60 protein-coding genes and 2 pseudogenes (2 of these 62 running past the window's edge) are annotated in these 55,089 nt (G+C 58.5%); 29 read left to right on the top strand and 33 right to left on the bottom strand.

What is annotated here, in order from left to right; all coding sequences use genetic code 11:
* Together CF161_RS02640 and CF161_RS02635 are read left to right on the top strand one after the other, a co-directional pair.
* On the top strand, positions 1–455 hold the 3' portion of the coding sequence (locus CF161_RS02640; RefSeq protein ID WP_020295005.1) for a gamma carbonic anhydrase family protein. It extends 91 nt beyond the left edge of the window; the window shows 455 of its 546 coding nt (coding positions 92–546); the start codon falls outside the window, past its left edge; the stop codon is at positions 453–455.
* A 31-nt stretch (positions 456–486) separates the two neighbouring features.
* A complete protein-coding gene (locus tag CF161_RS02635) occupies positions 487–1,137 on the top strand; it encodes an HAD family hydrolase (RefSeq protein WP_020295004.1) in 651 nt (216 codons plus the stop codon).
* Positions 1,138–1,266: 129 nt separating this feature from the next.
* Here the strand turns inward: CF161_RS02635 and CF161_RS02630 are convergent, their stop codons facing one another.
* Positions 1,267–2,343, bottom strand: a complete 1,077-nt coding sequence (locus CF161_RS02630) for an aminopeptidase (protein ID WP_043228460.1) — start codon at positions 2,341–2,343, stop codon at positions 1,267–1,269.
* 59 nt (positions 2,344–2,402) lie between these two features.
* Here CF161_RS02630 and CF161_RS02625 point away from each other — a divergent pair, with 59 nt between their 5' ends.
* Entirely contained in the window at positions 2,403–2,816 is a 414-nt protein-coding gene (locus tag CF161_RS02625) for a hypothetical protein (protein WP_020295002.1), read from the top strand.
* A gap of 42 nt (positions 2,817–2,858) precedes the next feature.
* Positions 2,859–3,278, top strand: coding sequence for a hypothetical protein (locus CF161_RS02620; RefSeq protein WP_020295001.1), 420 nt, complete (start codon positions 2,859–2,861; stop codon positions 3,276–3,278).
* Between the two features lie 11 nt (positions 3,279–3,289).
* On the opposite strand, the gene CF161_RS02615 is transcribed toward CF161_RS02620, so the two are convergent.
* Positions 3,290–3,523 carry a DUF1161 domain-containing protein gene (locus tag CF161_RS02615; protein WP_020295000.1) on the bottom strand — a complete coding sequence of 78 codons (234 nt, stop codon included), beginning with the start codon at positions 3,521–3,523 and terminating at the stop codon, positions 3,290–3,292.
* A 183-nt stretch (positions 3,524–3,706) separates the two neighbouring features.
* The gene (locus tag CF161_RS02610) at positions 3,707–4,138 is read right to left on the bottom strand and encodes an OsmC family protein (RefSeq protein WP_020294999.1); all 432 of its coding nucleotides are present in this window, start codon (positions 4,136–4,138) and stop codon (positions 3,707–3,709) included.
* A gap of 241 nt (positions 4,139–4,379) precedes the next feature.
* Here CF161_RS02610 and CF161_RS02605 point away from each other — a divergent pair, with 241 nt between their 5' ends.
* A complete protein-coding gene (locus CF161_RS02605; protein ID WP_020294998.1) occupies positions 4,380–5,381 on the top strand; it encodes an LLM class flavin-dependent oxidoreductase in 1,002 nt (333 codons plus the stop codon).
* Between the two features lie 113 nt (positions 5,382–5,494).
* On the opposite strand, the gene CF161_RS02600 is transcribed toward CF161_RS02605, so the two are convergent.
* Together CF161_RS02600 and CF161_RS02595 are read right to left on the bottom strand one after the other, a co-directional pair.
* A complete protein-coding gene (locus CF161_RS02600) occupies positions 5,495–5,719 on the bottom strand; it encodes a DUF1161 domain-containing protein (protein WP_020294997.1) in 225 nt (74 codons plus the stop codon).
* 133 nt (positions 5,720–5,852) lie between these two features.
* On the bottom strand, positions 5,853–6,068 hold the full coding sequence (locus CF161_RS02595) for a dodecin (RefSeq protein ID WP_020294996.1): 216 nt from the start codon (positions 6,066–6,068) through the stop codon (positions 5,853–5,855).
* Positions 6,069–6,223: 155 nt separating this feature from the next.
* On the opposite strand from CF161_RS02595, the gene CF161_RS02590 reads away from it, so the two are divergent.
* Entirely contained in the window at positions 6,224–6,550 is a 327-nt protein-coding gene (locus CF161_RS02590; protein ID WP_020294995.1) for a YqjD family protein, read from the top strand.
* Here CF161_RS02590 and CF161_RS02585 read toward each other — a convergent pair.
* On the bottom strand, positions 6,547–7,440 hold the full coding sequence (locus CF161_RS02585; RefSeq protein WP_020294994.1) for a LysR family transcriptional regulator: 894 nt from the start codon (positions 7,438–7,440) through the stop codon (positions 6,547–6,549). The genes CF161_RS02590 and CF161_RS02585 overlap by 4 nt on opposite strands.
* Before the next feature lie 127 nt (positions 7,441–7,567).
* Between CF161_RS02585 and trpB the strand changes: the two genes are divergently transcribed.
* The 3 genes from trpB to CF161_RS02570 all read left to right on the top strand — a co-directional run bounded on the left by trpB (position 7,568) and on the right by CF161_RS02570 (position 10,190).
* Entirely contained in the window at positions 7,568–8,803 is a 1,236-nt protein-coding gene (trpB, locus tag CF161_RS02580; protein ID WP_020294993.1) for a tryptophan synthase subunit beta, read from the top strand.
* Positions 8,803–9,615: a tryptophan synthase subunit alpha gene (trpA, locus tag CF161_RS02575; RefSeq protein WP_020294992.1), complete on the top strand. Its 813-nt coding sequence runs from the start codon at positions 8,803–8,805 to the stop codon at positions 9,613–9,615. The genes trpB and trpA overlap by 1 nt, the downstream gene beginning before the upstream one ends.
* A 119-nt stretch (positions 9,616–9,734) precedes the next feature.
* Positions 9,735–10,190, top strand: a complete 456-nt coding sequence (locus tag CF161_RS02570) for an anti-virulence regulator CigR family protein (protein WP_020294991.1) — start codon at positions 9,735–9,737, stop codon at positions 10,188–10,190.
* A 79-nt stretch (positions 10,191–10,269) separates the two neighbouring features.
* Here CF161_RS02570 and CF161_RS02565 read toward each other — a convergent pair whose 3' ends face one another.
* Complete coding sequence (locus CF161_RS02565) at positions 10,270–10,596, bottom strand: DOPA 4,5-dioxygenase family protein (protein WP_020294990.1); 327 nt, start codon at positions 10,594–10,596, stop codon at positions 10,270–10,272.
* 82 nt (positions 10,597–10,678) lie between these two features.
* On the opposite strand from CF161_RS02565, the gene CF161_RS02560 reads away from it, so the two are divergent.
* The gene (locus CF161_RS02560; protein WP_020294989.1) at positions 10,679–11,332 is read left to right on the top strand and encodes an NAD(P)-dependent oxidoreductase; all 654 of its coding nucleotides are present in this window, start codon (positions 10,679–10,681) and stop codon (positions 11,330–11,332) included.
* Between the two features lie 20 nt (positions 11,333–11,352).
* Here CF161_RS02560 and CF161_RS02555 read toward each other — a convergent pair whose 3' ends face one another.
* Positions 11,353–12,303, bottom strand: coding sequence for a LysR family transcriptional regulator (locus CF161_RS02555; RefSeq protein WP_020294988.1), 951 nt, complete (start codon positions 12,301–12,303; stop codon positions 11,353–11,355).
* Positions 12,304–12,417: 114 nt separating this feature from the next.
* Between CF161_RS02555 and betC the strand changes: the two genes are divergently transcribed.
* The 3 genes from betC (at position 12,418) to CF161_RS02540 (ending at position 16,600) form a co-directional block, all read left to right on the top strand.
* Entirely contained in the window at positions 12,418–13,932 is a 1,515-nt protein-coding gene (gene betC / locus CF161_RS02550; protein WP_020294987.1) for a choline-sulfatase, read from the top strand.
* Between the two features lie 15 nt (positions 13,933–13,947).
* Positions 13,948–14,877 carry a choline ABC transporter substrate-binding protein gene (gene choX / locus CF161_RS02545; protein ID WP_020294986.1) on the top strand — a complete coding sequence of 310 codons (930 nt, stop codon included), beginning with the start codon at positions 13,948–13,950 and terminating at the stop codon, positions 14,875–14,877.
* Between the two features lie 154 nt (positions 14,878–15,031).
* Positions 15,032–16,600, top strand: a complete 1,569-nt coding sequence (locus CF161_RS02540) for a SulP family inorganic anion transporter (protein ID WP_020294985.1) — start codon at positions 15,032–15,034, stop codon at positions 16,598–16,600.
* A gap of 69 nt (positions 16,601–16,669) precedes the next feature.
* Here CF161_RS02540 and aroE read toward each other — a convergent pair whose 3' ends face one another.
* Both aroE and hemF read right to left on the bottom strand, forming a co-directional pair.
* Entirely contained in the window at positions 16,670–17,491 is an 822-nt protein-coding gene (aroE, locus tag CF161_RS02535) for a shikimate dehydrogenase (RefSeq protein WP_020294984.1), read from the bottom strand.
* A gap of 18 nt (positions 17,492–17,509) precedes the next feature.
* Positions 17,510–18,427, bottom strand: coding sequence for an oxygen-dependent coproporphyrinogen oxidase (gene hemF / locus CF161_RS02530; RefSeq protein ID WP_020294983.1), 918 nt, complete (start codon positions 18,425–18,427; stop codon positions 17,510–17,512).
* Between the two features lie 168 nt (positions 18,428–18,595).
* On the opposite strand from hemF, the gene CF161_RS02525 reads away from it, so the two are divergent.
* A complete protein-coding gene (locus CF161_RS02525) occupies positions 18,596–19,573 on the top strand; it encodes a quinone oxidoreductase (protein WP_020294982.1) in 978 nt (325 codons plus the stop codon).
* 64 nt (positions 19,574–19,637) lie between these two features.
* On the opposite strand, the gene CF161_RS02520 is transcribed toward CF161_RS02525, so the two are convergent.
* Both CF161_RS02520 and CF161_RS02515 read right to left on the bottom strand, forming a co-directional pair.
* Entirely contained in the window at positions 19,638–20,195 is a 558-nt protein-coding gene (locus tag CF161_RS02520) for an L-threonylcarbamoyladenylate synthase (protein WP_020294981.1), read from the bottom strand.
* Positions 20,196–20,250: 55 nt separating this feature from the next.
* A pseudogene (locus tag CF161_RS02515) lies at positions 20,251–20,676 on the bottom strand (DNA-processing protein DprA); the annotation flags it as partial.
* Positions 20,677–20,718: 42 nt separating this feature from the next.
* Between CF161_RS02515 and CF161_RS02510 the strand changes: the two are divergent.
* From CF161_RS02510 to CF161_RS31990, 3 genes are all read left to right on the top strand, one after another.
* Positions 20,719–22,389 carry a recombinase family protein gene (locus tag CF161_RS02510; protein ID WP_020294979.1) on the top strand — a complete coding sequence of 557 codons (1,671 nt, stop codon included), beginning with the start codon at positions 20,719–20,721 and terminating at the stop codon, positions 22,387–22,389.
* A gap of 328 nt (positions 22,390–22,717) precedes the next feature.
* Complete coding sequence (locus CF161_RS32740) at positions 22,718–23,464, top strand: hypothetical protein (RefSeq protein WP_156882644.1); 747 nt, start codon at positions 22,718–22,720, stop codon at positions 23,462–23,464.
* Complete coding sequence (locus CF161_RS31990; RefSeq protein ID WP_084471623.1) at positions 23,464–24,990, top strand: relaxase/mobilization nuclease domain-containing protein; 1,527 nt, start codon at positions 23,464–23,466, stop codon at positions 24,988–24,990. The genes CF161_RS32740 and CF161_RS31990 overlap by 1 nt, the downstream gene beginning before the upstream one ends.
* A gap of 3 nt (positions 24,991–24,993) precedes the next feature.
* On the opposite strand, the gene CF161_RS31985 is transcribed toward CF161_RS31990, so the two are convergent.
* The 7 genes and pseudogenes from CF161_RS31985 to CF161_RS02500 form a co-directional block, all read right to left on the bottom strand.
* The gene (locus CF161_RS31985; protein ID WP_177326746.1) at positions 24,994–26,694 is read right to left on the bottom strand and encodes a replication endonuclease; all 1,701 of its coding nucleotides are present in this window, start codon (positions 26,692–26,694) and stop codon (positions 24,994–24,996) included.
* 310 nt (positions 26,695–27,004) lie between these two features.
* On the bottom strand, positions 27,005–27,391 hold the full coding sequence (locus CF161_RS32735) for a hypothetical protein (protein ID WP_156882642.1): 387 nt from the start codon (positions 27,389–27,391) through the stop codon (positions 27,005–27,007).
* 47 nt (positions 27,392–27,438) lie between these two features.
* Entirely contained in the window at positions 27,439–27,852 is a 414-nt protein-coding gene (locus CF161_RS32730; protein ID WP_032628472.1) for a hypothetical protein, read from the bottom strand.
* Positions 27,853–27,881: 29 nt separating this feature from the next.
* Positions 27,882–28,151 (bottom strand): hypothetical protein, encoded by a 270-nt coding sequence (locus CF161_RS32725; protein WP_156882641.1) that lies wholly within the window; start codon positions 28,149–28,151, stop codon positions 27,882–27,884.
* A gap of 38 nt (positions 28,152–28,189) precedes the next feature.
* Positions 28,190–28,732 (bottom strand): TIR domain-containing protein, encoded by a 543-nt coding sequence (locus CF161_RS31980; protein WP_084471617.1) that lies wholly within the window; start codon positions 28,730–28,732, stop codon positions 28,190–28,192.
* A gap of 126 nt (positions 28,733–28,858) precedes the next feature.
* Positions 28,859–29,551: pseudogene (locus CF161_RS02505) on the bottom strand (DNA-processing protein DprA); the annotation flags it as partial.
* Between the two features lie 88 nt (positions 29,552–29,639).
* The gene (locus CF161_RS02500) at positions 29,640–30,668 is read right to left on the bottom strand and encodes a LysM peptidoglycan-binding domain-containing protein (RefSeq protein ID WP_043228457.1); all 1,029 of its coding nucleotides are present in this window, start codon (positions 30,666–30,668) and stop codon (positions 29,640–29,642) included.
* A gap of 155 nt (positions 30,669–30,823) precedes the next feature.
* Between CF161_RS02500 and def the strand changes: the two genes are divergently transcribed.
* From def to CF161_RS02475, 5 genes are all read left to right on the top strand, one after another.
* On the top strand, positions 30,824–31,330 hold the full coding sequence (gene def, locus CF161_RS02495; RefSeq protein ID WP_020294974.1) for a peptide deformylase: 507 nt from the start codon (positions 30,824–30,826) through the stop codon (positions 31,328–31,330).
* 69 nt (positions 31,331–31,399) lie between these two features.
* Positions 31,400–32,359 carry a methionyl-tRNA formyltransferase gene (gene fmt / locus CF161_RS02490; RefSeq protein ID WP_020294973.1) on the top strand — a complete coding sequence of 320 codons (960 nt, stop codon included), beginning with the start codon at positions 31,400–31,402 and terminating at the stop codon, positions 32,357–32,359.
* The gene (gene rsmB, locus CF161_RS02485) at positions 32,356–33,681 is read left to right on the top strand and encodes a 16S rRNA (cytosine(967)-C(5))-methyltransferase RsmB (RefSeq protein WP_020294972.1); all 1,326 of its coding nucleotides are present in this window, start codon (positions 32,356–32,358) and stop codon (positions 33,679–33,681) included. The genes fmt and rsmB overlap by 4 nt, the downstream gene beginning before the upstream one ends.
* Before the next feature lie 22 nt (positions 33,682–33,703).
* Positions 33,704–35,077: a Trk system potassium transporter TrkA gene (gene trkA / locus CF161_RS02480; RefSeq protein WP_020294971.1), complete on the top strand. Its 1,374-nt coding sequence runs from the start codon at positions 33,704–33,706 to the stop codon at positions 35,075–35,077.
* 97 nt (positions 35,078–35,174) lie between these two features.
* Positions 35,175–35,492: a tetratricopeptide repeat protein gene (locus tag CF161_RS02475; RefSeq protein ID WP_020294970.1), complete on the top strand. Its 318-nt coding sequence runs from the start codon at positions 35,175–35,177 to the stop codon at positions 35,490–35,492.
* 53 nt (positions 35,493–35,545) lie between these two features.
* Here the strand turns inward: CF161_RS02475 and CF161_RS02470 are convergent, their stop codons facing one another.
* The 3 genes from CF161_RS02470 to tag all read right to left on the bottom strand — a co-directional run bounded on the left by CF161_RS02470 (position 35,546) and on the right by tag (position 37,351).
* A complete protein-coding gene (locus tag CF161_RS02470; RefSeq protein ID WP_020294969.1) occupies positions 35,546–35,785 on the bottom strand; it encodes a hypothetical protein in 240 nt (79 codons plus the stop codon).
* Between the two features lie 72 nt (positions 35,786–35,857).
* A complete protein-coding gene (locus CF161_RS02465) occupies positions 35,858–36,745 on the bottom strand; it encodes a lysophospholipid acyltransferase (protein ID WP_020294968.1) in 888 nt (295 codons plus the stop codon).
* A 42-nt stretch (positions 36,746–36,787) separates the two neighbouring features.
* Complete coding sequence (tag, locus tag CF161_RS02460; RefSeq protein ID WP_020294967.1) at positions 36,788–37,351, bottom strand: DNA-3-methyladenine glycosylase I; 564 nt, start codon at positions 37,349–37,351, stop codon at positions 36,788–36,790.
* An 81-nt stretch (positions 37,352–37,432) separates the two neighbouring features.
* Between tag and glyQ the strand changes: the two genes are divergently transcribed.
* From glyQ to CF161_RS02440, 4 genes are all read left to right on the top strand, one after another.
* Positions 37,433–38,386, top strand: coding sequence for a glycine--tRNA ligase subunit alpha (gene glyQ / locus CF161_RS02455; RefSeq protein WP_003213601.1), 954 nt, complete (start codon positions 37,433–37,435; stop codon positions 38,384–38,386).
* A complete protein-coding gene (gene glyS / locus CF161_RS02450; RefSeq protein WP_020294966.1) occupies positions 38,383–40,440 on the top strand; it encodes a glycine--tRNA ligase subunit beta in 2,058 nt (685 codons plus the stop codon). The genes glyQ and glyS overlap by 4 nt, the downstream gene beginning before the upstream one ends.
* A 10-nt stretch (positions 40,441–40,450) precedes the next feature.
* Positions 40,451–40,984 (top strand): D-glycero-beta-D-manno-heptose 1,7-bisphosphate 7-phosphatase, encoded by a 534-nt coding sequence (gene gmhB / locus CF161_RS02445; RefSeq protein ID WP_020294965.1) that lies wholly within the window; start codon positions 40,451–40,453, stop codon positions 40,982–40,984.
* An 82-nt stretch (positions 40,985–41,066) separates the two neighbouring features.
* Complete coding sequence (locus CF161_RS02440; protein ID WP_020294964.1) at positions 41,067–41,837, top strand: 1-acyl-sn-glycerol-3-phosphate acyltransferase; 771 nt, start codon at positions 41,067–41,069, stop codon at positions 41,835–41,837.
* A 238-nt stretch (positions 41,838–42,075) separates the two neighbouring features.
* Here CF161_RS02440 and CF161_RS02435 read toward each other — a convergent pair whose 3' ends face one another.
* The 3 genes from CF161_RS02435 to CF161_RS02425 form a co-directional block, all read right to left on the bottom strand.
* Complete coding sequence (locus CF161_RS02435) at positions 42,076–44,379, bottom strand: CHASE2 domain-containing protein (RefSeq protein WP_020294963.1); 2,304 nt, start codon at positions 44,377–44,379, stop codon at positions 42,076–42,078.
* Positions 44,380–44,397: 18 nt separating this feature from the next.
* Entirely contained in the window at positions 44,398–45,408 is a 1,011-nt protein-coding gene (locus CF161_RS02430) for a FecR domain-containing protein (protein ID WP_043228455.1), read from the bottom strand.
* A 408-nt stretch (positions 45,409–45,816) separates the two neighbouring features.
* Complete coding sequence (locus CF161_RS02425; RefSeq protein WP_156882640.1) at positions 45,817–46,089, bottom strand: hypothetical protein; 273 nt, start codon at positions 46,087–46,089, stop codon at positions 45,817–45,819.
* Between the two features lie 237 nt (positions 46,090–46,326).
* On the opposite strand from CF161_RS02425, the gene CF161_RS02420 reads away from it, so the two are divergent.
* The gene (locus tag CF161_RS02420) at positions 46,327–47,055 is read left to right on the top strand and encodes a response regulator transcription factor (protein ID WP_020294960.1); all 729 of its coding nucleotides are present in this window, start codon (positions 46,327–46,329) and stop codon (positions 47,053–47,055) included.
* 27 nt (positions 47,056–47,082) lie between these two features.
* Here CF161_RS02420 and CF161_RS02415 read toward each other — a convergent pair whose 3' ends face one another.
* From CF161_RS02415 to CF161_RS31975, 8 genes are all read right to left on the bottom strand, one after another.
* Positions 47,083–47,403, bottom strand: coding sequence for a hypothetical protein (locus CF161_RS02415; RefSeq protein ID WP_020294959.1), 321 nt, complete (start codon positions 47,401–47,403; stop codon positions 47,083–47,085).
* A gap of 11 nt (positions 47,404–47,414) precedes the next feature.
* Complete coding sequence (locus CF161_RS02410) at positions 47,415–47,756, bottom strand: hypothetical protein (RefSeq protein WP_020294958.1); 342 nt, start codon at positions 47,754–47,756, stop codon at positions 47,415–47,417.
* A 23-nt stretch (positions 47,757–47,779) separates the two neighbouring features.
* Positions 47,780–48,265 carry a DUF4265 domain-containing protein gene (locus CF161_RS02405; RefSeq protein ID WP_020294957.1) on the bottom strand — a complete coding sequence of 162 codons (486 nt, stop codon included), beginning with the start codon at positions 48,263–48,265 and terminating at the stop codon, positions 47,780–47,782.
* Positions 48,266–48,320: 55 nt separating this feature from the next.
* Positions 48,321–48,704, bottom strand: coding sequence for an Imm10 family immunity protein (locus CF161_RS31760; protein WP_020294956.1), 384 nt, complete (start codon positions 48,702–48,704; stop codon positions 48,321–48,323).
* The gene (locus CF161_RS02395; RefSeq protein ID WP_020294955.1) at positions 48,701–49,213 is read right to left on the bottom strand and encodes a DUF4265 domain-containing protein; all 513 of its coding nucleotides are present in this window, start codon (positions 49,211–49,213) and stop codon (positions 48,701–48,703) included. The genes CF161_RS31760 and CF161_RS02395 overlap by 4 nt, the downstream gene beginning before the upstream one ends.
* 6 nt (positions 49,214–49,219) lie before the next feature.
* Positions 49,220–49,696: a hypothetical protein gene (locus CF161_RS02390; protein ID WP_020294954.1), complete on the bottom strand. Its 477-nt coding sequence runs from the start codon at positions 49,694–49,696 to the stop codon at positions 49,220–49,222.
* A 22-nt stretch (positions 49,697–49,718) separates the two neighbouring features.
* Positions 49,719–50,123: an Imm1 family immunity protein gene (locus tag CF161_RS02385; protein ID WP_020294953.1), complete on the bottom strand. Its 405-nt coding sequence runs from the start codon at positions 50,121–50,123 to the stop codon at positions 49,719–49,721.
* 90 nt (positions 50,124–50,213) lie between these two features.
* Positions 50,214–51,346, bottom strand: a protein-coding gene (locus CF161_RS31975; RefSeq protein WP_156882639.1) for an IS3 family transposase whose coding sequence is annotated in 2 segments (ribosomal slippage) — positions 50,214–51,091 and positions 51,091–51,346 — 1,134 coding nt in all. Because the reading frame shifts where the segments join, the coding sequence is not laid out codon by codon here.
* 417 nt (positions 51,347–51,763) lie between these two features.
* Between CF161_RS31975 and drmD the strand changes: the two genes are divergently transcribed.
* Entirely contained in the window at positions 51,764–54,901 is a 3,138-nt protein-coding gene (gene drmD, locus CF161_RS02370; protein ID WP_156882638.1) for a DISARM system SNF2-like helicase DrmD, read from the top strand.
* Positions 54,901–55,089, top strand: the 5' end (the start) of a protein-coding gene (locus CF161_RS02365) for an Eco57I restriction-modification methylase domain-containing protein (protein ID WP_020294949.1). Its footprint extends 3,795 nt past the window's final position; only the first 189 of its 3,984 coding nucleotides appear in the window; the start codon lies at positions 54,901–54,903; the stop codon falls past the right edge of the window. Before drmD ends, CF161_RS02365 begins: the two co-directional genes overlap by 1 nt.

Raw genomic sequence — 55,089 nt, 5'->3', positions numbered from 1 at the left:
TCGGCAGCGACAGCTCGATCTGGCCTCTGACCGTGATCCGTGGCGACATGCACCGCATCCGCATCGGCCAACGCACCAGCGTGCAGGACGGTTGCGTGCTGCACATCACCCATGCCGGCCCGTTCAACCCCGACGGCTTCCCGCTGCTGATCGGCGATGACGTGACCATCGCCCACAAAGTCATGCTGCACGGCTGCACCATCGGCAGCCGGGTGCTGATCGGCATGGGCAGCATCGTCATGGACGGCGCCCGGGTGGCCGACGAGGTGATCATCGGCGCCGGCAGCCTGGTGCCCCCGGGCAAGCAGCTGGAAAGCGGCTTCCTGTATGTCGGCAGCCCGGTGAAACAAGTGCGGGCCCTGACCGACAAGGAGCGCGCCTTCTTCACCTACAGCGCCGCCAATTACGTAAAACTCAAGGACCTGCACCTGGCCGAAGGCTACCACCTGCCTTGAACGCCCCCTGACCCCTTGCCCAGGAAACCCCATGCATTACCAGACCGTTCTATTCGACCTCGATGGCACCCTGACCGACCCGCGTGAAGGCATTACCCGTTCGATCCAGTTCGCCCTGAGCAAACTGGGCATCGACGAACCGGACCTGACCCGACTCGAACACTTCATCGGCCCGCCACTGTTGCAGGCCTTCATGCAGTTCTACGACTTCGACGAGGCCCGGGCCTGGGAGGCATTGAACTTCTATCGCGAGCGCTTCAAGGTCACCGGCCTGTATGAGAACCGGGTGTTCGACGGCGTCACACCGTTGCTCGAAACCTTGAGCGGCCAGGGCCGGCAGCTGTATATCGCGACCTCCAAGCCCTGGGTATACGCCCGGGAAATCGCCCGCCATTTCGATTTTGCCAAGCACTTCAAGGTGATCTACGGCAGCGAGCTGGACGGCACCCGCACCGACAAAGTCGAGCTGATCGCCCATTTGCTGGAACAGGAACGCCTGGATCCGGCGAACACCCTGATGATTGGCGACCGCAAGCACGACCTGATCGGCGCCCGGCGCAACGGCCTGGACGCGGCGGCAGTGGGCTACGGCTTTGGCAGCCACGAGGAACTGACTGCCGAAGCGCCGGCCTATCACTTCCAGACCCTGGACCAATTGCATCAGGCGTTTTTGCGTCCCTAAGCCTGTACAGGCAATCGGCCTGATACACCGCAGTGGCCTGATGACGGCCGCTGCGCAGCCGTACGGGAGCAAGCTCCCTCGCCACCAAACGCCCGGAGTTCCGCCCCTCGGCACAAAGCCTCTGGCGCCTTAGCGTTGGGCCAAGCGCCGCAGCTCTGCCTTGCGCTCGGCCGGCGGGCGTTTACCCAGGGTTTGCACCGCCTCATAGAAGGCCGGCCAGTCGCCGCCCACCTGCTTGAACAGGGCGGCAAAGGCTGGCACCCATTGGTCGTAGAGGCCGAAGGGCAGCAGCCGGGCATTGTTGATCGGGGCGTTGATCCAGGCGTCGTAGCGCCGGTCGCCGTGCCATTGGCTGTCGCGCAGTTGCCGATAATCCTGACGCAGTTGCTCGAATTGCGCCGCCTTGCGCTCCCGCATCTGCTCGGCCGGCAACGCCTGGGCGTACAGCTGCTCCAGGCGTTGCCGGGTATCGAGGAGCAACTGGATAAATTGTTCATGCTGCTGCACCTGGGCTTCGCTGGCCGGGGGCAAGCCGCGGTAGGCCCGCCACTGCCGGGTGCCCTGTTGCTCGACGAAGGTGGCAAAGGACTCATTGAACTCGGTGTCGTCCTGCACGTAAAACCGCTGGTGCGCCAGCTCGTGGAAGATCAGGGTCGCCAGGCGCTCGTCGCCCCAATGCATCATCGAACTGATGATCGGGTCGCTGAACCAGCCCAGGGTCGAATACGCCTCGACCCCACTCACCGCCACATCCATGCCTTGCTGTTGCAACAGGGCCGCCGCCCCGCGAGCAGCACCCTGGTTGTAGTAGCCGCGATAGGCCACGCACCCGGCAATCGGGAAGCAATGGGTTTGCGCGTGCAGGGAAAACTCCGGGGTGGCGAACACGTTCCACACCACATAGGGCCGGCCGATATCGGCGTACAGGCGGTAACTCTGGTTGTCCGGCAGGTGCAGGTGCTCGCTGGCGAAGGCCCTGGCCTGCTGCGATTGCGCCAGGTGCGCCCGCAACTGCGGGTCGCGGGCCGGGTCGGCGACCACCTCGGCCACCGGGGTGCGGGCCCGCAACAACTGCCATTGACCGCTGGCGAGCTGGCCGTAATAACCGACGCTGGCGCAACCGTTGAGCAACAAAAGCATCAGGGCCGGAAACAAAAGGCGCAAAAGAGGATCAAGTAACCCATGGCTTGAACGCGGCCTAATCAAATCGAATCATCCGTCGAGAATCGGTTCGCAAGACTATCTCGCCTGCCTGGAGTTTCGCTATGCGCGCATTGCTGTTGACCACTGGCCTGCTCGCCCTGGGTGGCTGCGCCAGCCTGCCCGAGCCGGATCCGGCACAAGCCTGGATCGACCTCAACCCCCACCGCGACACCACCCTGCAGGCCCTGGAGGTCGACGAAAAGGCCGCCGGTGACAAACGCTACTTCGAGGTGGCGCCCGGCAGCCATGAGCTGACCCTGCGTTATCAGTTCGCGGTGCAGCCGACCAATATCGGGCCGGACGCAGAGCCGCTGTGGCGCGACTGCCAGCTGAGTCTGAAATTCAAGGACTTCAACGCCGGCCAGCGTTATCAGGTGCAAGCCGGGAATATCGGCTTCCGGCCCTGGGCCAAGCTGTATGACGAACAACGCAACGTCGTCGGCATGGGCCAACCGGCAGGCTGCCAGCGAACCTGATCGGCGCTATGCTTGAGGTCTTTCGCTGATGCGGCCACCCTCATGCGCCAACTTTTGCTCGTTGCCTCCCTGGCCAGCCTTTGTGCCTGTTCCAGCCCCTTGCCCAACGTCGACCCGCAACAGGCCTGGGTCGACCTGGCCGCCCCCGCGCCGGGCGGCAAGCTGGTGATGGCCGAGCGCCTGGACCAGCAGCGTTTGCCCGACGGGCGCTACTTCCAGGTCACCCCGGGCAGCCACGAGCTGACGGTACGTTTCGATTTCGAGATCTATTCCGGCGGCATGGGCATGATGACCGGCACCTCGGAGCGCCTGTGCTACCTGACCGTGCGCTACGACCACTTCCAGGCCGGCCAGCGCTATCGGCTGGAGGCCCGCTCCCTGGGCTTCAACGCCAGCGCGCGGCTATACGACGCCCAGCGCCAGCTGGTCGCCGAAGACCGCATGGTCAACTGCGTGCCCTGAGGCTGAAGGCTTCAGCGATCGTTCTTTTGATAGATGATCTTGCGGGTGCCGTTTTCACAGCTGCCGACCACCATGTTGTTGTCGTGGACTTCGTCATTGGTGACGATTTCCAGGGTGTAGGACGCCACCCCCTGGGCCTGGATCTTGGCTTCGATCTCGGCCTTGAGTTCATCGCAGGGCTTGGGTGCCGCCAGGGCCGATGTGGCCAACGCGCAACAAACAACCGCCAAGGCAAAACGTTTCATGATGTGGAGCTCCCTTGCTGCAGCGCCCATGGTCATGGACTGAAGCCGCAGTCACTCATTCGACCACATTTCGCAGAACCGAGTTCTGACGCGGCGCACCTGCGGCTCACTGCTCTGGCTGGCCAGGCCCGCCCCGGGTAGCTCGCCGAGCATGCCGGCGCGCGCCCCCGGGAGCGGCACAGGTCAGCTGATCAGCGTGGCGTCCAGGCTGATCTTGGCATTGAGCACCTTGGACACCGGGCACCCTTCCTTGGCCTTGCGGCTCAGTTCATCGAACTGCTGCTGGGTCGCGCCCGGGATCTTGGCCTTGAGAATCAGGTGCACCGCGGTGATCGCAAAACCGCCGTCCACCTGGTCCAGGGTCACTTCGGCGGTGGTGTCGATGGCATCGGCCTTGAGCCCGGCGTCGCCGAGGATCATGGAAAAGGCCATGGAGAAGCAGCCGGCATGGGCCGCGCCGATCAGTTCTTCCGGGTTGGTGCCTTTGCCCCCTTCAAAACGCGCCTTGAAGCCGTAGGGCGCTTCACGCAAGACGCCGGTTTCGGTCGAAATCGAACCGATACCGGTTTTCAGATCACCTTCCCAATGAGCCGAGGCTTTCTTTTTGATACTCATCTCTGTCTCCTCAAGATCGAGCGCGAGAATTCGCGCCCAACGGGTTTGCGCTACACAGGGTTCTGAGGATAGAAGGCCGGACAAAGTTCATCCTGTCTGATTTCACCACCGATCAGGGCGGCAAATTCAAGCTGGCTATTGAAACTCGGGTATATGCCCACATTGCATAGACCTGGCTTATTAAATTCGGCAGGTTTTGGTTCATGACAAAAGCCTGCACGCCCTTTGGAGAAGCAGGCTTATGAAACCACTGTCCGACGTCAAGTTTTCCACCCTCGACCTGGTGCCGGTGCGCGCCGACGGCAGCCCCGCGCAGTCCCTGCGAAACTCCCTGGATCTGGCGCAACACGTCGAGAAGTTCGGCTATAACCGCTTCTGGGTGGCGGAACACCACAACATGGATGGCATCGCCAGTTCCGCGACCTCGGTGCTGCTGGGTTACCTGGCCGGCGGCACTTCGACCATCCGCGTCGGTTCCGGTGGGGTGATGCTGCCCAACCATGCGCCGCTGGTGATTGCCGAGCAGTTCGGCACCCTCGAAAGCCTGTACCCCGGCCGGATCGACCTGGGCCTGGGCCGCGCCCCCGGCTCCGACCAGATGACCGCCCGGGCCCTGCGCCGCGAGCGCTCCGGCAGCGCCGACGACTTCCCCGAGGATGTGGCCGAGCTGATGGCCTACCTCGGCCCACGCACCCCGGAGCAACGGGTGATCGCGGTGCCGGGCACGGGCACCCAGGTTCCGGTCTGGCTGCTGGGCTCCAGCCTGTTCAGCGCGCAATTGGCCGGTGAACGCGGCCTGCCTTATGCCTTCGCTTCGCATTTCGCGCCGCGCTACATGCATGAAGCGATTCGCGTGTACCGCAACCACTTCAAACCGTCGGCCGTGCTCGACAAGCCTTACGTGATGCTCGGCGTGCCTCTGGTGGCGGCCGATACCGACGAGCAGGCCGATTACCTGGCGACCTCGGTGTACCAGCGCATCCTCGCGCTGATGCGCGGCCAGAGCCTGGTGCAGCGCGCCCCGGTGAAAACCATGGACGGCCTGTGGCTGCCCCACGAGAAAGAAGCGGTGGCAAGCTTCCTCGGCCTGGCCATGGTCGGCAGCCCGGCGAAAATCCGCGCCAAGCTTGAAGTGCTGATCGAACAGACCGGGGCCGACGAGCTGATCTTCACCTGCGACCTGTATGAACACGCCGATCGCCTGCACTCCTATGAGCTGCTGGCGCAGGTGATGAAGGGCTGAAGGGCCTTGGCGGGTAGGGCGGCGCTGTTGCGCTAGCTCGCACCGGCCGATCTCCCAGGCATAAAAAAACCGACGCCATGGCGTCGGTTTTTTCAATCTGCGTCTACCACGTCTCAACCACGCTTGTAGACGATTTCCTTGGTGCCGGCTTCGCAGGAACCTACCACTTTGCCGTCAGCCGCTGCGCCTTTGTCCACGACTTCGAGTGTGTAGTGGGTGGCGCCTTTGGCGTCGATCTTCGCGGCGATTTCGCTTTTCAGCTCTTCGCACGGCTTGCCTGCGGCAAGGGCTGTTCCCGCGAGGCTGAACAATGCTGCTGCCAAAATTAGTTTCTTCATCGGTCACATTCCCTGGTCGGATCAAAAGGTAAGCATCTGCGCCAGCCTTTCTCAGGCTCAAGACAGCTGTAGCGCTTTGCCATTTCCTATGGCAATCGGCCAGCGCACAAGTTCAAGAGCCTAGTCCAAGCCCTCAACTATTGGCAATACGAAAGCCAACCTTGAGCGTTACCTGGAAATGCGCCGCCTTGCCGTCCTTGATATGGCCCCGGGTGTCGATCACTTCGAACCACTCCAGGTGCTTGATGCTTTTGCTGGCCTCGGCCAACGCGTTGTTGATGGCGTCTTCGATGCTGGAAGGGGACGAACCGACGAGTTCGACTTTTTTGTACGTGTGATGGTCAGTCATGGCGTGCTCCTTAAGGTTTGAATACAGCCTAGCAGTGATTTTTCTTATCACTTTCGGTGCATGGCACACGGCAAAGTTCAGATTAACTGCACTTTCGCCAAGCGCTGTAGTCGGAACCTACACATGCCACTCATCAACCATGCAGGAGAGCCGACATGGCTAACAACTCGTTACGTAAAGCCTCACTGGAAAGTATGGAAGCGGAGATCTCGAGCCTGCTCAAGTCTCTGGAAAGCCTCAAGGACGACGCGTCTGACGAGTCGCGCAAAACCCTCAAGGCCCTGAAAACCAACGCCGAGAGCGCGCTGAAACACTCCCGCAGCCTGCTCAGCGATGCTTATGAAGAAGTCAAAGTGAAGACCCGCGAAACCGGGATCGCCACCCGCGATTACGCCCAGGAACACCCTTGGACCACCGCCGGTGTCGCGGTCGGCGCCCTGGGCCTGCTGGCGGCTTATCTGTTGTGCAAACGCGGCGATTAAGTTGCCTGGCGCAGCTCATTCCTGAGCCACTGCGCCAGTTGCCGGGCGCGCCCATCCGCGGCGCGCTTGGGTAGCCACAACGCCAGTTGCCCCGAGGTTTCACCAAAACCCCACGGGGCAACCAGGCGACCCGCCCGCAAGTCCTCGGCCACCAGCGGCTCTGGCGCAATCGCCACCCCCAGCCCGGCCACCGCCGCCTCCAGCAAATAATACAAATGCTCAAACCCCTGTCCGTACTTCAATGCCTGGGCATCGAGGCCGTTTTGCCGTGCCCAACTGGGCCACGCCTGGGGCCGCGAGGTGGTTTGCAGCAAGGCCTGGTCAAGCAGGGCGGCGGGCGGCTGTCGACGCAGCTGCTCGTAGCCGGCGAAACGTGGGCTCATGACCGGACCGATGCGCTCGCTGGCCAGTTCGTAGACCTGCATGTCCGCCGGCCACGGCGGCTCGGCGAACACCAGCAGCGCATCCAGCCCCGGGCGCCGCGGGTCGAGATCGCCTTCGCCGGCTGACAGGTGCAGGCGCAGGTCCGGCAGGTCGGCGTTCAGCCGCCCCAGACGCGGGATCAGCCAGCGCGCCAGCAGGCTGCCGGAGCACCCCAGGACAAACGGCGCGTCGGCGCCACCCTGGGTCAATTCGGCGCAGACCGTGCGCAGCCGCTCAAAGGCGTCGCTGCTGGCATCGCGCAGGCGCACCCCGGCATCTGTGAGTTTAAGGCCACGCCCGTCCTTGATGAAAAGGCTCAGCCCTAGGTGCTCTTCCAGCACTTTCAACTGCCGGCTGACCGCGCCATGGGTGACGTGCAGCTGTTCGGCCGCCTGGCTGACGCTGCCGAGGCGGGCGGTGGCTTCAAAGGCCCTGAGGGCATTCAGCGGAGGAAGGTCGTGGCTCATGGTATCTGTGAGTTTTCCTGACAGGTTGCGGCGATCTTATCGGTTTTCAGCCTGGCATGTCAGGGGTAGAGTGAGCGCCATTGTCTTCGCAGCCATTCACTCTTTTGACCTTCACCGGGAGCTTCCGATGACCCAGACCCCTTTGCGCAACGGTCCTGACACCAACGGCATGTTTGGCTCGTTCGGCGGCCGCTACGTGGCAGAAACCCTGATGCCGCTGATCCTCGACCTGGCCCGCGAGTATGAAATCGCCAAGGAAGATCCGGCCTTCCTCAAGGAACTGGCCTACTTCCAGCGCGATTACGTCGGCCGTCCGAGCCCGCTGTACTTCGCCGAACGCCTGACCGAGCACTGCGGCGGCGCCAAGATCTACCTCAAGCGCGAAGAGCTGAACCACACCGGCGCGCACAAGATCAACAACTGCATCGGCCAGATCCTCCTGGCCCGGCGCATGGGCAAGAAACGCATCATCGCCGAGACCGGCGCCGGCATGCACGGCGTGGCCACCGCCACCGTGGCCGCGCGCTTCGGCCTGGACTGCGTGATCTACATGGGCACCACCGACATCGAGCGCCAGCAGGCCAACGTGTTCCGCATGAAGCTGCTGGGGGCCGAGGTGATCCCGGTCGTCGCCGGCACCGGCACCCTGAAGGACGCGATGAACGAAGCCCTGCGCGACTGGGTCACCAATGTCGACAGCACCTTCTATCTGATCGGCACCGTGGCCGGCCCGCACCCGTACCCGGCCATGGTCCGCGACTTCCAGGCCGTGATCGGCAAGGAAACCCGTGAACAGCTGCAAGCCCAGGAAGGCCGCCTGCCGGACAGCCTGGTGGCGTGCATCGGTGGCGGTTCCAACGCCATGGGCCTGTTCCACCCGTTCCTCGACGACAACAGCGTCGAAATCATCGGCGTCGAAGCCGCCGGCTACGGCATTGAAACCGGCAAGCACGCCGCCAGCCTCAACGGCGGGGTGCCGGGCGTGCTGCACGGCAACCGCACCTTCCTGCTGCAGGACGACGATGGCCAGATCATCGACGCCCACTCGATTTCCGCCGGCCTCGACTACCCGGGCATCGGCCCCGAGCACGCCTGGTTGCACGACATCGGCCGCGTCCAGTACACCTCGGTGACCGACGACGAAGCCCTGGCCGCCTTCCACCAGTGCTGCCGCCTAGAAGGCATCATCCCGGCCCTGGAAAGCGCCCATGCCCTGGCTGAAGTCTTCAAACGCGCACCGACCCTGCCCAAGGATCACCTGATGGTGGTCAACCTGTCGGGCCGTGGCGACAAAGACATGCAGACCGTGATGCACCATATGGAAAGCTCTCAACAAGAAAAATCCCAGCAGGAGAAACACTGATGAGCCGCCTGCAAACGCGCTTTGCCGAGCTTAAGCAACAAAACCGCGCTGCCCTGGTGACCTTTATCACCGCCGGCGACCCGGGCTACGACACCTCGCTGGCGATCCTCAAGGGCTTGCCCGCCGCCGGTGCCGACGTGATCGAGCTGGGCATGCCCTTCACCGACCCGATGGCCGACGGCCCGGCGATCCAGCTGGCCAATATCCGCGCCCTGGACGCCAAGCAAAACCTGGCGAAAACCCTGCAGATGGTTCGCGAGTTCCGTGAAGGCAACAGTGAAACCCCGCTGGTGCTGATGGGTTATTTCAACCCGATCCACCACTACGGCGTGCCGCGCTTCATTGCCGACGCCAAGGCTGCCGGGGTCGATGGCCTGATCGTGGTCGACATGCCGCCGGAACATAACAGCGAGCTGTGCGACCCGGCCCAGGCTGCAGGCATCGACTTTATCCGCCTGACCACGCCGACCACCGACGATGCGCGCCTGCCGAAGGTGCTCAACGGCAGTTCCGGCTTCGTCTACTACGTCTCGGTGGCCGGCGTGACCGGGGCCGGCGCAGCGACCCTGGAGCACGTCGAAGAAGCCGTGACCCGTCTGCGTCGCCACACCGATTTGCCGATCAGCATCGGTTTCGGCATCCGTACCCCGGAGCAGGCCGCGGCCATCGCCCGCCTCGCCGACGGCGTGGTGGTGGGCTCGGCGCTGATCGACCAGATCGCCAACGCCACCACCCCCGAGCAGGCTGTCGATGGCGTGCTCAGCCTGTGCGCCTCCCTGGCCGAAGGCATAGGTAAAGCGCGGGTCAGCTGAAGGTAAAGTTCCTGATACAGAGGAATTAGCACCCCAAGTCACAGACTAAATAGCAAGACCCAGGGGTAGGCAGCTCAGGTTGCCTACCCCTTTTTGTTGCTCGCTGTGAGGAAGACCTGATGAAAATGCCCAAACGCCTGATTGCCGGTCTCGGTGTGCTGATGCTCAGTGCCGGCCCGATGCTGAACGTCATGGCCGATCAACGGGGTGACAACGATCGCGGCGGTGATCGTGGCGGCCCGCCACAGGGCCAGCGGGACAACCGTGGCGAAGAGCATCGCGGCCCGCAGAATGATCATCGCGGCGCGCCACCCAGGGATTTCGGCCCGGTGCGCCAGACCATCCGCGATAACCACGGTTACTTCGTGCGGGGCGCGCCGCCGCCACCGGGCGTGCACCTGGTGCGTGGCCAGCCGTTGCCACGGGGCTATTACGGCGAGCGCCTGGACAACCGCGCCCTGGCCCACCTGCCGTACTACCAGGGCTACGAATGGCGACGCATGGGCGGTGACGTGGTGTTGATCGCCATTGGCTCAGGCATCGTCTACGAGATTCTCGATGGCGTGCTCAACTGATCGTTTTTTGTCCAATCGCTGACGTCCATCCCCTGCCCAGTGCCTGCAAGCCGATAAGCGGCTTGCAGGCCTGCTGCGCCTAAAACCCCGACAGATCCAGCGGCCGCATCGCGCCCATCCAGATCGCATGGTCGGTGTGGTCGACCAGGTCATCGCCGGTGTCCGGGTGCAAAAACACCACCAGCCCCTTGCGGTTCAGCGCCAGCCACGGCAGCACCACGCCCAGGTACTGCGGTTCGAAGGCCAGCTGGCAGCTCCAGTCCGGATGCGGACCCACCGGGCGTTCGTGAACCCGGCCCATCTTCAATGAAAACAACTGCGCCGCCTGCTCGCACAGGCTGCGCGCCTGGTCGATGGTGCTGGCGTCAAAATAGACGTGGGCGTGATAACCCTTGATTCGTTGCATCAAAACCCCTCGCGACAAAGTCGAACCCTTGCGACCCGCCACAGGTCACACCTCATACCTGTGGAAAGAAGGAAGCTGCGCCATGAAAAATGCCGAAACCCCGGTGATCAAACTGGTGCTCTATGGTGCCATGAGTAGCCTGGGCAGTGCGCTGATGGCCGAATTCCTGCGCCGCCAGCATGAAGTCATTGCCATCCTCGACGACCTCACCGCCCTCGCGCCGCGCCCCGGCCTGCGCACCAAGAGCGGTGACCTGTTCGACCCCGAACGGGTCAAGCAAAGTGTTGCCGGCGGCGATCTGGTGGTCTGCCTGCTGGACGCGCCCGGCCTGCCCATGGGCACCGAGCAGGTGGAAAAGCTGCGCATCTGCGATTCCCTGGAGCAGGTCCGGGCCATCGATGCCTTGATTGCCGGGATGCAGGCGGGCCAGGTGCAGCGCCTGTTCGTGGTCGGCGATTTCGAGGTGCTCGACAGCACTCAAGCCCGCGACCCGTTGCAGCATCACGCCGCCCAGGAAATCCTCGAGGCGTTGCAGACCAGTACCTTGCGCTGGACCCTGGTCAACGCGCCACGCGGTGTGCCGGGCCTTGGCATCGAGCATTTCAGCCAGGTCAGCAGCAGCCTGGAGCCGGGGCTCGCGGACCCCCTGCAGCGACTCAACAGCGTGGCGATCGGGATCGCCGATGAACTGCGGCTGAACCTGCACCTGCGTGAGCATGTGCAATTTGTCAGCTAGGGCAGGGCGCACGCCGGGCCTCACACCGCGATCGACGGCAGCGCCATACCGGTCAGTGACTGGGCGCTGCTGGCCTGCTCGAGCATCAGCCAGTCGACGAAGCGCTGGATCAGGGCCGCGCGCCGTTTGCGTTGCGGCAACACCACGTAATAGCCGTAGCGGGACATCACGGTTTCGCTGATCGGCCGACACAGCAAACCCTGGGCCAGCAAGTTATCCACAAGGTGCCGCCAACCGATGGCCACGCCCTGACCGCCGATCGCCGCCTGGATCAGCAGGGTGTAGTTATCGAAACGCAACTGCCCGGGAGCTGGAGGCGTGGCGATCCCCAGCTCGCGAAACACCCCGCTCCAGTCGAACCAGTGGCTGCTGTTTTCCCCGCGCAGATGCAGCAGGGGCATCTCCAGCAACGCCGTTAGGGGCAAGGGCGCGGCCTGCTCCTTGAGCAGCAGCGGGCTGCACACCGGGAACACTTCCTCGCTGAACAGCCAATGGCTGGTGCCCTGCTTGAAACGCCCGTCGCCAAACAGCACCGCCACATCGATATCGCTGCGCAGCATGGTGTGGCTGCGTTCGCTGGTCACCAGGCTGACATCCACCTGGGGGTTGGCCTGGTGGAACCGGTGCAGGCGCGGCATCAGCCAGTAGGCGGCGAAGGCAAAGTCGGTGGCCACCTGCAGCACCTCGTGCTGATGCTGGGTGCTGATCGCGCTCAAGCCGGCGTCGATGCTCTGCAAGCCGTCCTGCACCTGCTCGAACAGCGTCGCCCCGGCCTCGGTCAACTCGATGCCACGGTAGATGCGGTCGAACAGCCGGGTGCCCAGTTGCTCTTCCAGGCGTTTGATCTGCTGGCTGATGGCCGGCTGGGTGGTGCCCAGCTCCACCGCCGCCGCCGTAAAGCTGCGCAGGCGGGCGGCGGTTTCAAAGGCGCGAAACAGATCAAGGGACAGGTCCCCGAGCGCTTCATACATAAGCTGTACTTATCCTAGTCATTGCCCGGCATGGGCTTTACCGCAAAATGCATGGGATACATGCTCGATCGCAGCACTTTCGCATAACTGTTTACTATGGAATGCCGCGAAGACATGAAGCGCAAGAACATTCTTTTCATCATGGCCGATCAAATGGCCGCGCCAATGTTGCCGTTCTACGGTTCCTCGCCCATCAAGCTGCCCACTCTCAGTCGCCTCGCCGCTCAAGGCGTGGTGTTCGACGCCGCGTACTGCAACAGCCCGCTGTGCGCGCCCTCGCGTTTCACCCTGGTCAGCGGCCAGTTGCCGAGCAAGATCGGCGCCTACGACAACGCTGCGGACTTTCCCGCGGATGTCCCGACCTACGCCCATTACCTGCGCCGCCTCGGCTACCGCACCGCGCTGTCGGGCAAGATGCACTTCTGCGGCCCGGACCAGTTGCACGGTTATGAAGAGCGCCTGACCAGCGATATCTACCCCGCCGACTATGGCTGGGCGGTGAACTGGGATGAGCCGGATGTGCGGCCCAGCTGGTACCACAACATGTCCTCGGTGCTGCAGGCCGGGCCCTGCGTGCGCACCAACCAGCTGGATTTCGATGAAGAGGTGGTGTTCAAGGCCCAGCAGTACCTGTTCGACCATATCCGCGAAGACGGCGACCAGCCGTTCTGCCTCACCGTGTCCATGACCCACCCCCACGACCCGTACACCATTCCCAAAGCCTTCTGGGACCTGTACCGCGATGACGAGATTCCGCTGCCGCAAACGCCGCCACAGAGCAGCCAGGATCCCCATTCCCAGCGCCTGCTCAAGGTCTACGACCTGTGGGACAAGCCGCTGCCTGTGGATAAGATTCGCGACGCCCGCCGCGCCTACTTCGGCGCGTGCAGCTATATCGACAGCAACGTCGGCAAACTCCTGCAGACCCTGGAGGACACGGGGCTGATCGACGACACCATCATTGTGTTCTCCGGCGACCATGGCGACATGCTCGGCGAGCGCGGGCTCTGGTACAAAATGCACTGGTTCGAGATGGCCGCGCGGGTGCCGCTGCTGGTCAGCGCCCCCGGGCAGTTCCCCGCCGGGCGGGTCAGCGCGGCGGTCTCCACCGCCGACCTGCTGCCGACCCTGGTGGAACTGGCCGGCGGCGAGCTGGAACCGGGCCTGCCCCTGGACGGCCGTTCGCTGGTGCCGCACCTGCAAGGGCAGGGCGGGCACGACGAGGTCTTTGGCGAATACATGGCCGAAGGCACCATCAGCCCGCTGATGATGATCCGCCGCGGTGCCTATAAATTCATCTACAGCGAAGACGACCCGTGCCTACTCTTCGATGTAGCCAACGACCCCCGCGAGCTCGAAGAACTCAGCCAGTCGCCGCAACATCGGCCGCTGTTCGAGGCCTTCCTCGCCGAAGCCCGAGCCAAGTGGAATATCCCGCTGATCCGGCAACAGGTACTCGCCAGCCAGCGGCGTCGGCGTTTCGTCGCCAGCGCGCTGACCGTGGGCAAGCTGAAGAGCTGGGACCACCAGCCACTGGTCGATGCCAGTCAGCAATACATGCGTAACCACATCGACCTCGACGATCTGGAGCGCAAGGCTCGTTATCCACAACCCTGCCAAAACCAATAACGTAAGGGGAAGAGCATGCAAAGGTTATCCACAGCAGTCGTCATCGGCCTCCTGGCCCTGGGCAGTGCGTCGGCCCGGGCCGATCAGTGCGAGACGGTGAAAATGGCCGATCCGGGCTGGAGCGACATCGCCGCGACCAACGCCATCACCGGGTTCCTGTTGAGCGGCATGGGCTACAAGGCCAAGGTCGATACCCTGGCGGTGCCGATCACCTTTGGCGGTCTCAAGGACGGCCAGGTGGATGTGTTCCTCGGCAACTGGATGCCGGCGCAGCAAGGCTTCTACGACAAGTTCGTGGCCACCGGTGATGTCACCCAGCTGGCGAAGAACCTCGACGGCACCGAGTTCACCCTGGCCGTGCCGGATTACGTGTGGGACGCAGGGGTGCACGACTTTGCCGACCTGAACACCTACGCCGAGGCGCACCCCAAGGACGTCGAGAAGAAGATCTACGGCATCGGCTCCGGCGCGCCGGCCAATATCTCGCTGCAGGAGATCATCAAGAAGAATGACTTCAACCTCGGCCAGTGGAAGCTGGTGGAGTCCAGCGAGCAGGCGATGCTGGCGGAAGTGTCGCGGGCCGTGAAGAAACAGAAGTTCGTGACCTTCCTCGGCTGGACCCCGCACCCGATGAACGTGCAGCTGAAAATGCACTACCTCAAGGGCGGCGAGAAGTATTTCGGCGACACCGGCAGCGTCTACACCCTGACCCGCAAAGGTTATGCACAGGCCTGCCCGAACGTCGGCAAGTTGCTGAGCAACCTGAGCTTCACCCAGGAAATGGAGAACAGCATCATGTCCGAGGTGGCCAACAACAAGGTCAGCAATGCGGATGCGGCCAAGGCCTGGATCAAGGCCAACCCGGCGGTGCTGGACACCTGGCTCGACGGGGTGAAGACCCTCGACGGCAAGGATGCGCTGGCGGCGGTGAAGGCCAAGCTGTAGGGGGCTGGATGGGGAGGCCGGTGCTTCAGGCTGCGGCGTCCCCATCCCGGCCAGTGCAGGCCGGGTAGGCACCCGGGGCGCGCGCCATCCTTGGGCAAGCGCCTGGGCAATGCTTTACCCTGACGCCCTTGAATCAATCCACCCGCGAGGAACCATGGCCTGGCCCAACCGCCATTCACTCTTTCCCTTCCTGAGCTGGCTGCCTCGGCAAACCCGCGCCAGCGTCGGACGTGATCTGTTGGTAGGGCTGAGCGGCGCCATCCTGGCCCTGCCGCAATCCATCGCCTACGCCCTGATCGCCGGCCTGCCGCCGGAGTACGGCCTGTATGCCGCCATAGTGCCGGTGCTGATCGCCTGCCTCTGGGGCTCTTCCTGGCACTTGATCTGCGGCCCGACGGCGGCCATTTCCATCGTGCTCTATGCCAGTGTCAGCCCGCTGGCGGTGCCCGCGTCCCAGGACTACATCACCCTGATCCTGTTGCTGACCCTGCTGGCCGGGGTGTTCCAGTGGCTGCTGGGCATGCTGCGCTTTGGCGCCCTGGTGAACTTCGTCTCGCACTCGGTGGTGCTGGGGTTCACCCTCGGCGCCGCCGTGGTGATCGCCCTCGGCCAATTGCCCAACCTGCTGGGGCTGGACCTGCCGAACCAGGCCACCGCCCTCAACAGCCTGCTCTCACTGCTGGGCCACCTCGACGCTGTGGATAAACCCTCGTTGCTGCTCGGCCTGGGCACCTTGTTGCTGGGGGTAGCGCTGAAACTGCTGCTGCCCCGCTGGCCGAGCCTGTTGATAACTTTAGTACTCAGCGCCCTGGTGGTGTGGCTGTGGCCCGCGCTGTTCGGCCATGTGCAGCTGGTCAGCGCCTTTGTCGGCCAACTGCCGCCCTTCAGCCCCCTGCCGCTGGACCTGGAAATGATCCTGCGCCTGCTGCCCAGCGCCGTGGCGGTGGGGATGCTGGGGCTGGTCACCAGTTTGTCGATTGCCCGCTCACTGTCGGCCCGCTCCGAACAATTGCTCGATGCCAACCAGGAAGTGCGCGCCCAGGGCCTGTCGAATATCGTCGGCGCATTCTTTTCCGGCTATCTGTCGTCCGGCTCATTTACCCGCTCCGGCCTGAGCTACGAAGCCGGCGCACATTCACCGCTGGCCGGGGTGTTTTCCGCACTGTGGGTGGCGCTGTTTGCCGTGAGTGGCGCGTCGCTGATCGCCCATATTCCGATCCCGGCCATGGCGGGCAGCATCCTGCTGATCTGCTGGGGGCTGGTGGACCATCGGGGCATCCGCGCGTTGTTCCGGGTCAGCCGCGCCGAGTTCGTGGTGATGAGCCTGACCTGCATCGCCACCTTGCTTCTGGAGCTGCAAACAGCGATTTATGCCGGGGTCCTGGCGTCGCTGTTTTTCTACCTCAAGCGCACCTCGCAACCGCGGGTGCAGCAATGGCGCGAGGGCGACGAGGACATCCTGCGGGTCGGCGGCTCGATCTTCTTCGGCGCCAGCCACTACCTGCAAGTGCGCATGCAACGCTGCCACGCGCCACGCCTGGTGATCGAGGCCCAGCACATCAACTTCATCGATTACTCGGGGGTGGAAATGCTGCACCAGGAGGCCCGACGCCTGCGGCGTCAGGATCGCAGCCTGACCCTGCGCCGCGCCCGCGCACCGGTGAAAGAGGAGTTGATCAAGCTCGAAGGAGCGCAGCAGTGCCCGATCCTGTTTGAAGATTGAGCCCAAGGTGTGACGGGGACGCTGCCTGTGGCGAGCGAGCTTGCTCGCGCGCCACACTAGTGCAGCCCGTTACTGCGCCAATTGCCGCCGCAACTCAGCCAGCACCGGCGCGCTGTCCGGGCGCACGCCACGCCAGAGGTAGAAGGCTTCCGCCGCCTGCTCGGCAAGCATGCCCAGGCCATCCATCACCTGCGTGGCGCCGTGTTCCGTGGCCCAGCGGCAGAACGGCGTGGGTTCCTTGCCGTACATCATGTCGTAGCACAGGGTGTGGCCGGGCTCGATCAGGCTTCCGGCAATCGGCGGCACATCGCCGGAGAGGCTGGCCGAAGTGGCGTTGATGATCAGGTCCACCGACTCTTGCAACCAGTCGAAACCGCTGGCCGACACCGGCCCCAGGTCGGCGAACAACTCCGCCAGCAGCTCGGCCTTTTCCACGGTGCGGTTGGCGATGATCACCGAGGCCGGCTGTTCCGCCAGCAGCGGTTCCAGGGCACCGCGCACCGCGCCACCGGCCCCCAGCAGCAGGATGCGCTTGCCCTTGAGGCTGAACCCGGCATTCACCGTCAGGTCCCGGACCAGGCCGGCGCCGTCGGTGTTGTCCCCCAGCAGGCGGCCATCGGCGAGCTTGCTCAAGGTGTTCACCGCACCGGCCCGTTGCGCGCGCTCGGTCAGGCTGTCGGCCAGGCGATAGGCTTCTTCCTTGAACGGCACAGTGACGTTGGCGCCACGGCCTTCGGCGAAAAACGCCCGGGCGCTGCCGGTGAAGTCGTCCAGGGGGGCCAGCCGGATGTTGTAGTCCAGTTGCTGAGCCGTCTGCTCGGCGAACAGGCGATGGATCAGCGGCGATTTGCTGTGGCCGATCGGGTTACCAAAAACGACGTACTGATCCATCTGCTAAAGCCCTTTTGTTCAAGCGGAACCGGCCAGCCAGTCACGGTCTTGCAGGAAGTATTCGGTCAGGCGTGCTTCTTCGCTGCCGGGCTCGGCCTTCCAGTCATAGCCCCAACGCACCTGCGGCGGCAGCGACATCAGGATCGATTCGGTGCGCCCGCCCGATTGCAGGCCGAACAGGGTGCCACGGTCGTAGACCAGGTTGAACTCGACGTAGCGGCCCCGGCGGAATTCCTGGAACTCGCGTTGCTGCGCGGTGTAGGCCATGGCCTTGCGGCGCTGGACGATCGGCAGGTAAGCCTCGATGTAGGCGTCGCCGATGGCGCGCATAAAGGCGAAGCTGGTGTCGAAGTCCCACTCGTTCAGGTCGTCGAAGAACAGGCCGCCGATGCCCCGTGGCTCGCTGCGATGCTTGATGTGGAAGTAGCTGTCGCACCAGGCCTTGTAGCGTGGATAAACATCGGCGCCGAAGGGTGCGCAGGCCTTTTCGGCGACCCGGTGCCAGTGCACGCAGTCCGCTTCATTGCCGTAATAGGGGGTCAGGTCGAAACCGCCACCGAACCACCAGACCGGCTCTTCGCCTTCTTTCTCGGCAATGAAGAAGCGCACGTTGGCGTGGGAGGTCGGCACGTGGGGGTTGTGCGGGTGGATCACCAGCGACACGCCCAGGGCCTCGAAACCGCGACCGGCCAGCTCCGGCCGATGGGCACTGGCCGAAGGAGGCAAACCGCTGCCGAACACGTGGGAAAAGTTGACGCCGCCTTTTTCGATCACCGCGCCGTCGCCAATCACCCGGGTGCGTCCGCCACCGCCGGCGGGGCGGGTCCAGGCGTCTTCGACGAAGCGTGCGCCGCCGTCTTCGGTTTCCAGCGCAGCGCAAATGCGGTCTTGCAGGTCGAGCAGGTAGGCTTTTACGGCCTCGGTGCGGGTAGTCATGGCATCACCTTGAATCGGGGCAAAGCTACGCGGCGCTAGGGATGAAGCAGGGGCCGGCGCAAATGGGCGCGTAGCATAACACTGCACCCCGGCCTGCCGCAGTTGACGAAGGTCAAGCAGAGGAGTCCGATAGGACACTTTCGCGACACGACCGAGGAGAGAATGCAGATGGCCAAACGTATCCAGTTCCGTGCCCATGGCGGCCCCGACGTACTTGAATATGTGGACTACCAGCCCGCCGAGCCGGGCCCGCAACACGTCCGTGTCAGCAACAAGGCCATCGGCCTGAACTTTATCGACACCTATTTCCGCAGTGGCCTGTATGCGCCGCCAAGCCTGCCATCAGGCCTGGGCGCCGAAGGCGCGGGCGTGGTCGAGGCCGTGGGCAGCGAGGTCACCCAGTTCAAGGTCGGCGACCGCGTGGCCTATGGCAGCGGCCCGCTGGGTGCCTACAGCGATGTGCATGTGCTGCCGGCGGCGAACCTGGTGCACCTGCCGGACACCATCAGCTTCGAACAGGCGGCGGGCGTCATGCTCAAGGGCCTGACCGTGCAGTACCTGTTGCGCCAGACCTACGAGCTCAAGGGCGGCGAAACCGTGCTGTTCCACGCGGCGGCCGGTGGCGTCGGCTCCCTGGCCTGCCAATGGGCCAAGGCCCTGGGGGTAAAACTGATCGGCACCGTCAGCTCGCCGGAAAAAGCCGCCATCGCCAAGGCATTAGGCGCCTGGGAGACCATCGACTACAGCCATGAAGACGTGGCCAAACGCGTGCTGGAACTGACCGACGGCAAAAAATGCCCGGTGGTCTACGACGGCGTGGGCAAGGACACCTGGCTGACCTCCCTGGACTGCCTGGCGCCACGCGGGCTGATGGTCAGCTTCGGCAATGCCTCGGGTGCAGTGGATGGGGTCAACCTGGGAATCCTGTCGGCCAAGGGCTCGCTGTACGTCACCCGGCCGACTCTGGCGAGCTACGCCAATCACGCGCAAAACCTGCAACTGATGGCCGATGACCTGTTCGCAATGATTGCCAGCGGCAAGCTGAAGATCGAGATCGGCCAGCGTTACCCACTGGCCGACGCCGCCAAGGCCCACACCGAATTGTCGGCGCGGCGCACCACCGGCTCGACTGTGCTGTTGCCTTGACGGCCATCGCCGGCAAGCCTGCTCCGGAGACGGCCCGGAGCAGCCTGCTTGTCGGCGATGGGGTTCAGGAAGGGCGCACTACCTTGCCGGTGGCCAGGTCGCGGATCAGGCTCGGATTCTTGCGTCCGCCCAAATTCCCCCCCAGTACCAGGTCGAGTTGCCCGCGAAAGTATTGCTCGACGCGAATCCGCGTGCGTGCGGCAGGGCGGCCCTGGGGGTTGGCCGAAGTGGAAATCAACGGCCCGACCAAGGCACACAGCTCACGCACCTGCGGATGGTCGCTGACGCGCAAGGCCACGGTGTCGTGAACGCCGGTGATCCACTCGGGCAGCAGGTCTTGATGGGGCACCAGCCAGGTGTTGGGTCCGGGCCAGGTGCTGGACATGCGCTCGATCCAGGTGTCCGGGAAGTCTTCGAAGAGAAAGTCGAACTGGCGGATGTTATCGGCAATCAGGATCAGGCCCTTGTCCACCGAACGCGACTTGATCGCCAGCAGCCGATCCACTGCCTCCTCGTTCCATGGATCGCACCCCAGGCCCCAGACCGCCTCGGTTGGGTAGGCAATTACCGCCCCTGCGCGAATTTCTCGTGCGGCTTGTTGCACGCGCCAACTGCTGACCATTGCTGATTCTCCGGGATTAAGGCTGTGCGCAGTTTACCGATCTTGTCTGTAAAACCTAGCTCACCCGCGCAAACCAGCGACCGGACTCACAGACGGCGCGCCCTGCCAATTCCAGCTCCGTGAGTTCCCCCAGCACCCTGGGCAACGCCCAGCCACTGGCCGTGGCCAGGGCCTCGCTGGTCTGCGGCGCCGCGTGCAGCAACTCTAGCAACGGATGCTCCGCGACAGCCGGCGGGGCCTCTGTGGATAACCCCAGGTGCTGCCAGCCGCGCAGGGCTTCGAGGATGTGTTCGATGGTCTCCACCAGCACCGCGCCATCGCGAATCAATTGATGACAGCCACGGGCCCCGGGGTGATGAATCGACCCCGGAATGGCGTAGACCTCACGCCCCTGTTCCGCCGCCAGGCGCGCGGTGATCAACGAACCGCTGGCGACACTGGCCTCGACCACCAGCACCCCCAGGGACAAACCGCTGATCATCGAGTGTTATTATTTTCCGAGTAAATTTCGGATGGTTAAAAAATGACCAAAGCTTACGCATACATACGCTATTCCCGTGCCATCCAAGCCACTGGTGATAGTGAACACCGCCAGTTGACGGCGCTGGAACTGTTTGAGACGACCACAGGGACGAAGATCGTTGAAGTCGTGTACGACAAGGGCAAATCCGCATTCCGTGGCGACAATGCCCGGTCTGGCAATTTCAAAGAGATGTTGGACAGAATGCAAAGCGGTGCCATCCGCCGTGGTGATTTTCTGGTCGTGGAAAGCATTGACCGTATCACCCGGCAACGTGTTTTGGATGGCGTGGAGCTTCTGCAAGGGATTTTGAAGAAAGGTATTAACATTTATACGACAGTGGACAAAAAGACCTATTCATATAATGACCCAACGCGAGATTTTGAAAACCTTCTGATGATTAGCCTCATTGCGAAGAGGGCTAATGAAGAGTCTGAAACCAAATCAGACCGTTTATTATCCGCTTGGAAAGCACGCAAAGCCAAGGCAGAAAATGGCGAGGTGATAATCAAAAAGGGAAAATCCATCCCGTATGGATTGCGGGTCGAAAATAATAAATTCGTAATCCACAAAGAAGAACAAGAAGAAATCCGAAGACTTTTTGAACTACTGCTCCAATTCGGAATTAATACAGCAATTACAAAAATAAACGAAACATCGTTAAAAAAGTGGAACAATGGAACGCTAAACAAAATAATCAAACACAAAACAGTTATTGGCTGCATGGCTACGCATCGCATTGAATATACTGCCGATGGCAAATCCAAAAAAATCCTAACTGGTTTTATAGAAAACTACTATCCGAACCTAATCGAACCAAGCCTATTTTATAAAGCGGTTGATGTAATGTCGAACCGTAAGCAAAAAAATTGGAGTGGAAGAAGAACCGAGCAAGATTTTAACATTTTCAAGCACTGTATATTTTGCGCCGAATGCGGCGGTAAACTTTACTACGACCACAGGGGAAGCAGATACAAGGGGAAAATTTACCCTTTCTTTAAATGCGATAATGCCAGGGTTCAAAAGCATATTTGCACTGCTGACAATATCAGGTTTGAATATGTTTTAGGCTCGCTATTAGAAAGCATAAGGATGATTAATAGGATAGCCACTGAATTTAAACGAGACTTTAAAGGGATTTCCACCCAAGCGAGATTTATCAATCCAAAAATCAACAGCCTGTTAAAAGCGGATACCGAAAACAATAATTTGGTTCTTGAAGAGAAGCAAAAGCAACTGATTTCAAGGCGGACTAAACTCGACAATATGAATATCCAAATGGTTGAGGCTGATTACAATGTGCCCACCAAGTTTATTCAGGAAATATCTAACACCGAAAAAGAAATCGAAGCCCTCAATAAAGAAATATTATTAATCCATAACGCACCCAGTGATGAAGACACTATAAACATAAACGACACTAAAACAGTAATTGATTTATTTATGACTGACGATGGTCGGGCAAAGTTAAACTACTTCTTCAAGGCCAACGATATTATATTTCTTGTTAGACATTCAAAAATCACAAGAAAAACTGGGTTTGCTATGCGCCGAAAAAGCGATGATTTGGATGAAAGAATTTGTGATAACGTGACAAAATTCCCACTGAAAAATATTCTTGAAGAGTATGAAATTGGCGACTTGCAAACTATGTTTGACCTGACAGTTCATTAAAAGCCCAGCCCACTAAATTCCCGAATTATAAATTCCGGACTTTAGTGGGCTTCACTTCTAAATAATTTCTATCCGAAACTTCAATCCTTAAATCAGACAACAGCGAAATCAAAAGAAGCAAGCAGAATAAAAAACCATCACGACTATCGTCGTTTGGTTGTTTATGCTCGCCCACTCCATTACCCACAAGGGGTAATTACGGGGACACGATACTCCCACAAGGGTCGTATCTAAAAGCACAGCAAAGCACACGGCTGATAAATCAGCGCAAAGGGCATCATTAGAAAAACAAAATGCTAAAATATGCTCATAACAAACAAAAACCCTAATGAGCAAATACAAAGCAAGTACCCGTTTAACTGAAATTAACGCCGAACAAATCGAACAGCTTCGAAGAGAATATAACCAATTATCCGTTTCGAAATTTTCACTTTCAGAAGCATTTAAACAATACGCCCTGCAAAATCGTAGCTATGTCGTGATAGCCAAAAATGGAAATTTTGAAGAGTTTTCAAAGTACAATCAGATACTGGCAAATCTCTGCACTAATCTATCTCAATTCAAAAGTGCTGACCCTGAAATCAACAGACGTATAAACAACACCCTTCGAAATTTAATAAAGATGAAGCTCGATGTTAGTCGTTTGCGATTCAAGACGCTTGAAATAAAAACATCCACAAAACCAGATTTTACAGCGATTATAAATTCTTCGCTATTTGACGATAGTCATTCAGAAAGAAAGAAGCAATACACGATTAGTTTCACCGAAAAAGAATGTAGCGAGTATAAAGAGAAATTCCCAAAGCAAGACTTTTATAATTTGCTACGCAATTTCTTCGATGAGTTTTCTGTTTATGAGAAAGAGTTTACTAATCCATCTATAAATCTCGCATTAGATAATAATCTTGTTAAATGCGGAGAAGCTGCAAATGCTTATGTGGTAGAGAAAAAGCATAGCGAGGCGATAATAAAAAACATTCTCGATTATCTTCAAGGGGCTCTTTCAGAAAAAATTCACCCCAATATAATCAAAGGGAGCGCTGACCTAATAGCATTTATAGATGGGGCTAAATAATGTTAATTAAAGAAGTGCCCCGCATTCAGCCCAACACCAAAAACCTGGCCAATTATGTATTAACGAAAGCCACTCGCATCAGTGGCAATATTCCCGTAAATATGGGTGATATTAATAAGTCAGCAAAGTCTATCGAGTTAGATTTTAATAGTAGATTAACGGCAAAACAGAAAAGCAATGAAATGCACTACATCGTTTCGTTTGAAGAACAACATCAAGATATTTCAGATGATAAGTTAATAATGATTGGCAATGAGTTGGTAAAGCGCCACTTTGGTGATAATCGTAATTTTTTGCTTGCCGTTCATAGAGACACTAACAACCCACATCTTCACCTTGTGATGGAAAATAGAGATTTCGACCATAAGGCTTTTTTCAAGAAAGATAATTATCGAGCATTGGAAAATCTTGCCCAAAGGCTCGAAAAAAAATACTCACTCAAAAACGAGAAAATCTCTGAAAGCAGAAATGACCCAAACCCCGTTAGGCTTAATTATGCTTCTAAACAGTACGAAAGTCGTACTGGTCAAGAATCTGATGAAAAAAAATATAAGAACGAGTTGAAAGGCATTATTTCCAACGCCAAGACGCCGGAGGCGTTGTTTAAGGCGATGATTGATGAAGGGTTTACTATTCGTGCAAACAATAGCAAAACCGACCCTAGCAAGCTATCGGGCTATTACATCACAAAAGGTTCAACATCTATAAAGCCAAGTTCAATCGGCTTTCAAATGAGCAAGCTGATTGAAAAATACAAGTTTGATGAGAATGGCATTGCAGAGTTAATCTTACGTTTTGAGTCTCCGTTACCTCCCGACGAATCAGGCGAAATTTCTTCGAGTCCAGGTACAGACCCAAAACCACAACCTAACCGCCGTGAAAGCCTTTATACAAAATTTCAAACCGTGGATGGTGTGAACTACACAAGCAAAAATGAGAAGTACAAAGCCAGTTTTACAGTCAACGACAATAGTGTTTCTTTCACAAATCCAAATGAAATGAGTATCAAAGCAGGAATGCAGGCATTGATCGCAAAAGGTACTAAAGGACCGTTTTACCTCACCGGGTCGGAAGATTTTAAACGTAAAACTTGGCTTGTCTCCGCAATGATGGGTTTAGAAGTATCCAATTATCAACCAACTCAATCGGATTTATCTGCGCTTTTCGAGCGTGTAAAAGCCAATCAAGATAAATACCCAAAGACAAAAATCAAGCTTCTTGAACGTCATATTAACGAACTGAAAAAAGAAAATTTTGAAATCGATGACTTATTTAAAACGCCTGTTTCATTCTCTGATTTATTCCCAAACCATTCAGTATCAGAAAATATTGAAGCACCTGAAACTGAAAAGCCTGAAAAGCCTGAAAAAGAAAAGCCCGCAACGTCTACGGGTACGAAAACAAAATCAAAGGCAGAAAAAATATTCGACAATCAAGAGATTGATAGAAAACTGTTAGAAAAATTAACCCGCCAAGGGGAAATGGGGCTTGACCCACTGCAACCATTAAAAGTACATAAGCCCTAAATTTTAGGGTTTGTCTTTATAGATTATTGAACAATCTATCTTCGTCGCTAATTCTATATTGGACCCTATAACCCTCAACCCAACATTAAAGGTCATCATTTCTTCAAAATCGTATAGACGCTCAACAATTTTAAGCTCTGTTATCCATTCCAGACGTTCTTTTGCGACCTTACAAAAATCTAAAAATTTTAACTCTTTTCTCAGGGATGCTAATTTTCTAAAAACAGGGTGTTTAAGTTCAAGTTTTATTTGCCACTCTTCCATTTTTACGAAGCGATTAAATTTTCGCCAGACTGATATTGCTCGCTCAACTCCGAAAAACCCATAGCGTCTTATGCCCCAAATCATACAGCCCGCCTTTACTTTTAACGACTCACTATCGGGGTTCTGTATTGCTTTGATTAGATATTTCATTACATAAGTAGATGCAGATGCTTTTTTCTTACCGTGTTTTTTAGCTTGTTCAGCAGATATTATTTCAATGGTCGTTGATTTTTCTGAATGCTTGAAAATTCTATTGATATGAAGTATTAAATCATCGGCTTTTGTGGGACAAACAAATAATAATGCGTGCAAATGCGGACACTGGTCTTTATGTAATTCTTTCGTCCAAAGCCCAAAATCATTAAGCTCGTAACGATTGCGAGCTTTGCTCAACTCATCTAATTTCTTGCTCAAATAATCAGATGCTTGGCGAGGAGTTGAACCATCCCACGTATTTTTTCCGAATCTAGGGTTTGCGTGAAATGATGCCGGGCAAGTCGCAGTTAAAAATAAACATACATATTTTCTTTGTTCTGCAACAAGCTCCATATTTTTTACACACGAGTATAGTTCTGAAACACGTCGTTCAGGAGTCATTGCAACATCAGCTAATGGCTTTTGAGTCGAAACGTCATCGCCATATTGGATGTATGAATTAAGTAGATAATCTTTCTGACATTCATCTACAAAATTACGATAGTCCAGTGCGATTTTACTGCAATAATTATTATTAGAGCCAATCGCTTTTTCAGAAAGCTGTATCAGTTCATTTTCCCTAACTCTGATTTTTCTTATTATTCTTTTGTGTTTCTGAAAGCCGTTGAACCGTCTTTTTTCGTCGTTGCTGCACAAGTTCAAATCAAACTCATAAATCAAATTTTCATCTTCATAGTACTTATCGAGCTTGTCTAATATCGTCCCGCTTGCTTTCAAGTCTCTAATTTTAACGCCTTGTATTAGCTCAATGTTTAACATCTCTTGGCGAGTGATTTTACACATTGAAAGCTCGATTACTTTTTTTGTTAGTTTCGTGCTTTTAGTTATATGCAAAAATAGTTTATTAATCACAATCGCAAGACAAACTGCGTCCCTATCCCATTGACGAAAAGACGATAAGGACTCTGTATATCGTAACTTGTTTTTTTGAGTTGCTGTACACAACGCTTTCGTCCTTACAAGCACTTCCATCTCGTAGAAAGACGTACATACTTCTTGAAGATTAGATACAAGTTTGCTGCTGGCGTTAACCGGCTTTAAGCTTGAATTAAGTTCTTGCAGGGTTTTTTCGTGGTCGAAGCCGGTTTTTTTGAAATTTGATATTTCATTAATTAGTTTTTTAGCTTCGAAATGAGAGTGTAACTTATTGAGAAAAGTTTCTTTATTTCGTTCTTTTGATATTGCGCATTGGAAATAAAATGGTATGCTGTTATTGTAAATCATTGTTAAGTTGTTTGTTTGGTAGCTACATCTTAACATTTGTAAGAAAAACACAAGAGCTTCGGCTCTTTTTTTCTGACCTAAATTAAAACAATCGTTTTAATTGATAGAGTCGAAAAACCAAACAGTCGTTTGAACTAAATGATAAAACCCTTTTATTATATGGCTTTTATCTATTTTGTGAGAGTTGTTTTAGAATTATCCAAGAAGAGCAAAATCAACAGCAGAAAATCAAAAGCATTAGCCTGGCGGCTCAGCTATACATTGCATTAGGTTATTACCAGTCAGGAAGCACAGCCCCCTCGACTAATTATTAGAAATAAGGATTTGTTGGGAGGGAGTAGCTTTTTACAGTAATACCCTTACTAATATATTCAGGTTCTCTCCAGAAATCTTCATCCTTTAAAGTCCATAATGTTTTTGCTTCCTCACAGGTCCCAGCCTTAAAATTAAATGAGTGACTTGTCTGTAATAATGTACTACCACGCTCATCAAGTGAGTCTTTGCTTTTACAGTCGTTAGCGGCCTTTTGGAAAGCTCTTACAGACTCTTTTCTCTCTTTGTCAGTCAGCCTATCCTTTGCCGAGATTTTAGCTTCGATAACAGTGCCTTGCTGAACATCGTTATTTTTAAAATAACCAGTGTTTACTGCAATGCAAAGCGCACCGAGAACCACAAAGAATTTAAAGACATCTTCCATATCAATTAGAGATTATTATCTCTCAATTGTAGCACTTCTATCCAGCTTCACTTAAATATGCTAACACCCAAAGCAGCTACAGAAACTATAATGGCAACTCCTGAAATCCAAGTAGTTGTAAGAAATTTACTTTTCTCTGATTCTAGCCCTGCTAAAATCGAAGACATTAGTGGGAAGTGTATGCAGTGAACATCACTACCAACCTGTAAAGCAAAGAGTGGCACTTTCGATTTTCGCTCGTCATCATTTACATAAGAGTGAAGTCTGTTTAAATGATTATACAGCCGCCCGAAAACAATACCTGCATCTACGTTCAGTCTTGACGCAATAAGCTTTATATCGATTGGCATATAGGCTTTTCCGCCACGTCCGTTTTCTTCTCCTTCCCGATAGTTGCTATACGCTTCATAATACTCTTTGTATATCGCGTCTAAAACTTTGAGGTCTGTAGGTAGCTTCATTTTTCTCCTTCAAATACTCACTATACGGTTCAAAATGGTATGTCATCATCAAAAGAGTCAAATGCTTTGTCTTTTGGTTTGGTTGGCTTTACAGCAGGCTTGGGTTTTCGAGAAGCTTTTATCTTTGCTTCATTAGCTAAAATGTACTCTTGCCCGTCAGGTGTTATAGAGTATGTGTAATACTCATACATATTGTCTGCTCGCACTTCCTTTTCAATAAGCCCTAACCGTTCCAACTTAATGACAGCAATGGAATAGAACTCTTGCGAGTTAGCATTGTTGAATATATCACTAGACATCACACCTTCAACATTGTGGAGGCCTTTTTCAAACACTTCTAATAGTAAACGTAATTCGGTTTCGCCAACTTCATAACTGAATCCGGTTTTTTAGTTTGGGCTTTAATGATTTCAATATCATCAGTAGCTAAACCTAGTCGAACAATCTCTTTTTTAACTTTGTTGCACGGCGCGCCAACTGCCTGCGTTAAGTCCTTATCTGAACGATTACCATCGTAGTCAGCCGGAGTTAGACCTAGCAAGTCGGTAGGAAAATGAAGGTTAATATCCCGAGGCTTAACAATAAAGCATCGTTCTTTTGTTAGCATACCGATGAAGAGACCAAGTTCGAATAGAACGTTATCTCTTGCTACAATATGGCTTTGCTCTCGAATAGTTGATATATCATCGGGAGTGAAAACGAAAATCGCAAAATCTACCGTTCGGGATTTTTCCATTAAACTGTCTATTGTATTACTGGACAGACTGAACCCGGCCTTCCAGTGCACAATTTCGGCGTCATAGTCTAGGCACTCATTGATAGCGTCAGCTACAGGCATCCCCTCAACCGAAGATGCTAAAAATACGCGGGGTTTCCTCATTTTTACCTATCCGTGTGCGTGGCGAATTGACCATTTTTTGAGCATAGCGAAATGCCTCCATCATCACCACCATGTCGCGTACATGCAGGTAAATTGGCTAGATTTTTCACTCGGATAAATAGTTTACCCAATCATGATCCGGTTGCGCCGTGGGAAGTGGCTGGCCTGGGGCCCGGTCTCCAGCGGGAACTCGGAAACCACCGCGCTGCCGCGCTCAATCATCGCCTCGGCCAGGGCCCGGTGGCGCTGTGGATAAAAATTTTCCAGGCCGGTGCCGAGCACGCCCACGGTTTGCCCGTCAACATCCAGTGCCGCCTGATGGGCCGCACCGTCAATGCCCAGAGCCAAGCCGCTGGTGATGACAAAACCGGCTCCGGCGAGGCTGCGGGAAAAAGCCCTCGCGGTGTCCATCCCGGGCTTGGACGCGCGGCGGCTGCCGACCATCGCCAACTGCGGTTTTTCCAGGATCCGAGGGTCACCCGCGACAAACAGCAGGGGTGGGGCGTCGGGCAATTGCGCGAGCAACGCCGGGTAGCCCGGCTCGCCCAACAGCAGCAAATGCTGGCCCGGACGCTCAAGCCAGGCCAATGCACGACTGGCGCCATCCCGTACTTCGGCGCTGCGCCGGGCCTCGGTACAGGCCTGGGACAACCCCAGGGCACGCCACGCACTGGCCGGCGCGCTGATGGCCTTGGAGGCCGAACCAAAGGCGTCGAGCAAGCGCTGAAAACGCCTCGGACCTAGCTCCGGCAGGCGATGCAAACGTAAACGCGCTTCCAGTTCCGCAGGGGAAACCTGGGCAGTGACAGGCTGGGTCATAGGATCATCCTTGATCGTTATAAGCGCCGCTGTGGCGGGAATAAGCTGTGGATAACTCTGTTGGTAACTTGTTGAGGAACGGCCTGCCTCAAGGGTTGCGCAGCTTGTCCTGCACTGCCAGCGAACGCGAGGCGCTGAGCACCAATCCATAGCTCAGCCGGTCATAGGTACGAAACACCATCAGCAGCCCGGCACGTTCGTCGGGAATCTTCACTTGTCCGCCGGCGACCCGGTCGCGCACGGTTTCGCCGGTCTTCATCACCGCCAGCACGTTGCCGGGTGCCAGGCCGTCCAGCCGGCCCTTGTCCAGGGTCACCACATCCATGGCACCGACCTGGGTCACGCCGCGTGGCACATCGATGATCAAGCCGTCGACGGGGCGATCCGGCGCGCTGGGCACGAAGTTCTCTGCCGCGGACGGGGCCTGGCTGGGGAACAGGCGATCCCCCGGGCGCACCTCCTGGGTGGTGCGTTGCAGGGCCAAGGTCGCCAGGTCACCGTCGAGCGCCAACACCTCGCCGCCGCCGATGTCGTCGGCATTGATGCCTAATACCTCCTGGCTCTGCGGATCGCGGTAGACCTTGCCCTGGCGGAAGATGCCATAGGCCGCAGGCAACCCCGCGTCGAAATGCCCGCGCGCGAACACCCGGTCGCCGCTGCCGGCCAGGACCCGCTCGGCATCGCCGGCAACGATATAGGGCGCCTGCTGGAAATCCTCTTCGCGCTCGATAATGCGATTGCCCAGCAGGAAACTGTCGATGGCGTGCAGTGGCAGAGCCGGTATCGCGTCCACCAGGGGCGTACGCCGTACTTGTGGGGATAACTTGAGGGTGCCGCGTGAGGTGCCGCGCTCGAGGTTGAGCTGCGGCTGGCCGGAAACCTGGACCAGGGTCAGGACATCGCCCGGATACAGCAGGTCGGGATCACCGATCTGGGCATTGGCCTGCCACAATGCCGGCCATTGCCAGGGATCACGCAGGAATTGGCCGGCGATGCTCCACAGCGTATCGCCCGCGGCCACCGTATAGCGCTGTGGATAACCCTCCCGAAGTGGCACCTGCGCCTGGGCGATCGCGGCCCAGCCCAACAGCAGCAAGGCGAGTAGTGATTTCCTCATGCGGTGAATCCCTTTATTATGTGCGTTCGCGTGAAACGCCAGAGCCTGCGCGGCTCGCTCCTCCTGCTGGAGCACGTTTTGCAACGGTAGCCCGGGTCCAGCACCTGCAAGGCCACCGACTCCGCCCTTACTTCACACGTGTAGCAATTACGCCTATGGCCATTTTAAACATCCTCGAATTCCCCGATTCGCGCCTGCGCACTATCGCCAAACCGGTGGACGTAGTGGACGACGAAGTGCGTCAGTTGGTCGACGACATGTTTGAAACAATGTATGAAGCGCCCGGCATCGGCCTGGCTGCGACTCAAGTCAACGTACACAAGCGCATCGTGGTCATGGACCTCTCCGAAGACCGCAGCGAACCTCGGGTGTTCATCAACCCCGAGTTCGAAGTCCTCACCGACGAGATGGAGCAGTACCAGGAAGGCTGCCTGTCGGTGCCGGGTTTCTACGAAAACGTCGACCGCCCGCAACGCGTCAAGATCAAGGCCCTGGACCGCGACGGCAAGCCGTATGAGCTGATCGCCGAAGGCCTGCTCGCGGTGTGCATCCAGCATGAATGCGACCACCTCAACGGCAAGTTGTTCGTTGACTACCTGTCCACGCTCAAACGTGACCGGATCAAGAAGAAGCTGGAAAAACAGCATCGCCAGAACGCTTGATGCCCTTCTTCCAAAGGCTTGCAGCAGCAAGCCTTTTTCTTTTCCGCATGTTTACCACCGAGAATTCCCATGACTGAGCCACTGCGCATCGTCTTTGCCGGCACCCCGGAATTTGCCGCCGAACACCTCAAGGCCCTGCTCGAAAGCCCGTACGAGATCGTTGCGGTCTACACCCAGCCGGACCGCCCGGCGGGGCGCGGGCAAAAACTGATGCCGAGCCCGGTCAAGCAACTGGCCCTGGAACACGACATCGTGGTGCTGCAACCGCCGACCCTGCGGGCTCCCGAAGCCCAGGCCGAACTGGCGGCGCTCAAGCCCGACCTGATGGTGGTGGTGGCTTACGGCCTGATCCTGCCGCAGGCGGTGCTGGATATTCCGCGCCTGGGCTGCATCAACAGCCACGCTTCGCTGCTGCCACGCTGGCGCGGTGCGGCGCCGATCCAGCGCGCGGTGCAAGCCGGCGACGCGATGAGCGGCGTGACCGTGATGCGCATGGAAGCCGGCCTAGACACCGGGCCGATGCTGCTCAAGGTCAGCACCCCGATCACCGCCGAAGACACCGGTGGCAGCCTGCATGACCGCCTGGCGCACATGGGCCCGCCGGCCGTGGTGCAGGCCATCGCCGGCCTGGCTGCCGGCACCTTGCACGGCGAAGTGCAGGACGACACGCTCGCCACCTACGCCCACAAGCTGAACAAGGACGAGGCGCGCATCGACTGGAGCCGCCCGGCCGTTGAGCTGGAGCGCCTGGTGCGTGCCTTCAACCCGTGGCCGATCTGCCACAGCAGCTTGAATGGCGAAGCCTTGAAAGTCCTGGCCGCGCAACGGGCTGAAGGCCAGGGCGCACCGGGTGAAATCCTCGGCGCCAGCAAGGACGGCCTGATCGTCGCCTGCGGTGAGCAGGCGCTGTGCCTGACCCGCCTGCAATTGCCCGGCGGCAAGGCCCTTAGCTTCAGTGACCTGTTCAACAGCCGCCGCGAGAAATTCGCCATCGGCACCGTCCTCGGTCACACGGTAGACGCCCAATGAACCCGCGTCTGGCCGCCGCCAAGGCCCTGGCCGCCGTGCTCAACGGCAAGGCCTCGCTCAACAGTTCGTTGCCGACCCAGCTGGACAAGGTCGAAGACCGCGACCGTGGCTTCACCCAGGACCTGGCCTTCGGCACTGCGCGCTGGCAGCCACGGCTGTCGGCGCTGGCCGCCAAGCTGCTGCAAAAGCCGTTCAAGGCCGCCGATGCCGATGTCGAGGCCCTGCTGCTGGTCGGCCTCTACCAACTGCTGTACACCCGGGTCCCGCCCCACGCCGCCATCGGCGAAACCGTGGGCTGCGCCGACAAGCTGAAAAAGCCCTGGGCCAAGGCCCTGCTCAATGCCGTGCTGCGCCGCGCCCAGCGTGAAAGCGAAGCGCTGCTGGCCGAGCTGGAACATGACCCGGTGGTGCGCACGGCTCACCCGCGCTGGCTGCAGAAGTCGCTCAAGGCGTTCTGGCCCGAGCAGTGGGAAGCCATCTGCGCGGCGAATAACGCGCACCCGCCGATGATCCTGCGGGTCAACCGCCGTCACCATTCCCGTGATGCCTACCTCGGGCTGCTGAGCGCCGCCGGCGTGGCGGCCACGCCTTGCGTGTACAGCCAGGACGGCATTGTCCTCGACGCCGCCGCCGATGTGCGCGGCCTGCCGGGCTTTGCCGAAGGCTGGATCAGCGTGCAGGACGAAGCCGCGCAACTGGCCGCCGACCTGCTGGACCTGGCCCCCGGGCAACGGGTGCTGGACGCCTGCTGCGCACCGGGCGGCAAGACCTGCCACATCCTTGAAGTCGAGCCCAAGCTGGCTGGCGTGGTGGCCGTCGACCTGGAAGCCAAGCGCCTGGTGCGCGTGCGGGAAAACCTCGAACGCCTGGGGCTGGCCGCCGAACTGATCGCCGCCGATGGCCGCGACACCCAGGCCTGGTGGGACGGCAAGCCGTTCCAGCGGATCCTGCTGGACGCGCCATGCTCGGCCACCGGGGTCATCCGCCGCCACCCGGACATCAAACTCACCCGCCAAGCCGACGACATCGCCGCCCTCGCACATCTGCAAGGCGAGCTGCTGGACGCGCTGTGGCCAACCCTCGAGGTCGGCGGGATCCTGCTCTATGCCACCTGTTCGACCCTGCCTACCGAGAACACCGAGGTGATCGAAGCGTTCCTGGGGCGCACCCCGGGTGCTCGCGAATTGGACATCGCCGGGCAAAACGGGCAGCCTGCGGCCGGCTTGAAGCAAGCCCACGGTCGCCAGTTGCTGGCTCAGCAAGGCGGCCATGACGGGTTCTACTACGCCAAGCTGATCAAGATCGCCGCCGCGCGCGGTTAACCGGGTTTAAGGGAGTGACTGGATGAAGATCATCATCCTCGGCGCAGGGCAGGTGGGTGGCACCCTGGCGGAACACTTGGCCAGCGAAGCCAACGACATCACCGTGGTCGACACCGACGGCGAACGCCTGCGCGACCTCGGCGACCGCCTGGACATCCGCACCGTGCAGGGCCGCGCCTCGTTCCCGACGGTGCTGCGCCAGGCCGGTGCCGATGACGCCGACATGCTGGTGGCGGTGACCAACAGCGACGAGACCAACATGGTCGCCTGCCAGGTCGCCCACACCCTGTTCCACACCCCGACCAAGATCGCCCGGGTGCGCGAAGCCGCGTACCTGACCCGCGCCGGCCTGTTCGACAACGACGCGATCCCGGTGGACGTGCTGATCAGCCCCGAGCAGGTGGTGACCAACTACATCAAGCGCCTGATCGAACACCCCGGCGCCCTGCAAGTGATCGACTTCGCCGAAGGCAAGGCGCAGCTGGTGGCGGTCAAGGCCTACTACGGCGGCCCGCTGGTGGGCCAGCAACTGCGCCAGTTGCGTGAGCACATGCCGAACGTCGATACCCGGGTGGCGGCGATCTTCCGTCGTGACCGGCCGATCATGCCCAAGGGCGACACGGTGATCGAGGCCGACGACGAGGTGTTCTTCATCGCCGCCAAGGCCCACATCCGCGCAGTGATGAGCGAGATGCGCCGCCTGGACGAATCCTACAAGCGCATCGTCATCGCCGGCGGCGGGCAGATCGGCGAGCGCCTGGCCGAGGCCATCGAAAGCCGCTACCAGGTGAAGATCATCGAGATGAACCCGGCGCGCTGCCGCTACCTCTCGGACACCCTGGACAGCACCGTGGTGCTGCAGGGCAGCGCCTCGGACCGCGACCTGCTGCTGGAAGAGAACATCGCCGACGCCGATATCTTCCTGGCCCTGACCAACGACGACGAAGCCAACATCATGTCGTCGCTGCTGGCCAAGCGCCTGGGGGCAAAGAAGGTGATGACCATCATCAACAACCCGGCCTACGTCGACCTGATCCAGGGCGGCGATATCGACATCGCCATCAGCCCGCAGCTGGCCACCATCGGCACCCTGCTGGCCCACGTGCGCCGCGGCGATATCGTCAGCGTGCACTCCCTGCGCCGGGGGGCGGCGGAGGCGATCGAGGCCATCGCCCATGGCGACGCCAAGTCGAGCAAGGTGATCGGGCGCGCCATCGAGAACATCGGCCTGCCGCCGGGCACCACCATTGGCGCGATCATTCGCGATGAAGAAGTGCTGATCGCCCACGACGACACGGTGATCGAGGCCGGCGACCACGTGATCCTGTTCCTTGTGGATAAAAAGCACATCCGCGACGTCGAAAAACTGTTCCACGTCGGCCTGAGCTTCTTCTAACCCCGCGCGCGCCTGTGGCGGCTGCCCCAGGCTCGGGCGCGTTGCCCCATGTGCGGTGCTTCTTGCACCGCCAACACTCTCCACAGGACCCAAGACCATGCTCGATTCCCTGGAAAAAATGCTCGCCAAGGGTGTGGATAACGCCCTGTTGCGCTTCGGCCTGGGCAAGGGCTACCTGGACCTCGGCGAACCCGCCAAAGCCGCCGAGCACCTGCAACGTTGCGTGGCCTTCGACCCCAAGTACTCGGCGGCGTGGAAGCTCCTGGGCAAGGCCTTCCTGGCCCAGGCCGACTACCCGGCCGCACGCCAGGCCTGGGAACAGGGCCTGGAAGCCGCCCGTGGCCATGGCGACAAGCAGGCAGAAAAGGAAATGACCGTCTTCCTCAAAAAGCTCGAGCGCCAGTCCCAGGCGTAAATCCCCGCTCCTCAACCCTGTAGCCACTGCCGCGGATGCGGCGGTTGGAGGGGTCAGAGATAGCGCAGCGCAATGCCTTGCGCGTCGACCTGCACCACTTCCATGCGCACTCGCGGCGCGATGACCGGCAAGCCCTGGACCTGTCCATAGACCACCGCGCCCTTGGGCAGGGCGGCCAGGATCGGGTTTTGCACATACACGCCGCTGGACGACAGGTTGCGCGTCTGCCCCAGGCACTCGCCGAAGCTTTCGTGCTGGATGGTGATGCGGAAGGATTTACGCTGATCGGACATCTGTTGCGCCCTTGCTCGTCAGGTGTGGATAACTTCAGGCATGAAGTTATCCACAGATCATGCCAGCTCTTGTCAGTACCAGCGCTCTTCGCCGGGCGGACGTTTCTTGAAGCGTTTCATGCTCCACATGTACTGGCTCGGATACGCCGCCACGTAGCGCTCCACCACCTGGCTCATGGCCGCGCAGGACACCTGGGTGTCGGTGCTGTACATCGCTTCGGGTGCCGCTTCGAGGATCACCTTGTAGCCTGAACCGTCAGGCAGGCGCAGGGCGTGCAGGAACACCCCCACCGCCTTGCCGCCGGCCAGCATATTCGGCACGAACTTACTGGTCAGCGCCTGGGTGGCGAAGAAGGGCACGAAGATCCCGGCGGATTCAGCCGGTTCCGGGTCGGCGGGAATCCCCACTGCCCCCCCTTTGCGCACTTCCTTGATGACACTGAGGATGCCTTCCTTGGTGGACGCGGCAACGCGGTTGCCCAACTGCACCCGCTGCTTGCGCAGCAGATCGTCCACCGCCTTGAGCTTGGGCGGACGGTAGAAAATGATCGGTTTGCACTGGTTGCAGTAGAAGTGGTTGAGCACTTCCCAGTTGCCCAGGTGGCTGGTGATGCCGACCACGCCCTTGCCCGAGGCCAGGGCCTCCTTCAGCACCTCCAGGCCCTGAACTTCACGCACCAGGTCGATGGAGCGCTGGGCCGGCCAGATCCAGGCGCAGGCGCTTTCGGTCAGGGACTTGCCGATGTCTTTCAGGCTCTGTCCCACCAAACGCTCGCGTTCGGCGGGGTCCATGTCGGGGAAGCACTTGGCCAGGTTGATCCGCACCACATCGCGGGAACGGTTGGGGGTTTTCCACATGATCCAGCCGATGGCCGAACCGACGGCCTGCACTGCGCGCCACGGCAGCAGGGCAAACAACCGCAGAGCGCCCACCAGCAGGGCGCCTTTGAACTTATCCACACGTGACTCCTGAGCTGTTGGTCATGACCTAGTCGCAGCCGGCTATTCTAACCGCGCGTTGGCGAGGATGGCGTAGCGATCACAGTCACGGGTGTGGTCCATGACCATGCCCGAGGCCTGCATCAAGGCATAACAGATGGTCGGTCCGACGAACGTGAAGCCGGCTTTCTGCAGGCCCTTGCTCATCGCCTGGGCCTCGGGCGTGACCGCCGGCACTTCACTGCGGTCCTTGAAATGATTGACTTTGGGCACCCCGCCGACAAACGACCAGAGCAGGCCCACCGGGTCTTCCAGCTCCAGCCAGGCCTGGGCATTGCGCCGCGCGGCGTTGAGTTTGAGACGGTTGCGGATGATCCCGGGGTCGAGCATCAGCTCGTCGATTTCGGCATCGCTCATCTGCGCCACCCGCTGCACATCGAAGCCGAACAGCACCTGGCGATAGCGCTCGCGCTTCTTCAAAACGGTGATCCATGACAGCCCGGCCTGGAACCCTTCGAGCAATAACAACTCGAACAAGCGCTGCGCATCGCGTAGCGGCACGCCCCACTCCTGATCGTGATAAGCCATGTACAGCGGATCATCGGAACACCAAAAGCAGCGTGGCATAAGGCTCCAGGGGGCGTGCGCACGACCGAATCGGGTATACTCCCGCTCCTTAAATCGCAGCCCAAGTAACAGGTGAATTTCGTGAGCCAGCCTACGCCAGCCGTGCGTACCTTCCAAGACTTGATCCTCGCCCTCCAGCAATACTGGGCCGAGCAAGGTTGTGTGGTACTTCAGCCCTACGATATGGAAGTAGGCGCCGGCACTTTCCACACCGCTACCTTCCTGCGGGCTATCGGCCCGGAAACCTGGAACGCCGCTTATGTGCAGCCCAGTCGTCGCCCGACTGACGGCCGCTACGGCGAAAACCCCAACCGCTTGCAGCACTACTACCAGTTCCAGGTGGTATTGAAGCCCAACCCGGACAACTTCCAGGAGCTGTACCTGGGTTCGTTGAAGCACGTGGGCCTGGACCCACTGGTGCACGACATCCGTTTCGTCGAAGACAACTGGGAGTCGCCAACCCTCGGCGCCTGGGGCCTGGGCTGGGAAGTCTGGCTCAACGGCATGGAAGTCACCCAGTTCACCTACTTCCAGCAAGCCGGCGGCATCGAGTGCTACCCGGTCACCGGCGAAATCACCTACGGCCTGGAACGCCTGGCCATGTACCTGCAGGGCGTGGACTCGGTGTACGACCTGGTCTGGGCCGACGGCCCGTTCGGCAAGGTGACCTATGGCGATGTGTTCCACCAGAACGAAGTGGAGCAGTCGACCTACAACTTCGAACACGCCAACGTCGAGAAGCTGTTCGAACTGTTCGACTTCTATGAAAGCGAGGCCAAGCGCCTGATCGAGCTGGATCAGCCGCTGCCGTTGCCGAGCTACGAAATGGTGTTGAAGGCTTCCCATACCTTCAACCTGCTGGACGCCCGCCGTGCCATCTCGGTAACCGCGCGCCAGCAATACATTCTGCGAGTGCGCACCCTGGCGCGTTCCGTTGCGCAAGCCTACCTGCTGGCCCGTGCCAAGCTGGGCTTCCCGATGGCGACCCCGGACCTGCGTGACGAAGTGTTGGCTAAGCTGGAGGCGGCACAATGAGTGCGCAAGATTTCCTGGTTGAACTGGGCACTGAAGAACTGCCACCCAAGGCCCTGAATACCCTGGCCGAAGCCTTCCTGGCCGGCATCGAGAAAGGCCTGCAGGCCGCTGGCCTGGGCTTTGAAGCCAAACAGGTCTACGCCGCGCCACGGCGCCTGGCGGTCCTGATCACCGCGCTGGCCACCCAGCAGCCCGATCGCAGCATCAACCTCGACGGCCCGCCACGCCAAGCGGCGTTCGACGCTGAAGGCAACCCGACCCAGGCGGCCCTGGGTTTCGCCAAGAAATGCGGCGTCGAGCTCAGCGAGATCGACCAGAGCGGCCCGAAACTGCGCTACAGCCAGAGCATCAAGGGCAAGCCGACCGCCAGCCTGCTGCCGACCATCGTCGAAGACTCGCTGAACGACCTGCCAATCCCCAAGCGCATGCGCTGGGGTGCCCGCAAAGAAGAGTTCGTGCGTCCGACCCAATGGCTGGTGATGCTGCTGGGTGACCAGGTCATCGATTGCACCATCCTGGCCCAGAAAGCCGGCCGTGAATCCCGTGGCCACCGTTTCCATCACCCGGAAACCGTGCGCATCAGCTCGCCGGCCAGCTACCTCGACGACCTGCGCGGCGCCTATGTGCTGGCAGACGCCAACGAGCGTCGCGCGCTGATCAGCAAGCGCACCGAAGAGCTGGCGCGCCTGCAGGAAGGCACAGCCATCGTGCCGCCAGCTTTGCTCGATGAAGTGACCGCCCTGGTCGAATGGCCAGTGCCGCTGGTGTGCTCGTTCGAAGAACGCTTCCTCGACGTGCCGCAAGAAGCCCTGATCATCACCATGCAGGACAACCAGAAGTACTTCTGCCTGCTGGACGTCGACGGCAAATTGCTGCCGCGCTTCATCACCGTGGCCAACATTGAAAGCAAGGACCCGCAGCAGATCATCGCCGGTAACGAGAAAGTCGTTCGTCCGCGCCTGACCGATGCCGAGTTCTTCTTCAAGCAGGACAAAAAGCAGAAGCTCGAAGACTTCAACCTGCGCCTGCAGAACGTGGTCTTCCAGGAAAAACTCGGCAGCGTCTACGACAAGGCCGAGCGGGTTTCCAAGCTGGCCGCCTTCATCGCCCCACGCATCGGTGGCGACGCCCAGCGCGCGGCCCGTGCCGGCCTGCTGTCCAAGTGCGACCTGGCCACCGAAATGGTCGGCGAGTTCCCGGAGATGCAAGGCGTCGCCGGCTACTACTACGCCCTCAATGACGGCGAGCCGGAAGATGTGGCCCTGGCGCTGAACGAGCAGTACATGCCCCGTGGCGCCGGCGCGGCCGAACTGCCGAGCACCCTGACCGGTGCGGCGGTGGCCATCGCCGACAAGCTCGACACCCTGGTGGGGATCTTCGGCATCGGCATGCTCCCGACCGGCAGCAAGGACCCCTACGCCTTGCGCCGTGCGGCCCTGGGCGTGCTGCGCATCCTGATCGACAAAAAGCTCGACCTCGACCTGACCGAAGCCGTGGCCTTCGCCGTCAACGCTTTCGGCAGCAAGATCAAGACCGCCGGCCTGGCCGACCAGGTGCTGGAATTCGTCTTCGATCGCCTGCGTGCGCGTTATGAAGATGAAGGCGTGGACGTGGCCACCTACCTCTCGGTGCGCGCACTGAAGCCGGGCTCGGCGCTGGATTTCGACCAGCGCGTCCAAGCCGTGCAGGCCTTCCGCAAACTGCCGGAAGCCGCCGCACTGGCCGCCGTGAACAAGCGTGTATCGAACCTGCTGAGCAAGGTCGAAGGCAGCGTGCCGAGCACCGTGGAAGCCAAGTACTTCGACAACGCCAACGAGTTCTCCCTGTATTCGGCAATCCAGCAAGCGGATCAAGCGGTGCAGCCAATGGCTGCCGCACGTCAGTACAGTGAGACCCTGGCCCGCCTGGCCGCCTTGCGCGAGCCGGTGGATGCGTTCTTCGAAGCGGTGATGGTCAACGCTGAAGACGCCAACGTGCGAGCCAACCGCTATGCGCTGCTGGCGCGTCTGCGGGGCTTGTTCCTGGGCGTTGCCGACATCTCGCTGCTGGGCTGAGGGGCTGCTGGTGAAACTGCTGATTCTCGATCGGGACGGGGTGATCAACTACGACTCCGACGCTTACATCAAGTCGGTGGAGGAGTGGCACCCACTCCCCGGATCGATCGCGGCCATCGCGCAGTTGAGCAAGGCCGGCTGGACGGTAGCGGTCGCTACCAACCAGTCGGGCATCGCTCGCGGCTACTACGATATCGCCACCCTCGACGCCATGCATGAGCGCCTGCGGGCGCTGGTGGCCGAGCAGGGTGGCGAGGTCGGGCTGATCGTCTACTGCCCCCACGGTCCCGATGAGGGGTGCGCCTGTCGCAAACCCAAGCCGGGAATGCTGCACGCCATTGCCGAGCACTATCAGGTGCCCCTGGCCGGTCTATGGTTTGTTGGCGACAGTCTCGGTGACCTGGAAGCGGCCAAGGCCGTCGACTCTCAGCCAGTTTTGGTAAAAACCGGGAAAGGCACAAAGACCCAGGGCTTGAACCTGCCGGTTGGCACCTTGATTTTTGACGACCTGGCGGCTGTTGCCGCTGAACTTATCCACCACTAAAGCTCTTCTGAAATCCTGATCAAGGACTGTTCGGGGGTGCGCTTTTAATAGGCGGGCAGTGCCCGCAACGGTAAATGCCGCTATGTCGATCGTGCAGGCCATCAGAACTTTTTTCTTTTACCTGCTGCTGGGCACCAGCTCGTTGCTGTGGTGTTCCCTGAGCTTTTTTATCGCGCCTTTTTTGCCGTTCAAGGCGCGCTACCGCTTTATCAACGTTTACTGGTGCCGCTGCGCGTTGTGGCTGACCAAGGTGTTTCTCGACATCCGTTTTGAAGTCAAAGGCGCCGAAAACATCCCGGACCGCCCCTGCGTGATTCAGTCGAACCACCAGAGCACCTGGGAGACGTTTTTTCTCTCGGCCTACTTCGAACCTCTGAGCCAGGTGCTCAAGCGCGAGTTGCTGTTTGTGCCGTTCTTCGGCTGGGCCATGGCCATGCTGCGCCCGATCGCCATCGACCGCGACAACCCCAAGGCCGCATTGAAAGTGGTCGCCAAGAAGGGCGATGAACTGCTCAAGGATAACGTCTGGGTACTGATTTTCCCCGAGGGCACCCGGGTGCCCTTCGGCCAGATCGGCAAATTTTCCCGCAGTGGCAGCGCCCTGGCGGTGAATGCCAACTTGCCGGTACTGCCGATTGCCCACAACGCGGGCAAGTTCTGGCCGAAGGCCGGTTGGGCCAAGCGCTCCGGCACCATCACCGTGGTGATTGGCGAGCCGATGTACGCCGAAGGCTCGGGACCACGGGCCATTGCCACCCTGAACGACCGGGTCCAGGCCTGGAACGAACAGGCACAACGGGACATGGGTTCGCTGCCGCCTGTGAGTGCCGAAGCGGAGTCGCTGGCGTCCTGAGTATCTGTGGATAACCTGTGTACGGTTTTCTGTCTTATTGGCGAAATAGCTTCGTAAATTTATGATTTATATACATATTTCCGAAGCTCATAAAACGCCGAAAAACGTGCATAAGTTTTTCGAAGCCCCTCGCTGGTGGTGAACGCGCGAGGCGGCGCTGGGGCTGTAAGGCGCCGTCCAAACACCTGACACCCCACGGCAGCCCTTGCGGCCAGCGCAGCCTGGCGGCAGCGGCGGGTTACTCTTCCAGCAGGGGCAGTTGCAGGGTGAAGGTCGAGCCTTGCTCCAGTTGGCTGCGGCAGAAGATCCGCCCCTGATGGCGCTCCGCCACGGCCTTGACCATCGACAACCCCAGCCCCAGCCCATCGATACCCTGGGCCGAAGAAAACCTCTGGTACTGACCAAACAGCTGCGGCAGATCCTGGGCGGCGATGCCTTTGCCCTGGTCGCTGATCTCACAGTTCAGCCAGCCCTCGCGGCAACTGACATGCACACTCACCACAGAGCCCTCGGGGCTGTACTTGATGGCGTTCTCCAGCAGATTGAACAACGCCCGCGTGAGCAGGGACTGATCAGCCAGGACCATGCCTTCGGCATCTTCGTCGAGGTCATGGACCAGGGTGATGCGCTTCAACTGGGCAATGGTCGCCGCCAGGTCGAACGCATCCAGCACCAGCATCGCGAAAATGCTCGGCTGAAACTGATAAGCCTCGGACTCGGCCTTGGCCAACTGCACAAAGGCTTCGGTCAGGCCCAGCGCGCGGCGTACCTGCTGTTCGATCTGCTGGTACACCGGGTTCTCGCCGGGCGTCTGATGGCGCTGCACATCGAGCAAGGCCAGGATCGCCGAATGCGGTGCGCGCAAGTCATGGGATAGAAACCGCAGCAGCACCGCGCGCTGCTGCTCGGCATCGCGCTCGACGCTGAGGTCGGTGAAGCTCAGCAGCCAGCCGATCGGTGTGTCGCTGTCAGCCGGCAGCAACGGGGCCCGATCCAGGCGCAGGCTGCGCTCCTGGGTATCGCGAAACTCCAGGCACTGCAGTTGCGACAGGTCAGGCGACGCACCCTGTGGATAACCCAGCTCCGCCAACTGGGCGAGCAGTGCAGTGCCCAGCAGCGGGCTGGCGAACAGTTCGCGGGCCTTGCGATTGGCCAGCAGGATCCTGCCATCGGGGTTGCTGATCAGCGTCGCCACCGGCAGGTACTCCAGGCCATCGGCGATAAACCGGCGAGTGTCGCGGGTGCGGCTCATGGCCTGCTCCAGGGCGACAATCTGTCCCTGCAATACATCGCCGGCCGCGACCGGGGTATGGCGGCGCTCGGGCAGGACCTTGGGTTCGCTGTCCAGGCGCGCCAGCTCCCAGCCGAAATAGGCCAGGATCACGCTCAGGCGCCGCCAGTTCCAGATCAGGTACGCCAGCAGCATCCCCAGCAGACTGGCTGCAGGCGACCACCAGCCGCCCGCCCGCAGCAGCAGGGCCGATCCCAGCAATGCCAGGCCCATGCACCCCAGGGTCAACCACAACGCATGGCGTGGGCGCCACAGCAGCAGGCCGAGCAGGGCGGCCACCAGGGCCACGGAGAGCAGGGTCGCCGGCCAGTTGCCCAGCGCCACGATACTGCGCTGCTGCAATAGACCATTAAGCAGGTTGGCCTGGATCTCGATGCCGGGTGTGGTCCCCAGGCTGGCCGACTGCGGCGTGACATAGCGATCGCCCAGGCCCGGGGCGGTGGAGCCGATCAGGATCAGGCGTTCACGCAGCAACTCCGGCGGCACGTCGCCACGCAGCACGCTGACATAAGGCACGCTGGGAAAACCGACCGCCGCGCTGATAAAGGGAATCCGCACCTCATGGGCCCGCAGCCAGCCCTGGGCCAGCTGTGGCTCGGCAGAGCCGGGCAGGGTTGCAGACGACTCGGCCGGCCGCGTCATTTCATACAGCAGCCAGGCCAGTTGCGCCTTGGGGCTCTGCGCCGAGCCTTCACGTAAATACACGCTGCGCACAATGCCATCGGCATCGGCCTGGGCATTGATATGCCCCACGGCCCTGGCACAGTCGCGCAACGCAGCCACCGGCTCGATCTCACCCAGGGGTTGCCCATAGCGGGCGACGCTTTCGCGCAGCAACGGCAACAGCACATTGCCCGAGCGGCACAGGGCCTGGGCCAGGCGCACGTCGTTATCCGGCTGGCTGTCGGGCTCGCTGAAAATCACATCGAACAGCACGCCCCGAACCTCGGCCTCGCGCAAGCGGTCCAGCAGATCGGCATGCAGCGAGCGCGGCCAGGGCCATCGGCCGAGCTGTTGCAGGCTGTAGTCGTCGATGGTGACGATCAGGATTCGCGGGTCGACGGGCAGGGGGCTGAGCCGGTTCAGGCTGTCGTACAGCAGGTTGTTCAGCGCCAGCCCCGGGGTCAGGGACAACAGGGCGGTCAAGGGCAGCAGGATCAGGCTGACCCAGAGCCATTCCCGGACCAGGCCGCGAAACAGGCGCTGGGCCTGGGTCGGCTCCCGACCTTCCACACGGCGCCAGTGCTTCATCGGCAGCAGGCCGCAGGCTTATTGAACATTGCTGGTGCGCGGGTAATAGAAAATGTCATACACCGCCGTCTCGCCCTCCAGCCCGTGTTCATCGAAAGCCGAGAGGCGCACATGGTAGAAAAACGCCTTCAGGCCGCTGAAATTGACCTCGGGGGTGCTGGAAAACTGCTCCTGCTTGATGTTCAGGAATTCCTTGTCGGTCGCCACCTGGGCACGGTAGCGACTGGCACCCGGCAAGGGTTTGAAGATCAACTGCCAGACCGGCGCGCTGCCTGTCTGTCCGGCCTGGCCCAGCAGTCGCGGCGCCGGCAGCAGGTCGATCGGGGTCAGGGTGCCTTGTTTCTGAATGCGCAGGCCCTGGCGGGCCATGACCTGCACCTCGCCGGGGAGCGGGCCGAGCGGTTTATCCACAGGCTTGTTCTTGCCCGGTTTTTTAGCCTTGGGCAAATCATCCTCGCGACTCACCGCCACCTGCCCATTGAGCACCTCGACCAACGCCTGCTGATCGTCATTGCGCACGCGGAAATGGGTACCGCGTACACCCAGGACCCCTACTGGCGTGAGGATCTGGAAGCGATCGTGATCGCTGCTGCGCTTGATCACATAGGATTCGATCTGGCCCTGTTCCAGGCTGACCTGGGGCACCGCGTACTCCTGGTTCAGGCGCAGGGTGATCTTCGAGCTGGAGGGCAGCACCACCCGCGAACCGTCCCCCAGCGAGAGGCTGACGAAAGCTGAAGGCGAGGTCTTCACCCCCTCCTGCTCATCAATATTCATGCCCTCTTCGAGGAGGGTTTCCCGGCCCTGGGCATCCACCTTCCAGGCTTCGCCCGTCAGATGCTCCACCGTTGCCGGCAAGGGCTGGCCGCGGCATTGCAGGTTGTCATCGATATAGGGCAAACGCCGAGGTGCGGCGTCGGCGTCCATCAGCGGCAGGAGCAGACAGCCGAGCACTCCACTCAGAACCAGCAGGCGACGGCCCGGGAAAGGCCAGGATAACGTGGGCTGCAAAGGGGTCGTTTGATTCATGGAGTGTGCTTGGACCTGTGACAAACCGACGGGTAAACCCTGTTATCGAACCTGTGCACCATACCTGAGGCCGATCCTGAGCCGATAGATTCCCTTTCAATCGCCAGCCAACGCGCGAGCGCAGGGAGAAGTGCGTGGCCGATCCAGTCATGCCGACACGGGGGGAGGGTGACACTTCCGTGTGTCGGCACCGAGGCGACAGATCGCCCGGTGATCATCCTGAGGAGGCACTCCTTTTATTCCCCTTCAACACGGCTTGCGAACAACCCGTGCCCCGCCAGCCTGGCGGTTGACACTCCCTGTGTCGGAGCACTTCCTGATGCCCCGTGTGCCACTCAGCGAGTAGGAATCTACCGTCCCCAAGGCTCGGCTGGCCGATTTGCAAGATTTGTTCAGAATCCTTCGGGCCTAGAACACCCAGCGTTGCTGCTCCTGGTGCAAGGCACTTTGCTCGACGTAATGCAGGGTACTGGGCGCCACCTGGGTCGAATCAGCAAAGGCGGTGACACTGGCGCTCCCCTGCGGGCTGCGCTGAGCCGGCAGTTGCCCGTGGTGGGCGCTGGCGGGCGACAACACCGTCGACCCCAGGCTGAGATAGACCGCCAACACCAGGGCAGCGCAACACCCAAGATCCTTACCCTGCACCGCCCTCACCAGCAGCCCACGGCTTGTACGAAACATCTTCCCCATGATCCTTTTCCTTGCGGGTTGCAGTCGGTATGGTTCTGCTGCACGGCAGGCAGTGACAGTGCTCCTGTCGCCTACCGGCTATTTGACATCAGCGTACCGAGCCCGCAATCGCGTCAGAGCAAATCGCCATAATTGTTCAGATTCACCTTGGCGGCCTAAACTCACCTCCACTCAGACGCCGTAAAAAACGGCCACAGTGCTCCCCCTGCAATCAAGGAACTGCCCCGCATGCGTGTCGCAATACTGGATGACGAGCCCGCCGAACTGGCCCGGGTGGAACAGACACTGCGACAGATCCCCGGGCCGGGGGACCAGCCCTGGACCCTGCACAGCTTCGAACGGGGCGAGGACCTGCTGCGCCAGCTGCGTCGAGAGACCTTCGACCTGCTGGTGCTCGACTGGCAACTGCCCGACCTCAGCGGCCTGTCATTGCTGCGCTGGACCCGCGAACACATGGAAGCGCCGCCGGCCGCGATCATGCTCACCAGCCGGGATGCCGAAAGCGATATCGTCCAGGCGCTGAATGCCGGGGCCGACGATTACGTCAGCAAACCCTTCCGCCCCAACGAGCTCAAGGCTCGGGTCATGGCGGTACTGCGTCGCCACGGGTTGCAACGCAGCAACGCCACCGAAGTGCTGAGCTTCAATGACCTGACCTTCGATGATGCGGAGCTGACCGTGACCCGGGCAGGTCACCCCATCAGCCTGACCGACCGCGAATACCGCCTGGCGCGCTGCCTGTTCGACAACCTGGGGCGACCGCTGTCGCGGGAGTACCTGTACCAGCGTTTCTGGACCCACGAAGAGATCGTGTCCTCACGGCCCCTGGACACCCACATCTACCGCCTGCGCAACAAATTGGGGCTGACCACGGACCGAGGCTGGCAGTTGCTGACCATCTACGGTTACGGCTACCGCCTGGAAAGCGTCGCGTCGCCTGGCGAGCAGGGCAACTGACTGCTGGCCGTTAATAGCGGCTTGATATCATTGCGGGTCCTGCCAGACGTCTTCATAACCGGCTCGGTCGATGATGAAACGCGTCCCGCTCGGCAGGTACAGGTAATCGATCACCTCCGGCAACAGCTCGACCAGGTGCTCGGCGCACAGCGGCTGGTAGAAATCCACGGCGGTGGAATGTTCACCGCAGTGGAAAAACCAACTGACCGTGCCGTTCTCCGGCAACTCGACCCGGGTGCCGTAGATGGGCGACTGCGCAAGGGAGCCAGAGGCCAGTGCAATCATCGGCTCCGGCGCCTGGGGAGCGAGGTCGTAGCGTTCACAGATAAGCTGCTGTCGTTCGTTCATTGGCCCAGCCATCAAGGGGAAAAAGGGAGAGTCCTGCCCAACGCAAAGACCTGTTCGAGTGCCACTTCGTCATCGCTGTCACCGTCTTCGAAACACCTGAAACGACGCCCCCGCAGCGCCGGCTCCAGGCACTCGTGCAACGCCGCGGTCCGGAACAGCAACTCCATCCACAGCGTCTGCTCGCTCTCGAAGGTCAGGCGCAGATCATAGTCGGCGCTGCTGCCCAGGCCAGGGTCCTTGAACTCGATCACCTGCTCGGCGGCCCACACACAATCCGCACCGCTGCGCAGTTGATCCATGGCCTGCCGCGCGTCCAGCGGCTCATCGAACACCAGGCGATATTCGTAGCTCATGCTCGTCTTCACTCCGTTCGCGGTCAGCTATCCAGCCACCAATTGAGCAAGGTCTCGTCATTGGTGTCATCGAGGTTTTTATAGATGTTGGCGTAGTACCACTCGATGCCCGTGGTCTCGCGGAAGCGGTTGAAGAACAGGGCGATGTTGTCCATGCCGTTTCGCGCCGGCACCGACAATGTCAGATTGCCCTTATAGCGCCCGTCGAGCATGCCGCCCAATTCGGTCGCCACATCCGCCGCCAGGGCGATGATGTGTTCTTCAGGGATGTGATCCGAATAAATGTGGATGCAGAAGTTGCCGCCCCGCTTGAGCACCACGGCGGGGGCCTGCGGATCCTTGATCGAAATAATGTCGCCCTTGGCCAGGTTCAGCGTCAGCCCCGGTGAGTAGAGTATCTCGTAACTGTACTCATCGATCCGCCGTACATGCAGCGGCTCATAGACCGGGCCATGGTCATTCTGCCCCGCGACGACCCGAATCGATATTTCCTGGTTTTCATCATCCATAACACATTTCCGAGCGATTACTGTTTTTACAAAGGGTGAGAGGAGCCGAGCGGGCTCAGCCGCGGATCGGGGTCAACTGCTCGGCAAACACGTCTCGAAGCGCCTGTTCGATGGCCGGATCGTCTTGCAGCTCAGGTGCCAGCAACAGCACCAACTGGTCCAGGCCCGCACACCAGGTGACGGAGCTGGCCATGCTGAAAATGATGCGGTCCTGTTCGATACGCACGTGTGCAACCCCGCCATAGCCGGAGAGGGCAGGGCTGGAGATTTCGAGGTGGTAGGTGTCCTGGCTCAGGGCGGCGTCCTGTTCGTCGCACTCGGTGCTGCGTTGCAACAACAGGTAGTGCTCGGGCTCATCGGCGGCATCGGCAAAAGCCACAAGCCATACATCGTCTTCCAGGGTTGCGCTGAAAAAACTGGCAGGCCATTCAACAGTCATGCTTGAACCTCAAGTGAAGCCAGTGAAGAGCACTCCGTCATGCGCGCAGGCTCAATGGCCCCGTGCTGCAAACAGGCATCTTCATAGGCGATATGTTGGTCGTCGGTGATGGAGGACAGGTAGTGGTCGATTGCGCAAAAACTGACCTCGGGCGCGATGTCCACAGTGAACAGCGACAGGCCCCGGGTAACCGTACACCTGGCGCCGAGGCTGCGCAGGTGCTGCACGATGCTCGCGCGCTCTGACTCGCGCTCGGCATAAACCCGCAGCGTCGAGTGCCCGGATCGCCGCACCACGCGGGTAGCGAACAGCTCATGGGCATCGGCGCGAGTCAGCACCCAGTCCCCCTTGCTCACGCCGTAGAGATAGTAGGGCGTGTTGTCCAACTCGTAGACACCTGCGCCCCGTTGGATGCCCCACAGCGATTCATACTCCACTGGTGGGTAACCGTCGGCGTCGAGGGTGAGTTTGAAAATGATCTTGTGAAACTGTGCTGTCGAGTTATCCATTCCATCTCACAGAGGCGCCGCCATGGGCCTCACGAATTGTCCGTAAAAGAAGTGTTCCTCGAAGGAGAATATGACCTCTGCACTACCCGGCATAACCAGGGCCGTATTCTCGTCGGACGGATAGAAAAAGTCGTCCCAGCATTTTATAAAAATATCCCTGGGCACCTGCGCCGCGCAGCGTCTGCCCCAGAACAGCCAGAGTAGCTCTGCCTCCGGGCTTAGCCGTCGCTCGAAGAACAACGACGACTCTGCCCGCCGAGCAAAATCCACTGTGGTTTTTTCATGGCATTGAAACAGGCTGGGCAGCTCATTGATAAGGCTGGGCACCGGAATGAACCGCTCCCATAGCGCCTGTGACGCTGCCTGATCAAACAGCACGACTCGCTGTTTGTCGTCCGCACTCAAACCACAATCCGCGGCATTGAAACGCCAGGCGATGGGGTAGCGTGCTTCATCGAATAGGTGGCTGCTTGTACCTGCCAAGGTCTATGTCCTTATTGTCCAGTTAGCCTTCCACTTCCCAAGCCAGATCGGGATCGGCCGAACCATAGGCCGAGAAATAAGCCAGGGCCTGCCTCGCTCGCTCTTTAGCCACACACTGATGCCGAGGGTAACTGCCGGACTGGCCGCCCGCGACCAATTCAACCTGCTGATCGTCAGGACTGTCTGCACTGAGCAGGGTCTGCAACGATTGGTCGACGTCCTGGGCGATAAAGACCACATACTGATCGGCCGCACCGCCCCCGATATGCATCAGGGTCTCGTCGCTGAAGAGAAAAACCGTCGAACTGAAAGCCTTTCCGTCCAGGCGGTCGAACGCGGACAGCACCTGCGTCGAGTCGGGGTTTAACCACTCATGGGGGTGGCAACGATTACCGGCATATTCATCTTCAATGATTTTCTTGAGCATTCGCCATGGCTGCCTTGGCCGGATAACACGTAAATCGTTATAGATGAGGGATTGTAGTGGTCAACTAATCTCGGACACGACGTTAAGTTTTTACTCGGCCCGCGCTGGCGCCATTCCATCGTTGAATTGGTGAGGCCGAATCCAGTTGTAGCGATGCATCAAAAAGTGGCTGATATCACGCTGTGCTTCCTGCGCAATTCGATAGCCCAAGACCGGTATCCATTCTGTTTTCAAGCTGCGGAATACGCGCTCCATCGGTGCGTTATCCCAGCAGTTTCCTCGCCGGCTCATGCTCTGACGTATGCGGTATCGCCACAACCGTTGGCGAAATAACCGACTTGCATATTGCGATCCTTGATCCGAGTGGAACAGCAGACCCGAAGGCCGGCCACGTTGTTCGTAGGCCATATCCAGCGCCTTGATCACCAGTTCAGCGTCTGGCTTTTCCGACAGTGCCCAACTCACGATTCGACGCGCACAAAGATCCAGTACGACAGCCAGGTAATGCCATTTTCCTTGCGCCCAAATGTAGGTGATATCGCCGCACCAGACTTGATTGGGGGCTGGTACATCGAATTCACGGTTCAACGTATTCGGGATATCGAGTCTTTCTACTGTTGCCCGTTTGTAAGCGTGAGAGCCAGGTTGTTTGCTAACTAAATCAAGCTCGCGCATCAAGCTGCGCACTTTGAATCGACCAAGTTGCTCACCGTCTTCACGCATCAACGACAAGATGCTGCGACTACCAGCAGCGCTGCGGCTTTGCGAGAACAGTTCACTGACGCGACTACGCAATCGAAGCCGTTCTACATCGGGCGTGCGGCGCCGCAGGCGCTGGGCGTAGTAACACGAGCGGGTGACGTCAAACACATTGCACAGCCAATCAACCGGCTCATGGGCGCTCAACTGGTCAATCAGCGCGAACGCTCGTGATCTTCCGACATCAAGAGCGCGGTAGCCTTTTTTAGTATGGATTTCTCTCGCTCAAGCCGGGCAATCCGGGCTTCAAGCTCCTGGATTTTTTGCTGTTCCGGGGTCAGCGCTTTGCTCTGCGGAGTGACGCCTTGGCGCTCCTGCTGAACCTGATCGACCCACCGGCGCAGGGCCGACTCGCCGACGCCGAGTGAACGGCTGGCTTCGATGTAGCTGTAGTTTTGCTTGAGCACGAGGTCGGCAGCCTCGCGTTTGAATTCAGCAGAGAAGGAACGGCGTTGTTTGGTCATCTGACACCTCGATCTGGCGGGCATTCTCGCCTAAATGGGTGTCCGGTTTCATTAGACCACTACAATCACCACCTCCCGATCTCCGGTCAGTAGCCACCCATTTGGTAGAGAAATGGCTCGACCGCTAGCCTGCTTTCTTTAGGAGCAGGATTTGGGTCTAGAACAACTGAAAAAAGCGGAGGAGCAGGACACGCTGGTCGGGTTGATCGGGAACGGGGCGGGAGTTTAGGGTGACGTGCGGGCAGGGTTGGTTGGGAGGCTTTCTATTCCCCGCGCTCACATCGATAACTACAGCACAAACTCATCGTAATAGAGCTGACATCCATTTAAAATCAACGCTGTATTGTCATGTGGTTCGGAAGATTTGATTGCTGAACTCGGAAGGCGAAAGCTACAAACATTAGTAAAGGGGCACCGTTGCACCGCTTCTTAAAAGTCAAAGATGTAATCAAGAATAATCATGTATTAAAGAGCACGGATAACAATATGCCAGAGTTAGGTGCGGCGCCGGAGCAGGGACAGATTGTGAAGCTGCGTCACAAAATATGGGCGGTCACAGCGGTCAATATAACAAATACACTACCCAATCAGACCATCCATAGAGTCGCACTAGAATGTCTGAGCGATGATGCTCTTGGAGAGAGTATCCAGGTTATCTGGGAGCGGGAAATTGCTCCTTCCGTAATTGAGTCCACCTCTCTTCCCAGTATCACTGCGCACGATGAACCCGAACTTTTTGATGCCTTCATCAGGTCTATGCAATGGGGAGCCAGTTCGTTGGCCATTGGAGACACACTCCAAGCTCCGTTTCGTGGTGGTGTACAGATGGAGGAGTATCAGCTCGCACCTGTGATCCGGGCCATCAACATGCCTCGGGTACGCCTCTTGCTGGCCGATGATGTAGGTCTGGGTAAAACCATTGAAGCTGGCTTGGTAATGCAAGAACTCATTCATAGCCATAGGGCAAGCCGAGTCTTGATCGTCTGTCCAGCCCACCTGAAGATCAAATGGGTCGATGAGATGGCTGAGAAGTTCGGCCTCGAATTTAAAATGATTGACCGGGACACCGTACTTAGAATGAAAAAAGAGTACGGCCCCAGCATTAACCCGTGGGCAAGTTTTCCCAGACTTGTGACCTCAATTGATTACCTAAAAACTGAACACCCACGTCGATTGTTCGATGAGTGTACTAGGCGCAGACTTGAGGAGAGGCCTAACAACCGCCCTTGGGATTTGTTAGTTCTTGACGAAGCCCATAACGCGGCCCCATCAGGTAAGAAACAATATATTCGTGACTCTGAACGCACATCTCTTCTGCGTTCTATTTCTGAACAGTTCGAGCACAAGATGTTTCTTACTGCCACCCCCCATAATGGCTACCGTGAGAGCTTCACCGGTTTATTGGAGATATTGGACAATCTTCGTTTCTCACGCGGCACTGACCTAGATAAATCTCAACTTTCCGCCGTTACCATTCGCCGTTTAAAGCAAGAGATCTCCAATCCAGATGGGACACCGCGTTTCCCCAAAAGGGTCATACTCCCACGTAACGAAACCAGTGATCCGCAACTCTACGTCATGCAGAAGGGGGATGAGCAAAAGCTTTTTAATCTGCTCAAAGCGTACACCAATAGCCGTTTGGCTTCGGTCGATAAACGCTCAGAACGGCCTCTTCAATTCATTCTTACACTTTTGAAAAAGCGAGCGTTATCCTCTCCCTTGGCGTTCCGAGAGAGCCTAATTGTTCACACGACAAATGCTGGCATTAAGGGAGCGCTTGGCATCGGCGAGTCTCTGTTCAATCGCTTCGAGCAAAAAGAGTCAGAAGATTGGAGCGATGATGAAGACAAAGAGGACAACCTGGAAGCTGCTATCAATGCCGCATCAAAACTCATCAAAGAGTTAACGGATGATGAAAAAGGCATGCTTCAAAGTATGTTTGAGATCGTCGATCATCAGGTTTCTCACTTTTCGATAGAGGAAGATAGTAAGGCATCAGCTTTAATCGCCTGGATCAACCTTAATCTACGCTATCGGGATCAATGGAACGGCGAGCGTGTAATTATTTTTACGGAGTACAAACACACGCTCAACTATCTGGAACGCATCCTAGAAAAAAATGGTTTCCTTGAAGCGACAAGAACCATTGTTGGTGGTATGAACGATAGTGGTCGCAAAAAAATCAATGATGAGTTTCAAGCGTCTAATAGTGAAACCACTGTACGTATTTTGCTGGCCACAGATGCTGCATCCGAAGGGGCGGACTTTCAGAAACATTGTCGCAATCTTATTCACTACGAAATCCCGTGGAATCCCATTCGGTTAGAGCAGCGTAACGGCCGTATTGACCGTCACGGCCAGAAAGCTGATGAAGTGCGCATTCATCATTTCGTTTATAAAAACCAGGAAGACTCCGAGTTTCTCAAGCATATCGTCGATAAAGTTGAAGTTATCAGAAGTGACCTTGGCAGTGTTGGTGCTTTAATCGCAGACAGCGTCAGGAAAAAGGCACTCGGTCAGACTGTCAGTCTTGCTGCGATCGACGATGATACGCGCATACGGCTCGCGCGAGAAGAAATAGCCATCGAGGCTCGCGAAAATGAAAGTGTTGCACAAATAGTTCAGGCCCTGAATAGAGCAAGAAGTGCGCTTGATATATCCGATAGTAACCAGCTTGCGTTATTGAAGCAGGCATTATACTTGGAAGGATGTAATGAGGCAGTTCGGGAGCTGGATAATTACGAATTCACTTTAACGCGGATTCCAACTGTTTGGACTGAATGCAAAGTCTATGTCAGCTCAGATTATTTTCAAAAACGCCTCTCCTTTAGTCGTAATAGGGCCAGAGAAGATGATGCCGTGGGCATCGTCCATCTTGATCATCCGTTAATGAGAAGGGCGGTTTCTGCGTTCCGAATCCAGATGTGGGGAAACCAGTCCTCCCGTAGCCGCCTTAACAGAGTTTCAATCTCAGAGTCGAGCCTGATTACGGCCCCTTCCGTTATTGCATGGGGTCGACTGGTTTTGCTTGGGCCAGAGCATAATCGCCTGCACGAAGGCTTAATCCGCTGCCAAATGTCGATCCAAAATGGGGTAGTTATAGAACGGGACGTTACTCGGCCTGAAGATGCTAAGGTCTTCACCGGTGACATCGCCAGTGTTCAGGAACTAATTTCACCTTATGTTCAGGCGATTACTAAGCAGCTTTCCATTAGTGCCGGGGACCAAGCCAGATTGTTGATTCTGACCCTTACTGCCCGGGGTGAGGTCGCGCGCAAGCATGCTAAAAGTCTGGCCACCGAGCGTATTGCGGCCATCAGAAATGCCTTACAGAACTGGCAAAAGCGTTCTGCGGATATGCAGATGCAATTTACTTTCGATGATGAAGAACAAGCGCAGCGCGAGCAGGATTTTCTTGCTCTTCAGCGTAGGCTCGAACAGCTTCAACAGGAGCGTGAGATCGAGCCAAAACGCCAAAGAGACTTATATAAAGTGACAGACCAAAGAATGTACCCAGTTGCCCTAGAGGTCGTCCTTCCTAAGGTGGGTAGCTGATGGCCACGAATAAACGCTTAGCAAGCCGACAGCATCGCTGGCTTTCCAGCGTAGAAATTACGGGAGTGGTATTAAGCGAGCCAGTGTTAGCCGACGCCGGCAACTTCAGATCACTCGATAAGGCAGAGGTCGCAGCTTTCCGAAAGCAGCGTGAGATATGGAGCCTGCCCAAAGGCATGGTGGAGGGC

Origin of the sequence: Pseudomonas sp. CF161, from assembly GCF_000416215.1 — a bacterium.
Lineage (GTDB): Bacteria > Pseudomonadota > Gammaproteobacteria > Pseudomonadales > Pseudomonadaceae > Aquipseudomonas.
The sequence above is the reverse complement of the archived record's forward strand: the minus strand, read 5'-3'. Positions and strand labels throughout refer to the sequence as shown.

Excerpts from the sequence above, each read along its gene's own strand:
- CF161_RS02635 (WP_020295004.1), top strand. The coding sequence starts at position 487 with ATGCATTACCAGACCGTTCTATTCGACCTCGATGGCACCCTGACCGAC.
- CF161_RS02625 (WP_020295002.1), top strand. The coding sequence starts at position 2,403 with ATGCGCGCATTGCTGTTGACCACTGGCCTGCTCGCCCTGGGTGGCTGC.
- CF161_RS02620 (WP_020295001.1), top strand. The coding sequence starts at position 2,859 with ATGCGCCAACTTTTGCTCGTTGCCTCCCTGGCCAGCCTTTGTGCCTGT.
- CF161_RS02615 (WP_020295000.1), bottom strand. The coding sequence starts at position 3,523 with ATGAAACGTTTTGCCTTGGCGGTTGTTTGTTGCGCGTTGGCCACATCG.
- CF161_RS02610 (WP_020294999.1), bottom strand. The coding sequence starts at position 4,138 with ATGAGTATCAAAAAGAAAGCCTCGGCTCATTGGGAAGGTGATCTGAAA.
- CF161_RS02605 (WP_020294998.1), top strand. The coding sequence starts at position 4,380 with ATGAAACCACTGTCCGACGTCAAGTTTTCCACCCTCGACCTGGTGCCG.
- CF161_RS02600 (WP_020294997.1), bottom strand. The coding sequence starts at position 5,719 with ATGAAGAAACTAATTTTGGCAGCAGCATTGTTCAGCCTCGCGGGAACA.
- CF161_RS02595 (WP_020294996.1), bottom strand. The coding sequence starts at position 6,068 with ATGACTGACCATCACACGTACAAAAAAGTCGAACTCGTCGGTTCGTCC.
- CF161_RS02590 (WP_020294995.1), top strand. The coding sequence starts at position 6,224 with ATGGCTAACAACTCGTTACGTAAAGCCTCACTGGAAAGTATGGAAGCG.
- CF161_RS02585 (WP_020294994.1), bottom strand. The coding sequence starts at position 7,440 with ATGAGCCACGACCTTCCTCCGCTGAATGCCCTCAGGGCCTTTGAAGCC.
- trpB (WP_020294993.1), top strand. The coding sequence starts at position 7,568 with ATGACCCAGACCCCTTTGCGCAACGGTCCTGACACCAACGGCATGTTT.
- trpA (WP_020294992.1), top strand. The coding sequence starts at position 8,803 with ATGAGCCGCCTGCAAACGCGCTTTGCCGAGCTTAAGCAACAAAACCGC.
- CF161_RS02570 (WP_020294991.1), top strand. The coding sequence starts at position 9,735 with ATGAAAATGCCCAAACGCCTGATTGCCGGTCTCGGTGTGCTGATGCTC.
- CF161_RS02565 (WP_020294990.1), bottom strand. The coding sequence starts at position 10,596 with ATGCAACGAATCAAGGGTTATCACGCCCACGTCTATTTTGACGCCAGC.
- CF161_RS02560 (WP_020294989.1), top strand. The coding sequence starts at position 10,679 with ATGAAAAATGCCGAAACCCCGGTGATCAAACTGGTGCTCTATGGTGCC.
- CF161_RS02555 (WP_020294988.1), bottom strand. The coding sequence starts at position 12,303 with ATGTATGAAGCGCTCGGGGACCTGTCCCTTGATCTGTTTCGCGCCTTT.
- betC (WP_020294987.1), top strand. The coding sequence starts at position 12,418 with ATGAAGCGCAAGAACATTCTTTTCATCATGGCCGATCAAATGGCCGCG.
- choX (WP_020294986.1), top strand. The coding sequence starts at position 13,948 with ATGCAAAGGTTATCCACAGCAGTCGTCATCGGCCTCCTGGCCCTGGGC.
- CF161_RS02540 (WP_020294985.1), top strand. The coding sequence starts at position 15,032 with ATGGCCTGGCCCAACCGCCATTCACTCTTTCCCTTCCTGAGCTGGCTG.
- aroE (WP_020294984.1), bottom strand. The coding sequence starts at position 17,491 with ATGGATCAGTACGTCGTTTTTGGTAACCCGATCGGCCACAGCAAATCG.
- hemF (WP_020294983.1), bottom strand. The coding sequence starts at position 18,427 with ATGACTACCCGCACCGAGGCCGTAAAAGCCTACCTGCTCGACCTGCAA.
- CF161_RS02525 (WP_020294982.1), top strand. The coding sequence starts at position 18,596 with ATGGCCAAACGTATCCAGTTCCGTGCCCATGGCGGCCCCGACGTACTT.
- CF161_RS02520 (WP_020294981.1), bottom strand. The coding sequence starts at position 20,195 with ATGGTCAGCAGTTGGCGCGTGCAACAAGCCGCACGAGAAATTCGCGCA.
- CF161_RS02510 (WP_020294979.1), top strand. The coding sequence starts at position 20,719 with ATGACCAAAGCTTACGCATACATACGCTATTCCCGTGCCATCCAAGCC.
- CF161_RS32740 (WP_156882644.1), top strand. The coding sequence starts at position 22,718 with ATGAGCAAATACAAAGCAAGTACCCGTTTAACTGAAATTAACGCCGAA.
- CF161_RS31990 (WP_084471623.1), top strand. The coding sequence starts at position 23,464 with ATGTTAATTAAAGAAGTGCCCCGCATTCAGCCCAACACCAAAAACCTG.
- CF161_RS31985 (WP_177326746.1), bottom strand. The coding sequence starts at position 26,694 with ATGATTTACAATAACAGCATACCATTTTATTTCCAATGCGCAATATCA.
- CF161_RS32735 (WP_156882642.1), bottom strand. The coding sequence starts at position 27,391 with ATGGAAGATGTCTTTAAATTCTTTGTGGTTCTCGGTGCGCTTTGCATT.
- CF161_RS32730 (WP_032628472.1), bottom strand. The coding sequence starts at position 27,852 with ATGAAGCTACCTACAGACCTCAAAGTTTTAGACGCGATATACAAAGAG.
- CF161_RS32725 (WP_156882641.1), bottom strand. The coding sequence starts at position 28,151 with ATGTCTAGTGATATATTCAACAATGCTAACTCGCAAGAGTTCTATTCC.
- CF161_RS31980 (WP_084471617.1), bottom strand. The coding sequence starts at position 28,732 with ATGAGGAAACCCCGCGTATTTTTAGCATCTTCGGTTGAGGGGATGCCT.
- CF161_RS02500 (WP_043228457.1), bottom strand. The coding sequence starts at position 30,668 with ATGAGGAAATCACTACTCGCCTTGCTGCTGTTGGGCTGGGCCGCGATC.
- def (WP_020294974.1), top strand. The coding sequence starts at position 30,824 with ATGGCCATTTTAAACATCCTCGAATTCCCCGATTCGCGCCTGCGCACT.
- fmt (WP_020294973.1), top strand. The coding sequence starts at position 31,400 with ATGACTGAGCCACTGCGCATCGTCTTTGCCGGCACCCCGGAATTTGCC.
- rsmB (WP_020294972.1), top strand. The coding sequence starts at position 32,356 with ATGAACCCGCGTCTGGCCGCCGCCAAGGCCCTGGCCGCCGTGCTCAAC.
- trkA (WP_020294971.1), top strand. The coding sequence starts at position 33,704 with ATGAAGATCATCATCCTCGGCGCAGGGCAGGTGGGTGGCACCCTGGCG.
- CF161_RS02475 (WP_020294970.1), top strand. The coding sequence starts at position 35,175 with ATGCTCGATTCCCTGGAAAAAATGCTCGCCAAGGGTGTGGATAACGCC.
- CF161_RS02470 (WP_020294969.1), bottom strand. The coding sequence starts at position 35,785 with ATGTCCGATCAGCGTAAATCCTTCCGCATCACCATCCAGCACGAAAGC.
- tag (WP_020294967.1), bottom strand. The coding sequence starts at position 37,351 with ATGCCACGCTGCTTTTGGTGTTCCGATGATCCGCTGTACATGGCTTAT.
- glyS (WP_020294966.1), top strand. The coding sequence starts at position 38,383 with ATGAGTGCGCAAGATTTCCTGGTTGAACTGGGCACTGAAGAACTGCCA.
- CF161_RS02440 (WP_020294964.1), top strand. The coding sequence starts at position 41,067 with ATGTCGATCGTGCAGGCCATCAGAACTTTTTTCTTTTACCTGCTGCTG.
- CF161_RS02435 (WP_020294963.1), bottom strand. The coding sequence starts at position 44,379 with ATGAAGCACTGGCGCCGTGTGGAAGGTCGGGAGCCGACCCAGGCCCAG.
- CF161_RS02430 (WP_043228455.1), bottom strand. The coding sequence starts at position 45,408 with ATGAATCAAACGACCCCTTTGCAGCCCACGTTATCCTGGCCTTTCCCG.
- CF161_RS02425 (WP_156882640.1), bottom strand. The coding sequence starts at position 46,089 with ATGTTTCGTACAAGCCGTGGGCTGCTGGTGAGGGCGGTGCAGGGTAAG.
- CF161_RS02420 (WP_020294960.1), top strand. The coding sequence starts at position 46,327 with ATGCGTGTCGCAATACTGGATGACGAGCCCGCCGAACTGGCCCGGGTG.
- CF161_RS02415 (WP_020294959.1), bottom strand. The coding sequence starts at position 47,403 with ATGAACGAACGACAGCAGCTTATCTGTGAACGCTACGACCTCGCTCCC.
- CF161_RS02410 (WP_020294958.1), bottom strand. The coding sequence starts at position 47,756 with ATGAGCTACGAATATCGCCTGGTGTTCGATGAGCCGCTGGACGCGCGG.
- CF161_RS02405 (WP_020294957.1), bottom strand. The coding sequence starts at position 48,265 with ATGGATGATGAAAACCAGGAAATATCGATTCGGGTCGTCGCGGGGCAG.
- CF161_RS31760 (WP_020294956.1), bottom strand. The coding sequence starts at position 48,704 with ATGACTGTTGAATGGCCTGCCAGTTTTTTCAGCGCAACCCTGGAAGAC.
- CF161_RS02395 (WP_020294955.1), bottom strand. The coding sequence starts at position 49,213 with ATGGATAACTCGACAGCACAGTTTCACAAGATCATTTTCAAACTCACC.
- CF161_RS02385 (WP_020294953.1), bottom strand. The coding sequence starts at position 50,123 with ATGCTCAAGAAAATCATTGAAGATGAATATGCCGGTAATCGTTGCCAC.